Origin of the sequence: Psychrobacter sp. WY6, from assembly GCF_018448495.1 — a bacterium.
Lineage (GTDB): Bacteria > Pseudomonadota > Gammaproteobacteria > Pseudomonadales > Moraxellaceae > Psychrobacter.
In genome coordinates, this window is sequence record NZ_CP049902.1 from 2,018,501 (window position 1) to 2,076,171 (window position 57,671).

The following is a 57,671-nucleotide window of genomic DNA, read 5'->3' on the forward strand; positions in this document are numbered from 1 at the left end:
TAAAGTCCATTTGTTTTTGATCAGCGATACTCCAGCACAACTACTGCCCACCATTAAAAGTCGGGTGCAGCAGTTGCCATTACAGACCATTCAGCCTATGATCGCCGTTGACTATGTGACACAGGCACTTGGCTCTACGGTCAATCGTGAAGCGGTCGGAACGGCTGCGATTGAGCAGCTTATCCAATTGGCAAATGGCGCACCTTTGGCAGCGATAGCCATGGCACAAGCGCCATGGTATAGCAAACGTGCGCTATGGTTGACGACGTGGCAGGCATTGCGTAGTGGTAAACGTAGTAGTGTGGCAGCCAGTGACTATTGGCAAAACCAACTGAGTATCACGGAATTTATTCAGCTTTCTGAGCTGATGCTACTTGATATGCGCCGTCTTTACTTAGGGCTTAATGAGCTTCAAAAAGATGTCAATCTATCCGCTGCCTTAGAAAAATATCCACCTGATAATAATGGCCTCGCACTTTTTTCTAATAGCTTACAGCAGACAAAAATCGCTCTGCAACAAAATGTGCAAGAAAAATTTGCCTATGATAAGCTAATGCAAGAATTGGCTTGTTTATAAGAAAATCTGCCTTGATAGCAAATAAAAATACCAAACTTAATGAAGGAAGCTGACTATGGCCATGCCAGGACGCGGCGGGATATTAACCTGCCACATTGAAAATATCGAAATGTTATATGCCAGCTACTTGTCCTTTGTCAGTAATGGCGCATTATTTGTGCCATCCAATGACGCTCAGCAGCTAGGTAACGAGGTATTTATCGCCATCACTTTACCCAATTCTAGCGAGCGTTTGCCTATGAATGGCAAAGTGGTTTGGATTAACGCCAAAACTCAAGGTGGTCGACCGGCAGGTTTTGCGGTACAGATTGGAACTGATATTGCAGGTCAAAGAATTAAAAACGAAGTTGAGCGATTATTGGCGGGTAAAATAGATGGTTTGCAGTCCACCTATACCATGTAATTATTTATTGTACTTGTAATGGTTTTGATGAATGTTAGACGACTATTATTCAACAAACAGTATAAAAAAAGCCACCTTATATATCGATAAGGCGGCTTTTTTATGAGCATAAGACTAGGGCGTGTCTTCATTTTAAAAATGGTGATAAAAATTGCCGTCAAACAATGAAGGTAATGCCAATAATATCGAGATATCAATAAGCTGTTTGACTATCCTTGGCAAAATGTAGCCATTATTAGCCAATTTAGAGGACAATCGATTGAATTGAGGACACGGCTTACGTAAAACCAGCATATCTTTTAATAGCGCGGTGGCACATACATATCATCTGGAATAGGCTCACGGTAGTATTCGTCATCACGTTTACGATCGGGTAATTCTACTTCATCACGTGGCACTTCCTTATAAGGAATTTGTTCGAGTAGATGAGCAATACAGTTTAGCCTTGCGCGTTTTTTATTGTTACCTTCAACCACCCACCAAGGTGCTTCAGGGATATGCGTTCGCTCAAACATGGTCTCTTTAGCCTTGGTATAGTCTTCCCAACGGCGGCGTGACTGTAAGTCCATGGCTGAGAGCTTCCATTGCTTGAGCGGATCATGAATACGGCTCATAAAGCGTGAATGCTGCTCATCATCAGTGATCGAAAACCAGTACTTCACCAAGCGAATACCTGAGCGTACTAGCATACGTTCAAACTCAGGCACCGACTGAAAAAATTCTTCATACTGTGCATCGGTACAAAAACCCATCACACGCTCAACCCCCACACGATTATACCAACTGCGGTCAAACAGCACAATCTCACCAGCAGCAGGCAAATGGGCGACATAACGCTGAAAATACCATTGTGATTGCTCACGTTCTGTCGGTGCAGGTAGGGCAGCCACTCGACACACACGAGGGTTTAAGCGCTGCGTGATACGCTTGATAGCGCCACCTTTACCCGCCGAGTCACGACCCTCAAATATGACGACGATACGCTCACCGCGATCAACGACCCAGTCTTGCAACTTAATAAGCTCGCGCTGTAGCCTTACCAACTCTTGAAAGTACATACGCCGATCAAGTCTTTCTTGCTCACTCATTTCGCGCCCATCAAAACGAAAATCACGCACATAATCATCTATCTCGTTTTCTAGCTCTTCATCATAAGTATCGATGAGGTCTTCGTGCATTTTACGCCGCAACTGATCATTAAAAACCTCCTTATCCATACGCTCGATAAAACTGTGTTGCTCAGGTGAGCTAAGTTCCTGACGCTCTTGTGGCGTGAGGGATTTGGGATTGATGGACGAAGGTATCTTACCCATAAAAAACTCCTAATCAGTGTTGTTATGATTTTTATTGGTTATCCTCTTACTTTAGCATAACTACCGATAGAGCTATGCGTTGGCTACGTTTCATTATTGTGTTGTTAGCAAGACCATGACTATCATCCAGTTTTGAGTAGTGAATGGGCATAAAAAAGCACCCTCTAATCCATCGATTAAAGAGTGCTTTAAAGTATTCATGCTAACTATTGACTGATAATACCAATCAAATAATAGCAGTCAAAGAGTTATTTCTCTAAGATACAAGTCACGCCCTGACCACCAGCTGCACAGATAGAGATTAGTGCACGACCTGAGCCTTTTTGATCCAATAGCTTCGCTGCAGTGGCTAGGATACGACCACCCGTTGCGGCAAATGGATGACCCGCAGCTAACGACGAGCCATTAACGTTTAGCTTGCTACGATCGATAGAGCCTAGTGGTGCATCTAGTCCTAGACGCTCTTCACAGAATTTTTCATCTTCCCAAGCAGCTAGTGTTGATAACACTTGTGATGCAAAGGCTTCATGGATTTCATAAAAATCGAAATCTTGTAGTGTTAGACCTGCACGCTCAAGCATACGCGGTACGGCATAAGAAGGTGCCATTAGGCCTTGTGGTGCCAGATTTACCAATGAAATCAACGGCGGCCGTTTCTTGATGAACGATATAAGCCAATGGCTTAAGACCACGCTCTTTTGCCCACTCATCGGTTCCTAATAGGACACAAGAGGCACCATCCGTTAACGGTGTAGAGTTGGCTGCTGTCATCGTTGGGTTGGCGTTCTTTTTACCAAACACAGGCTTTAATTTAGCCAGTTTTTCCAAAGTGGTATCAGGACGCAAGTTGTTATCGCGCGTCAGACCTTTGTATGGAGTGATTAGGTCGTCAAAGAATCCTTCATCATAAGCGCGCGCTAGGTTTTGATGACTGTTAAAAGCAAGCTCATCTTGTGCTTCGCGGCTGATATTCCACTCAAGAGTGGTGATGGCTTGATGGTCGCCCATTGATAGACCAGTGCGTGGTTCACCGTTTTGTGGCGAATCGATTAAGTCTTTTGGATTTAGACCCATTAGTGCTTTTAAGCGTTGTTTGTTGTCTTTAGCCGCGCCCAGTTTGATCAGTACTTTACGTAGACCATCACCAATCGCGATCGGTGCATCAGAGGTCGTATCTACGCCACCAGTAATCGCTGAATCGATAAGACCCAGTGCGATTTTATTGGCAGAAGCAAAAGTCGCTTGCAAGCCAGTACCGCAAGCTTGTGAGATATCATAAGTTGGCGTATGTGGGTTGAGCGCTGTGTTAAGTGTGGCTTCGCGAGTTAGGTTGATGTCACGGCTTAGTTTCATGACGGCACCAGACACCACTTCACCCAACACTTCGTCTTGTAGATTATAGCGTTCAATCAAGCCATCTAATGCAGCTGTCAACATGTCGGTGTTGCTAACGTCAGCGTATGAACCGTTCGAGCGTGCAAACGGAATACGGTTGCCACCTAAGATAGCCACACGATTTTGACCAGCAACGGCTTTTGTTTTGCTGGTTTTTTTGGCGGCAGACGCTGGCTTTTTCGTAGTAGAATCTGGTGATTTATCATTCGCCTCTGTAGTGCTAGCAGACTCTTTATTACTAGAAGACTCTTTATTAGACATGTCTGTAGCTGTCGTGCTTTTAGCTTTTTTAACAGCCGTTTCTGTTTTGGCGCTGTCTGATTTATTATCAGTAGATTTTGACGCACTGGCTTTGACCACTGTGCTTTCAACAACAGGGCTATCAGGGTGATTGTTTTTATTACTCATAATATTATCCTTAAAAAATATGGGCAGAAGAAAAGAGGGTAACAATAGTAAAGCTAATAATAAAAATGATTACATTAAAAAATTCAATAATCGAAAATAAACAAGAAGCAAATATTATCACTTATTACGCAGCATAACTGTTTATGATAAGACGTTTTTACGACCTTACTGTATATCTTTGGCAAACTATGTGACGCTTATCTAAGGTCGGTATCAGCTTTGAAAGATATCAATATGACTTTCGTAGACTGGCTAGTATCGATTATTGGCATTGCATAACGATAGATTTGATAATATATTGTTATCGATAATTGCATTTTCTATAACTTATAGGTCTGATTTTAGCACAATGTGGTGATTTTTAAATCCAGAAAAAGTGACCGCCTTGTATACTGAGTTGTTTACAGATTGTTGTAGACATTATCGGTTTTTGGACTTGTTTAAGATGGCAGTGTATAGTTAGGCCAGCTTTAGACTCATTTACTAAATATCAATAATTATGAGGTTATTGAGTCTATATAATAGGCACATTACATTTATTACTATTATTCTAACCGTTCGTTATAGGGATTATATTATGTCAGACCGTTATGGTGATTTTGTTCAGTCTTCTATTGGCAAAAAAGTGGCCAAAAATTTAGGTTTACCGTTACCTGTTACTCTTGATCGCTTCGAAAGCGGTGAGCCTTTAGTACGTGGTAGCGTATTGGTTGGTCGTGCTAATGGCGATGATAAAAGCGTCAGTGAGTCTGTGGCGCGAATTTTGTCAGACGTACATGCTGATGTTTATGTAAACAGCAGTGATGATATCAAAGATGCCCTTGCTGATGCAGGCGTTGAAGCAAAAGCCAATACGGGCGGCGATGATAAATTTAAAGTTTTGTTGTTTGATGCCAGCAATATTAGCAATGCCGATCAATTAAAAGAAGTGTATGAGTTCTTCCATACTGTCGCTCGTCGTGTAGAAAAGTCTGGTCGCGTCATTATTATTGGTCGCCCACCAGAAAATATCACTGACATTGATACAGCTTTGGCTCAGCGTGCGCTTGAAGGCTTTGTAAAGTCTGTCGGTAAAGAGTTCAAACGCGGTATTACGGCACAGCTTGTTTATGTGGAAGACGGCGCAGAGCAAAATCTAGATTCGACTTTACGCTTTTTCACCTCAGCTCGTTCAGCTTATGTCTCAGGACAAGTCGTACGCGTTAGTAAGGGTAGTAACGTTGATGTCGATTGGACACAGCCTCTTGGCGGCAAAACCATGCTGGTGACTGGCGCAAGCCGCGGTATTGGTGAAGCAATTGCTCGTGTATTGGCTCGCGAAGGCGCTCACGTTATCTGCCTCGATGTACCGCAGCAACAAGCAGACCTACAAAAAGTCGCTAGCGAAATTAGTGGCTCAGTATTGACCGTCGACATCACCAGTGATGACGCTGGCAAACAAATCGCCGAAGCCGCACAAAAGCGTGGCGGATTAGATTCAATCATCCATAATGCTGGCGTCACTCGTGATAAGACATTGGCAAACATGGACGAGAAAAAGTGGGACATGGTTATCGATATTAACCTAGGTAGTATTGCTAGGCTGAACCGCTATTTACTAGACAACGATGTATTAAAAGACAATGCACGTATTGTTTGTGTGTCATCGATTTCAGGTATCGCTGGCAACTTGGGTCAAACCAACTATGCCACCTCTAAAGCAGGGGTGATTGGTTTGGTGAATGCCACTGCCAAGCAGTTAGAAGACAACGCCAAAGGCATGACAATCAATGCCGTTGCTCCAGGGTTTATTGAAACGCAAATGACAGAAGCCATTCCATTTGCTATTCGTGAAGCGGGTCGCCGTATGAACTCTATGAGCCAAGGCGGCTTGCCAGTAGACGTGGCTGAGACCATCGCATGGTTTGCATCACCTGCTTCTGGTGGCTTAAATGGCAACATCGTTCGCGTTTGTGGTCAAAGCTTATTGGGTGCTTAACATCACTTTATAAGTAAGTGTCAATTATAAGTAAGTGTCAATTATAAGTAAGTGTCAATTATAAGTAAGTGTAGATGATGATTTAGATTATGATAAATAGCTGATATTAATCAGTATTTTCAATTTTCCTCACATATGCTTACGAAAAAATTGCTCATAAATCGTAATAAAGCTGCCCAAGGGTGGCTTTTTTATGATAAAACACAGAGAACCAGTAGCCAAATTGTTTTTTGCTGTGAGAGTTGCTTACATTGTCTAAAACCACGCCTATGAATTGTGCCTAATTTAGGCATAATACTGGTGGCATTGCTCAATGATAGGCTGTAACCAATAATGTCATAGCATCTTTAGATACACCAAGAAAATTTGCTCAAGCCCCACTTAGGATTTATTATGTCAGACAAACATTATGATGCGTTGCCGAAAGCGCATACGACCTATGCCAATATCGTTAAAAGTTTATTGCCTATTGGTAATAACGGCAAAATCAGTAAAGACCAATTGCCGCAGGCGACTTACTATGTGGACGATTTGCACATTGACCAAAGTAACTTAAACGATTATCGTAAAATTTGTGGTTTTGCAGATAATGGCAAAGTACCCATTACTTACTTCTCAGTGCTGTCTCAAACGCTGCAGATGAATATGATGGTTAAAGAGCCATTTCCATTTGCTATGTTGGGTCTAGTGCACGTCGATAATAGTGTGACTCAGTATCGTCCTATCGGTGAGCGTGAAACGGTTGCTATGTCAGTCACCTTTGATAATTTGCGTGACCATGCTCAGGGTCAGCAGTTTGATTTTGTGACGACGGTCAAGTCAGAAGATAAGGTGATTTGGGAAGGTACTTCGACGTATCTATCACGTAGCAAAAAACCCATCAGCAGCAAAGACAAAAAAAGCACTCCACGTCCAATAACGGTTAAGCCATCAGTCAACCCAGAAGGCGTGCATAGTATCTTTGAAGTGCCAGAAGATATCGGTCGTCGTTATGCTTTTGTTTCAGGTGACTTTAACCTTATTCATCTTCATCCATTATCTGCGCGTGCGTTTGGCTTTCCTAAAGCGATTGCTCACGGCATGTGGTCAAAGGCCAAATGCCTTGCTATGATGGACGAGTTGCCAGATGCGTGTACGGTTGATGTGTCATTTAAACTGCCTATCTTTTTGCCAGCCGAAGTAGAGCTGATCGCTGATCCGGTAGCTGCACTTAAAGACACAGACGATACCTGTGAGTTTGGCTTATTTAGCTCTAAAAATGACAAGCCGCATTTGGCAGGTACGGTTAAATTACAGAGTGGCAATGAGTAAAAGCCAGTAGAACAACTGTCATTTAACTAAAAAATATCTCAATATGGTCGATTCGTGATAGAAAAGTGATAGCGTTAACCTCGCTTGAAGTATTGCTTATACATCGACACGCGGTTGCTTTGTACTTATTTTAACTGGAATTGACCATAGTAAATATAACGAACAAATTTATAATTATGACTTCACATACCGCCGTACCAAACTCAGATCAACTGAATCATTCAGTAGCTACTGACACAGTATCGAATGCTGGCAATAGCGTTTTAGACAATGATGTTGATCTTAGTACTATTCTTGAGCCTTATTTTCGTCCTGACGACACTACCATTGTATGCGGTGCACTCAATGACGAAAAAGTGGTTGCCTTAGCGAACGCTGGGGTTGAGCTAGTGATTAACTTACAGCCAGATGATGAATTGAGCTTTGATGAAGCCGCAGCGGTCGAGCGAGCTGGCATGCACTATGAGCATCTGCCTATTAACGGTGCTGCAGACTTAAAGCAGCTCAATATATTGGCATTTGATAATATATTGCGCCAACATCATGGCAAAAAAACAGCAGTGCATTGTGGCTCAGGCAATAGAGTAGGTGCCGCAATGGCGCTACGCGCAGGATGGTTACGTGGACGTAAAATGGACACCGCTATGGAACGTGGGCGCAGTCATGGATTAACGAAGCTTGAGCAAGAAGTTCATAATCGTCTGTTGGTACCGCGCTAAGACATAAAGATGACAACGTATTATTAAGCAGCATTGCATGACAGAGAGGCGACCACTAGGTTGCCTTTTTTATTAAGGCGCGTTGTTATTTTTAAAATGAGGATAAAAGTTCTAGGGCGTGTCCTCATTTTAAAATGGTGATAAAAATGAGATAATTGGCGTCAAACAAGGAAAGTAGCGCATATAATATCGAGATACTAAGAAGCTATTTGACGATGTTTGGCAAAATTTAGCTATTTTTAGCCCGTTTAGAAAGTAATCGATTGAATTGAGGACATGCTCTAAGCAAACGAAAAAATAACGAGTTAGTATTGAGATATTGAACAGTTACGCCTTAGCAAATAATGTATTTTTTATCATATGAACACTTAATATTAAGGGCTAAATAGTTCTTACCGTTTAGCTATTTTATAGAAATGGAGCAGGGTAGCCATGATCGATAATAATAAAACCACGCAGATTTTTGATCAACAGATAAATATAACGTTGCAACAACGTTTGCAGCAAATACTCACCGACTTACAGCTAGATGATGCACCAGCAGGGGGTGCCGTGGTTGTCTATCAGGCAGGAGAATGTATTGCACAGGCGAGTGTAGGGATGGCACGTCCAGAGATGCCATGGCAGCCTGATACTTTGGCGATTAACTTTTCGACGGGTAAAGGTATATTGGCGACGCTTGTACATATATTGGTTTCGCAGCAGATGCTTGATTATGACCAGCCTATTGCCCATTATTGGCGTGCATTTTCTGCACAGAATAAAGGGAATATTACGCTACGTAGCGTGATGTCGCATCAAGCCAACTTATTCTCAATTCAGAGTATCGATGCGGATAGCGAAACTTTGCTTGATTGGGATCAAATGCTCAATAAAGTTGCTGCCATGCCAATCACAGCATCAGACCATGGCGAGCTATATGACAGCGCTTATAGTGCTCTGGTCTATGGTTGGGTGTTGGGCGGTCTGATAGAAGCCGTTACGGAAATGTCTTTAGCTGAGGCATTGCGCCATTATCTTACTGAGCCTTTAGGTATTGCTGATAGTTGCTATTTTGGTGTACCAGAGAATAAAGTCAACCAAGTAGCAAGACTCGCCAAAGACTTCGAAGCATCAAATGAGGCTGGCTCACAACTGCGTCATAAACGTCATAAACCAACGCTAAAAGCTGACTCACAAAGTACTTTACGTACTTATGCTAGTCTGCCTAGCTACACTTGTTGGCAGCAGCTCGCCTTAGTTGATATACAAGCGGCAGACCTAAGTTCAGATGATGAGCAAAACTTTACCGATACTAGACACGGCTCATATTAATCGTTTGTACTTCAATACCAGTCAGCTTAATCTAAAAAATTATAAGGCGGCACTCATACCTGCTGGCAAACAAGCAATCGATTATCACAGTCGTGAGACATTACAGGCGATTATTCCAGCAGCAAATGGTGTCGCTTCAGCTCAGGCATTGGCCACCATCTATGCGATGTTAGCCAACGGCGGAACATGGCAAGGACACACGTTTATTAATAGCGCCACTTTTGAGCAACTATCCAAACCGCAAGTCACAGGGCTAGATGCCGTCATGCCAGCAAACATGGATTGGCGCTTGGGTTATCATCGGTTATTTAGTCTTTGTCAGCATATAGACAGTGAAAAATTTGATGCAAACAAGCAAGGATTTGGGCATATGGGCTATAACGGTTCAGTGGCTTGGTGTGACACAGAGCGTCAGTTGTCATTTGCCTTTATCCATAATTTTGACACCACGATGCTGAATGATGTCCGTCAATTTGCACTAACGGAAGCGGTACTTAACTTAGTCGATTCAGAGCTTTCAAAGCGCTAGATAGCTCTATCGATAAGGTTAATGTGATTTATTCGGCGTCATTTTAAGCAATTTTGTGGCGCTAAGACCATGAATAAAGATTGACGCCAAAATGACAATTGAACAGACGACCCATAGCTTAAGCGCATCTTCATCACCGAAAAAACCTTGGTTGAGCGCATAAGATAAATAATATAGCGTACCAATGCCACGGATGCCCAAAGCAGAAATGGCATACTTTTCAGTGTGTGGCATGTTTAGTCCTGATAAAGCAATAAACCCACCAATGGGACGTATCAACAAGAGGAAAGTGAAGCTGACGATGTAAACACGCCATGTCAGCTCAACACCCGACTGCAATCCTTGACCAAGAAACATGCCGAAAGTGACCAGCACTAGAGACATGAGTAAGCCTTCTGATTGTTCTGCAAAATCATGGAGCTTGTGGTGATAGCTATGCTCATGCTCTGAGCGGCGAAAGGCAAATGCCGCGATAAACACGGCGATAAAGCCATAACTATGTACAAATTCGGCAAGTCCATAAGCCACTAACGTTAGTGCAATGACCACATAGCCTTGAGAAATAGTGGTGTTTTGGCTGTATTTTGAAAATACCAGCTTGGCCATAATTTTACCAACGACAATCCCCACCACCAGCCCAGCACCAATTTTCCATAAGACATCATGAGTGAACCATGACCAGAGCATCTCGAGGGTAAAGGAATTGCCTTGGCTAAAGGCTTCCGCTATTTTTATGGCCAAATAAACAAATGGGAAAGCCAGTCCGTCATTCAATCCTGCTTCTGAGGTCAAAGTAAAGCGCGGTGTATCTTCGCGACCTGTGTTGGGTGGCCCTACTTGAATACTAGAAGCTAAGACGGGATCGGTTGGAGCTAGTACTGCGCCCAGCAATATAGCGGCTCCCAGACTGAGACCAAATGCATAGTAGCCCAGTACCGCCATCGCAAAGATGCCAATCGGCATGGTAATAAGCAACAGACGCACGGTCGGTCGCCACAATTGCCAAGACAGCTTCGTATCAATTTTAATACCAGCACCAACCAAGGATACGAGCACCACAATTTCGGTTAATTTTTCGATAATTAAGCCGTTATTCATAGGGTCTAAAAATGATAAGGTCGTCCACCAGTAGCCCATCAGCAGCCCAAAGCTGACCTGCAACATAGGCAAAGAGATAGGCGTGCGCTTAAATATAATGGGGAATAACGCCCCCAGTAAAAAAGCGATACCGCAGACCAATAAAAATAAATTGTAGTTTTCAATCATAAGGTAGGTGCACGCTGTTATGTTTATCTTAAAAAGTTAGAATAAGGCCATATTTACTAGTCCATTATAATGACGCTAAAAATAATGATTACCGCAAAAAATCGTTATCAAAACGACATATGCGTTGTTTTTGGTGAAAAAAAAGCCTGCATAGTGCAGGCTTAATAGATTTTTACCAATATACTTTAATGATTAATAATTGAAGGCTCAGCGCTCAACTTGACTCACGTCACGTACCGCACCAGTATCGGCACTGGTAGTCATGGCAGCATAGGCACGTAGCGCAGGGGTCACATGACGGTCACGGCTTACAGGCTTCCACGCATCGCGGCCACGAGCTTCCATCGCTTCACGGCGAGTGGCCAAATCGGCATCACTGACTTGCATGTTAATCGTACGATTAGGAATGTCGATATGGATGGTATCGCCTTCTTCAACCAGACCAATTGCGCCACCTTCCGCTGCTTCTGGGCTGGCATGACCGATTGATAGGCCTGAGGTACCACCAGAGAAACGACCATCGGTGAGTAGGGCGCATTCTTTACCCAAGCCTTTTGACTTGAGGTAAGTCGTTGGATAGAGCATCTCTTGCATACCAGGGCCGCCTTTAGGGCCTTCGTAGCGGATGATAACCACATCACCTGCCACGATCTCGTCAGCCAATACTGCAGCGACAGCATCATCTTGCGATTCAAATAGGCGCGCGCGTCCGGTAAATACTAATATACTGTCGTCAACGCCTGCGGTTTTAACCACGCAGCCACGCTCTGCGATATTGCCATACAATACGGCCAAACCACCATCTGTAGAATAGGCATGTTCGGCACTACGGATGCAACCTGACTCACGGTTGACGTCGAGGTTTGACCATCTTTTGATTGTGAAAATGCCTCAGTGGTGCGTATGCCACCCGGTGCTGCAAGGAAGCGTGCGCGTGCCTCTTGATTATCAGGATTCATGATGTCCCATTTATCAATCGCGGCTTTCATCGTTGGACTATGGATGGTCGGTACGTCTTCAGTAATCCAGCACGATCAAGCTCGGCCAATAACGCAAAGACACCGCCAGCACGATGCACATCTTCCATATGGTATTTTTGTGAGGCAGGGGCGACTTTTGCAAGGCAAGGTACACCGCGACTTAGACGATCGATATCTGACATTTTGAAATCGACTTCTGCTTCGTTAGCAGCCGCTAACAGATGCAAAATAGTATTGGTTGAACCACCCATCGCGATATCTAAGGTCATTGCGTTTTCGAAAGCCGCTTTGCTAGCGATTGAGCGCGGCAATACTGAATCATCATCTTGCTCATAGCGACGTTTGGCAAGCGAGACAATGGTGCGTCCTGCTTCTAAAAACAGCTCACGACGTAGCGAGTGGGTGGCCAGTAGCGAGCCATTACTTGGTAATGCCAAGCCCAACGCTTCGGTTAAGCAGTTCATTGAGTTGGCAGTAAACATACCGGAGCATGAACCACAAGTTGGGCAAGCTGAGGCTTCGATAGCGGCGACATCTTCATCACTAATGCTGTCATCAGCGGCATCCATCATCGCATCGACAAGATCAAGCTTACGAATGGCAACTATCACTACCATCGGTATTATGGCTCTTACCAACCGTGCTGGCTAAAATCTTGCCCGCTTCCATTGGGCCACCTGAAATAAACACTACAGGGATATTCAGGCGCATCGCAGCCATTAACATACCCGGCGTGATTTTATCGCAGTTGGAGATACACACTAGTGCATCTGCGCAATGGGCATTGACCATGTATTCTACCGAGTCAGCAATTAGGTCGCGGCTGGGTAGCGAGTACAACATACCGCTATGACCCATGGCAATACCATCATCGACTGCAATGGTATTGAACTCTTTGGCCACGCCGCCTGCTTGTTCAATCTCACGTGCGACCAGTTGCCCCAAGTCTTTTAGATGCACATGGCCGGGTACGAACTGGGTAAATGAGTTGGCGATGGCAATGATTGGTTTGCCAAAGTCACCCAGTCATGCCAGTCGCACGCCATAATGCGCGCGCGCCTGCCATATTACGGCCGCCAGTAGAGGTTTTTGAGCGATAATCCATGTGATGTTCCTTACAAATAGGCGAGGTTTGTGAAAATGTGCACCCTCAATTTTAATATTGATAGTGTGCTTTTTATAAAATGCGAGGACTAGTGAATAATACTAGGTCGTTACCATACCATTAGATATGAGTCACTGAAAACTACTCATTGATAATGCCAAGTCAATAGTAGTCATAACATCGTAAGTATTTGGAAGATAAGGTGTTATTCGACGCGCTCTACTATCGCCGCCTCAAACCAAGGTAGCTCTATTTTGTCCGCTTCCAATTTAGCGATAACCACTAACGCATGAGTCGCTGGCAAGCATTGATAATCAGCGTTTGCTTCAATACGAAGTAGTTGCTCATTGCCTTCAGCTTGTTCATCTATACTGATTAAGGTTTGCTTTTTTTTGTAGAGTACATCGATACGACCAAAAAACTGCCAATCTTTAAAAGCGGCTGTAATAGCATCTGCTTCATTCTGGGTATAAAGTTGTTGGGTGTCTTTGCCCGTATTGGTCCAATGCAAGCGTACGGCTAACTGCAACGCTTCGCTAAAAACCACCAATGAACCGATGATTTTGACATGCCAAGGGCTGATGATTAGTGCTTCGTTAATACCAATCAGCTTGGCTGCTTCACGAGCGCTCATGGGCGTATTGAACTGTGACAGTAGGGCAGGTGTGAGCGGATTTGCTTGCTTAATCGCATCATTTAAACTGTCGTAATGATAAGAACGGTAATGGTAAATCCTGTGTGACCGTCTTTTTAGTGATTTTGCAATTGTGTATCTTCCAACCAATCGTCTTGTCGCTCAGTACTTCGGCCAGAATGAGCGCGTTAGGCTCAATAGTGGGGGCTTGAGTCTCATTTTCAGTCTCAGTGCTGCTTGGTTGTTTTTCATTATTGAACACAGAGTCAGCTGTGACAGACGTTTGCGCTGCTTGAGCAGGTTCTGTATAAATGTTACTCATATTTGATTGAGTCGGCAAAGTAGACGAATCCATAAACGTAGTGTTGTTAAAGTAGAGGGTTAATATAACATTTAAAGCGCCTGACTCGCCAACCAAATTAGTGAGCTACCGCGATTAGCTTACGTATTGCGAATTTTTAATAACGAGTGCTATCGCAACTTGTGCTTAAACGACATTTCGTCCACTATATTACAGGCTATTCCATTCCTTATAAAAGCTGTCGAGTAACCAATAATCAAACAAGTAAAGGAAAAATAATGACCCAAGCCAATGAGCAAGCTGCGTATGACGATAACAATATCTTTGCCAAAATGCTAAACGGTGACATCCCCTATCACAAAGTCTATGAAGATGATAAAACCCTTGCCTTTATGGATATAATGCCACAAGCAGGGGCATGTGCTGGTGATTCCTAAGCAAAAAGCCGTTGATTTGGCGGATCTTGAACCAGAGTATGCCGCCGCGGTGTTAATGACCGCTAAAAAAGTTATGCAAGCACAGCGTCAAGTATTTGCGCGTGAAGGTATTATTCAGATGCAATTAAATGGTAGCGAGGCGGGTCAAACCGTTTTTCATTATCACGTGCATCTCATTCCATCGAGTATTCATGAGCTCGGTCGACATGCAGTGACCCAAGCTGATCATACAGAACTGGCTGAAACGTCAAAGCAACTTGCTGCTGCCATTACTATTTAGTAATAAAAAACGAGATATTGTCGAATTAACAAGCAAAACGTAAATTGTTCCAGAATAAAATAAAAAGGTCGCTAACAAGCGGCCTTTTTTATTACTTGGTAATAGTCATGTAACAATCGTTAAAGTCATGTTACAAGTGGGCGTTGTCTGGGGTTTTTGAGCATAGTGTGATAAAAATTGTATTTGTTTAATAATAACTGATGCATTTTCGCCTTTGTGAGTCACTTTTTATAAAAAAGGCACTGCTCCTTCTGATTATTAATCTTGATATCGAAGATTATTTTTCATTGCTACTTTTTGGGGATATCACTTTCTATGAGTAAATTACCTCGCTCCACTATTTTGTTGCCGGTTTTTGTGCCGGCAGCAGCGATTATGCTGTTATTGGTGATCGGCACAGCCATCAACCCTGACGCTGCTGGCGAGCTGTTCAGCAAAGTGCTGGCATTTACCACCGACACTTTCGGCTGGTTTTATATGTTGGCAGTCGCCATATTTTTGATGTTTATTATCGCCTTGGCATTTTCGCCTTATGGCAGTATTAAATTAGGCCCTGACCATGCGGAGGCTGAGTATAAGTTTCTGGAATGGTTCGCCATGCTGTTTTCCGCAGGCTACGGTATCGCGCTATTGTTTTATGGCGTAGCAGAGCCGGTATTGCATTTTGCCAGTCCGCCACTTTCCACGCCGCAGACGATTGAAGCTGCCAAAGAAGCCATGCAAATTGCCTATTTCCATTGGGGTTTTCATATTTGGGCGATTTATGGCGTAGTAGGTTTGTCGCTGGCGTATTTCTCTTTTCGTCATGGCTTGCCATTGTCGGTACGCTCAACGCTATATCCATTAATCGGTGACAAAATCTATGGCCCTATCGGACATACTGTTGATGTGTTTGCGATCGTGGGTACGATGTTCGGTATCGCCACCAGCTTGGGTCTGTCGGTGGCGCAAATTAACGCGGGTCTAAATTATTTGCTACCAGAGATGGTGCCAGTTAATACGACGGTGCAGGTTATTATCATTGCTTTAGTAACAGCAGCTGCCTTGGTTTCCGTGTTGGCAGGTATGGACAAAGGCGTCAAGCGCTTGTCTATCTTAAACATGGTATTAGCAACGGCACTCATGTTATTTGTCTTTATCGTTGGTCCGTCGATTTTTATTCTCAATGCTTTCATGGAAAATACGGGCAGCTATCTGGGCAATATCGTTGAGCGTACTTTTAGCTTACAAGCGTACCAATCGAGTGATTGGATCGGTAGTTGGACACTATTTATTTTTGCATGGACAATTGCTTGGGCGCCTTTTGTGGGTCTGTTCATTGCCAAGATCAGTCGCGGCCGCACCATTCGTGAGTTTGTATTGGGCGTCATGTTAGTGCCAACGCTATTTACCTTCTTTTGGTTTTCAGTGTTTGGCGATACGGCACTGCATATGATTATGGTCGATGGTTACGACGCGCGATTAGCGAAGTGCAAAACAACCAAGCGATTGCGTTATTTAAATTGCTAGAGAATTTACCATTCACGCAGATTGTCTCGTCATTGACAGTACTGTTAATTATTACTTTTTTTGTGACGTCATCGGATTCAGGGTCATTAGTGATTGACTCGCTCGCCGCAGGTGGACGTAGTGATACGCCTTGGTGGCAGCGCTCGTTTTGGGTGGTAACCGAGGGGGCGGTCGCGGCGGTTCTACTTATCGCAGGCGGTCTAAGTGCACTACAAACAGCAGCTATCGTTAGTGCTTTACCGTTTGCAATCATTATATTGATTTCGACATTTGGTATGTGGCGCGCACTACGTATTGAAGGACATCGCAATCAAAGCCTAGCCAATGACAATCATTTGCCGCCGCATCTACTTAAGCTCGACGCATGGCGTGATCGTATTGACTATATCACCAATCAACCAACGCGCGAAAAAGTGCTGGGTTATATCAAAGGTACGGTTTTATCATCGATGCATGAGGTGGCAGAGAAATTTGCCGAAACAGGCTGGTTGCCTGATGTAAATTATGATGAGGTCAATAACCGTGCTGTATTGGAATTAAGACGCGGTGACAATGTAGAGTTCTGGTATGAAGTTCGTTTGTCAGAGCATGAAATTCCTGACTATTATACGGAAGATATGGCCAATGAATTACCACAAGAGCACCATCATCGTGCTGAGGTGTATTTGCGCCGTGGTGGTCAAACCTATGATTTATATGGCTATCAATCAGAGTCGGTGATTAACGATATTATTGATCAGTTCGAAAAATACCTACACTTCTTAAATGTGTCGCCAGATAGTTTGCCGTGGCGTATGCAGGAGCATGATGAGGACATCACACTAGAACAGGGCAGTGTGTTTGATAAGTAAGGGTACACTGTTGAAAAAGTCGTGTTTCTTAATGCAAGTTATTCATGTTAATAGCTTGCAATATGCGTACGATTCCTTAGAATAACGGCTTGTTTTTATTATCTTATTTTAATTAATGGCAAGCCGTTTGTTATGTCTACTGATTCTCCTGCTTTACCGTCGTCTTTGCCAGTATCTGACCATCCATTATTGCAACCATTGAATATCGGTGGCCTGACGATTGAAAACCGCCTCATGGTTGCTCCTATGGCTGGCGTGACGGACAATCCTTTTCGGCGTTTATGTAAATCCTTTGGTGCCGGTCATGCGGTGAGTGAAATGATTATCGCTGACACGGCGCTTTACGCGCGCAAAAAGTCCTTGTATCGTGCCAATTTTGACAATGAAATTGCGCCTATATCAGCGCAAATTGCAGGGGCTGAGCCTGATAAATTAGCAGAAGCGGCACGTTATCAGATCGATAATGGCGCGCAAATTATTGATATCAATATGGGCTGCCCTGCCAAAAAAGTTTGCCGTAGGCTGGCAGGTTCTGCACTGTTGCAAGACGAAGATTTGGTTGCCCGTTTACTAGATGCGGCGGTAAATAGCGTAAATGCCCCCGTGACCTTAAAAACGCGATTGGGCTATGAGAATGGTCGTGAGAATATCTTGCGTGTGGCGAAGCGCGCTGAGCAAGCAGGTATTGCAGCGATTGCCATTCACGGACGCACGCGCGAGGATATGTACACTGGCGAGGCGCGTTATGAGCTGATACGCGAAGTTAAAGAAAGTATCAACATTCCCGTCATTGCCAATGGCGATATCGATAGCGCGCAAAAAGCCCAGCGTGTCTATGAGTTGACAGGCTGTGACGCGGTGATGATTGGGCGTGCTGCCCAAGGACAACCGTGGATATTCCGCGATATCGAGCATTTCTTACGCACTGGTGAGAGTCTTGATGCACCGAGCGTCAGTGAGATAAAAGAGATCGTATTGGCGCATTTGCAAGAGCTATATGACTTTTATGGTGAGTACTCTGGCTGCCGTATCGCTCGCAAGCACATTGCTTGGTATACCACAGGCATTCCTAATTCTAATGCTTTTCGCCAAGCAATGTATGGTGAAGAAAGTACCGCTGGACAGTTTCGCGTGGTCGAAGATTTTTTGCAGGCGCACGGATAGTAAGTGAGCAGAGGGTTCATGCTAAGCGTTTGTTAAATAATAAAAAAGCTTTAAGGCTCGTCCACTTTAGCGGTACTTGGTTCTTTTTTGAGTGCGGTATTTTCTTTTTGCCAAGGGAATTTGCCTTCTAATTCTACTTGTAGTGACAAGCTCAAAAAAGTCCGAATGAGTACGATAAAACCTAGTACTAGGACGCTGCGTAACGTCGGTTCTGTGACGACAGTCGCCATAATCAGCGGCGATGAGGACTTCTAATCCTAACAAAATAGATTTACCGACGGTTTGTCTGACTTCGATATAGGTCTCATGGTTAAACCCACTGGTTAGGCGAATCCCTCGATAAAAAGCAAAAAACAGTCCAAAAAACATAATAAGTACGCCAATGACCTCGACTATCTTAGCAATTAAATCAATGTAATGAGCTAGAGTTGCAATCAAAATAGATACTCCTTATCGATGCTCGGTGAAAAGCGTAAGTCTGAAAAATACTGCGATTATACGTTTATCGATCCTTATGATCGGCAAATTATCTGGCTGAGACGGCGGTTTTGTTCACTTTAAGCCATAATTTTTTGCTATGCTGTAATCGAACATTCATAGGCATAGAAACAACAAAAGGATTTTTTATGGCCAATCCCTCAAAAAAAGCAATCAACAAAGCGGTCAAAGATAAGCATATCATTATCACAGGGGCATCAAGCGGTATTGGTGAGCGTACAGCATATTTACTTAGTGAATGCGGTGCGCATGTTATCTTATTAGCACGTACCGAAGACAAACTAAAAGCCGTTAAAGAAAGTATCGAGGAGCTTGGTGGCAATGCCAGTTATTACCCTTGTGATTTGACCAATATGGATGATATCGAAAAAGTTAGCACGCAAATTTTGGCAGATTTCGGACATGTTGATGTCTTGGTCAATAACGCTGGTCGTTCAATTCGGCGTTCGGTTCACGAGTCTATTGATCGTTTCCATGATTTTGAGCGTACTATGGATATCAATTACTTTGGCGCGGTTAAAATAGTTCTTGGGTTTTTGCCGAGGATGATTGAACGTCAGACTGGTCAAATTGTGAATATCTCATCGATTGGCGTATTGGCAAACAGTCCGCGTTTTGCCGCTTATGTTGCCTCAAAATCGGCATTGGACGCTTTTAGCCGCTGCTTAGCTGCTGAAGTGAAGGGCGATAATGTGACGATTACCAATATTTTTATGCCATTGGTGCGTACGCCTATGATTGAGCCTACTAAGTTATACCGTTACATGCCTGCATTAATGCCTGATGAAGCCGCGATGATGGTTGCCAAAGCGATTGTCCATAAACCAAACAGTATTGCCAGCAACATGGGTAAATTTGCGTCAGCTACTTATTCACTGGCACCAGCAATCAACGTTGGTATTCAGTCGATGGGTTATCGTATTTTTCCAAGCACCCGCGCTGGACTGACTACCGATAAGAAGCCAAACCTTGCTCAGCGTGCTTTTGCCAGAATACTGCCTGGTGAGCATCATTAGAATAGGCTGTATATGAGCCTTGATTTAGAATAAAAAAGGACGCTGCGGTGTCCTTTTTTAATGCCTTAAAAATTATTATTGTTGATATAAAATAGGAGAGAGGGCAGTAGCAGCCTTTTGTTCTTAACGCTTTATTATGATCAAAACCTATTTATAATGTCTATCATCATCACTTTTATGGGAACTAAAGTGTCTTCAACTCAAATTTAGATATGACACGGACATTAGATCATAAGTCGTTTTGGGTCATAAATGAGTCAATCATGGCAGCTCAAATCGTGATTGCCATGATGTTAGATCCTGTATGAGTCAGGATAATGTTTAAGGCATATGTCAGTCGGCTTATAATTAAAGCTCCGCTCCTAATGCTTATGTCCTGTAGAGTACTTTGACCACATGCCAGCCAAATTTGGTTTTTACCAAATGTGGGGTGAAGAGTTTGCCGCTGAAGCAGATTTTGTCAAATGGCGGTACCATGTCGCCTTGTTGAAACTCACCTAAGCTGCCGCCTTTTTTACCTGATGGGCAGGTTGAATGTCGTTTCGCCAGCACATCGAACTTAGCGCCTTTTTGAAGCTTGGCAATAATGTCTTCAGCCTGCTCTTTGTGTTTTACTAAAATGTGTAATGCGCTAGCTGTACGAGCCATAATGTAAACCTTTCATAAAATATCAATTATCGGGGCATTATATCACGGCTTATCTTGGTTGCTAACTTCACTTGTATGCGCTACTTCTTCAAAAGCCATTATCTACACAGGGACTACTATTTGGATGAGAATCAGTGTCTTTTGAGTGTCGCTGTCATTACATCGGTGCAATGCATTTGGGTAGCTTACGAGCCCAATCAAGCCTAATGGTTAGGCATTAAGCGCTTTGCTAACTTTTTAATATCGTTATTCCCAACAGGATCTAGTGATTTGGCATACCATAATGATCTGCGATTAGCTCAACAGTGCGCGATTGGGCGCGGCGCGAATAGCCCTGAACCACCATCATTACCTCATCGACACCTGTCTGCTCCTGAAGATCCTCTAAACCTTTTGCGACCTCGGCAGCAGTGCCATGCAGGGTTTGATCGGTATACTGTTCAATAATCTGGCGCTCTTGCATATTGCCTTGAAAAGCGGCTACTTCATCAGGAGGCAGTAAAGCAAAAGGCTTGCGCTGAAACATTCTCAACATTGCCATGGCAGACGATGTTGACTGGCGACGTGCCTCTACAGGATCTTCGTCCGCAATCGCGCCAATGCTGACTAAGCAGTATGGCTTGGCTAGAATTTTTGAAGGACGGAAATTCTCTCGGTAAATGCGCATGGCACTTAAGACATCAGCATTGCCAAACTGTAGAGCAAATGCATAAGGTCTACCCAGCTTTGCTGCCAGATGCGCGGAGTAAGTCGATGACCCTAAGATCCAAACATCAGCAGCGGTCTTCGATGGGGGTACTCGGTTTTGCTCGGCTTGCCATGGGCCTGGCACCGCATGAACCGCATGATAAGGATGGTCTTTTGGAAAACTGTTTTCTAAAAAGCCCAACAACTCTGCGACTTGCTGAGGAAATTCATCGTTTGCTGCCTTATGCCGACGCAAAGCGGAAGCCGTTGCACCATCCGTACCCAGTGCCCGTCCCAAACCAAGATCAATTCGTCCTGGCGCCATCGCATCGAGCATGCCAAATTGTTCAGCAATGACCAAAGGCACATGATTCGGTAGCATGATGCCGCCTGCACCAAGCCTAATTCGCTCAGTTTCCCCAGTAAGCCGAGCCACCATCATCTGCGGTGAAGGCACCGAAGCACCAGGCATGGCATGATGTTCAGACATCCAAAACCGCTGAAAGCCTCTTTTGTCAGCCAATTTCGCAAGCGCAATCATCTCTTGAAAGGTGTCCTCTGCCGTGTGACTAACGCCGGTGAAGGCATTGTCGAGCACCGAAAGAACGAAAGGGGCGCTACCTGAATGATTTGGCATATTCATAAACGATCTCATTTTTACCGTATTAACGATGCATAGCAACACACTTTGGGTATTGCCACACAGGGAAGATTTAAAGACCCAACCATCAAGCACTAGAATTTATAGGTTTGACCATCATTAGGGACAAGCGCACGCTGCTTGTCTAAGTGCTTTTCTTCGATAAAGCGGCGCAGCTCTGCCTTGGTGAGGGTGGCATGATTGACCGTATCCATGTGCACGCTCACGATCTGAGCATTAGGAGAGAATTTATACGCACGGTATACATCCTCTTTACCCATAATGATAGAGTCATCAACAAAGGTAGTTAACTTCGCATAGCCTGTATTAAGGATGACCGCATCAGGCTTATAGCGAGTGAATGCATCTTCCACTTCCTTATTCCAAACGGTATCCCCTGCGACATAAACGGTCTTGTAGTTTGGTTTCTGGAATACAATCCCCATCGTTTTGCCCAGTAGTTCAGCTAATGGTGCCACTTTGTACATCTCATCAGTACCATGCTGTCCGATGGTTTTATGAATTGTAACGCCTTTAAACACAAAGCCTTGCTCTGTTAATGCTATAACATTGGTAAAACCATCTTTACGTACGATTGCCGTATCCGCTTCATCTTGGGTAAAAATTGGCATGTCACGCGGCACGAGGTTGCGTGCGGCATCATCCCAATGGTCAGCATGAAGATGCGTCAAGATAATGGCATCAGCCCTAAGCACTTCGGCAACAGTCATCGGCAAATCCACCATTGGATAGCGTATTTGGCTATTTACTGTGCCATCAAACCTGGATAAGCGTTTTTAGCTGCTAGCATCGGATCCACTAAAAACGTGGTGCCAGCATAATCAAGCTTGATCGTGGCATTACGGATTTGCTGAAATTGAACGGTATTGGTAGCTGTCTGTTTTACCGCGTTAGAATTTGCTGCTGGACTGGCAAAGGTGGTACATGCCGTTAACAACATGACGCCACTTAACAGTGTGGTGCCGGTCAGTGATTTTGCGATATTCATAATAGTTACCTTATTGAGGAAATTCTTCTTAATGGGACTAGGGTTTAAGAGTCTATTTCATGACTAAATCATGGTTTGGCTAACAACTCTGGATTAACGGGCAATCCAAGTTTGGGTATCAATCACTTCGCCATATAGAAACTCAATCGCTGCCATGATGGTGGCATGAGCCTGAACAGCAGGTACTTTCGTACCATTAAATTCAAGATCAAGCGTGGCACAGGCATCATGAACCGTAGTGGTTGTATAACCAAAGTCCACTGCAGCACGAACTGTGGCATCCACACACATGTGGCTCATGGCGCCAATCACAGTCACTTCTTTGATACCTTCTTTATCTAATAGCTCTTTCAGATTGGTCTCACGGAACGAATTGGGGTAATGCTTAGTGATGACGGCTTCATTCTCTATTGGTTTTACCTTTTCATTGATTGCTACACCATCGGTACCAGGCGTAAAGATCGGTGCGTCAGCAGGCATTTCATGACGGATATGAATGACGGTATGACCTTTTTCTCTCGCAGACGCAATCACCAAAGCTGCATTATCAGCGGCTTCGTTAATACCTACAAGTGATAAGTTACCTTGTGGGAAATACTCATTTTGAATGTCGACAACGATCAATGCTTGTGTGTTCATGATAATGCCTCTTTGTTTATGGAAGTGACTGTATAGGCGTATATTTTACAAGCACTGTGCTACACTAACGAGTGGCTACATCGACACATAAGAGGTTAATAACGACATATGAATCAAAAACATGCTATTGAAATTGGCTTGATCGTTTATGAGAAAGCACAAACGGCGGCTGTCCTTGGACTGACTGATTTATTCGTGGTGGCCAGTAAACTCGCCGCTAAACGTCAAGATACAACCGATCTGCCTTTACAGGTCAGTCACTGGGAGATTTGCGGCGTTAAGCAGCAGCCTAAGCGCACTTTTTCGAGCAATCCTGATAGCGTAGGAAGATTAACAGCCGTCATCATTCCACCCACGTTAGAAGCACCGATTGCAAAGCAAGCGGCAGAACCTTGGCTAGAATGGCTAAAAGAGCAGCATTCGACAGGGGTGATACTGTCGTCGTCTGCGCCGGTGCTTTTTTATTGGGCGAAACAGGACTACTCTCCAAGCGAAAGGCAACCACGCATTGGGGTTATGCAGAGGATTTTAAGCAGCGTTTCCCTGATGTGGAGCTCGATGTCGATCGCATTATTATCGAAGACGGTGATATTGTGACCGCTGGTGGCGCGATGGCTTGGACGGATTTGGGATTGAGAATGGTGGATCGCTTTCTTGGTTCTCAGGTGATGAATGAGACCGCTCGTATGTTATTAATTGACCCTTCAAGGCGTGAACAATGTTATTACAGTGCTTTCTCACCCAACCTCACCCATGGAGACACAGCCATATTAAAAGTGCAGCATTGGCTACAAAGAACCAATGCACAAGATATCGATTTATCTACCTTAGCCGATTGCGCACAGTTAGAAGAGCGTACTTTTCTGCGTCGTTTTCATAAGGCGACGGGCATGACATCCACAGAATATTGTCAGCGATTACGCATCGGAGAGGCAAAAGACTTTTTACAGTTCTCGTCATCTCCTGTTGAGCAAATAGCGTGGAAAGTTGGTTATAGTGATGCCAGTGCATTTCGTAAAATATTTAAGCGCATTGTTGGGTTGACACCAAGTGAGTATCGACGTAGATTTAATTCGAATAAGGTGTGATAGGTTTAGGTAATGATTTTTTTAAAGGTAGGCTCATTGACTGCTTCTAGGTAAGAGGTGGATGTAATAAAACGGCCACTGATGTAGCCATAACCGTTTTATTCTTTAACTGTCATTAACGGGAAGACATTCCTTTAAAACGCAGTAAACGCAATGCATTCAGCGTCACCAGTACCGTAGCACCAGTATCCGCTAGCACAGCAATCCAAAGTCCTGTCACGCCGAGCACAGTGGTTATCAGAAATATGCCTTTTAACCCAAGTGCAAATATGACATTTTGATGGATATTTCTCATGGTGGCGCGGGATAAGGCAATAAGGTTAGCAACGTCCATCACGCGGCTTTTTAATAGGGCAATATCAGCCGTTTCGATAGCCACATCCGTGCCACTGCCCATCGCAATGCCAATATCTGCCGCTGCCAAAGCGGGTGCATCATTGATACCATCACCAATCATCGCTATTTTACTATTGCTTTGCATCTCGCTGAGTAGACGTAGCTTGTCTTCAGGTAACAGCTCAGCCTGCCACTCTATATCTAATTGACTAGCAAGTGCTTTTGCCGTACGGCTATTGTCACCTGTGAGCATGACAGAGCGCACGTTCATTTTATTGAGCTGGGCAATGGCTTGCTGTGCATCTTCTCGTAACTCATCACGTAGAGCGACCAATCCGAGCGCCTCCCTCGTGTGCTCATCAAACAAAATAGAAACCGTTTTACCATCATTTTGTAGCATCTCAATTTGAATCTGCTGCTCAGCTGGCAACCTCACTTTCTCAGCGACGTAGACTGGTGAGCCGATGGCCAAAGAGCGTCCAGCAACCGTTGCATGAACGGCTTTACCGGCAGTCGCAAAGGCGTTGGAGGATCTAGGTATGACTACCTTAGCGGCTTTGGCATGATCCACAATAGCGATAGCAAGCGGATGACTAGAGACGGAGTCGACACTCGCAAACAGTGACAGTAGTTTATCGTGACCCTCAGCATCGCCATGTACTGTTTTAAAATCAATGACATCGGTTACCCGTGGTTTTCCTTCAGTCAAAGTACCCGTTTTATCAAAAGCGACGGTGCTGACCTGACCAACCAACTCCATGACATTACCGCCTTTGATAAGCAGTCCATGGCGCGTGCCGACCGCCAAACCTGAGGCAATAGCGGCAGGTGTTGACAGCACAAGAGCACAAGGACAAGCTATCAGTAATAGCGCCAAACCGCGATATAACCATATTCCCCATTCTGCTTCCATCAGTAGAGGTGGGATAATAATGACCAGCGCTGCAATCGCCATCACGATAGGCGTATAGTAACGGCTAAAGGTTTCAATAAAGCGTGCAGTCGGTGCTTTGGACGATTGCGCCTGCTCCACAAGTTCAATAATACGCGCAATCGTATTATCTGCTGCTGTCTTTTCTACGCGTATTTGTAGTACCCCATCAACGTTGATAGATCCAGCAAAGACCTCAGCACCTATGGTTTTGGCAACAGGAACAGATTCTCCTGTCACAGGTGACTCATCAAGGCTAGATATTCCTTGAATAATCACCCCATCAGCAGAAACTCTATCACCGGGACGCACAAGCACCTTATCGTTAATCTGTAATGCAGTCGCTGCCACCTGACGTTGTTGTCCTTGCGTGTCTAACAAGATAGCTGTCTTTGGCACTAGCGATGATAACGCTCTGATGCCAGCGCGCGCACGATCAGCTGCGACACTTTCTAGCAGCTCACCAACTGAGAATAAAAACCACGGCGGCAGCTTCTTCTGCCTCTCCAATGATAAGGGCGCCGATAGCCGCAACAGACATGAGCATTTCAATTGAAAAAGGCGAACCTACTAACGCCAGTGCAAAAGCTTTACGAGCAAATGGTAGGACTCCGATAGCCACAGCGGCAATAAAAACCCATGCGCCATATTCAGGGAAAATTAAGGACAACATATATGCGGCACTCATCAAAATCCCAGTACCAATAACCTGCTTACCCTTTATGGTTTGCCACCAGCGCTGATTCTCTATCGCTGATTGACTTTCATCAGTGCTACTCTTCTCTTGTTGACCATTTAACGCTGATATACCGAACCCGAGACGCTTAATGGTTTTTTCGATATCTTTAACATCAGTCGCTGCATCAGACGCCAAGATTAGCTCTAGCTTTTGGGTCGCAAAGTTTAACTGAACACCAGAGACGCCTGGCATACGTATGAGCGCCCGCTCAATTTTGCCAACACAACTGGCACAGTCCATACCTTCAATATGATATTGCATAGTTATTTATCCTCTTATTGAAGATATTATTAACCCTATAGTAGCTTCAGGGTCAAGGCTTTTAACGATAAAGGGGTTTGATTTTTTATCAGCAAACCTTATAGTTACTTTATTGTTTTAGATAATAGAAAATACTATTTAAGGAGATACACATGCTTATCAAAATTGGCGAGCTTGCCACGCGCACCGGTGCGACGGTCGAAACCATTCGTTATTATGAGAAAGAGATGTTATTACCAGAGCCTGCGCGTAGCCAAGGCAACTATCGTTTGTACAATGAGGCGCATTTTGAGCGTCTACAATTTATCCTGCACTGCCGTACGCTCGATATGACTTTGGATGAAGTACGAACCCTGCTTCAGTATAGAGATAAACCTGAGGAAAACTGCGGTGAGGTCAATGTGCTATGGATGAGCATATCGATGCGGTAGAAACACGTATGGAAGAATTGGTTCAGTTAAAGCAACATCTACTAGCGTTGCGGCAAAAATGCGCAAGTGAAGCGCTGGCTGAATCCTGCGGAATATTGCATGCGCTTGCCGATAACTCCTGTCATAAATAAAGTATTCATTTTGGTAACATTATCCACTTTTCATACGTAAAAGTAGACCTATCACCAAACGCGCGTGGTCAATAAATTCAAAATGATTCAGCCCATAATCCTTTCTGTTAATCGTATAGACTGCGTCTATCAGACTGACTCATTGCACTTGTGCAGGGAAGCCAGCCTTTGCTAAAGCAGCCGTCATCTGCTCAACACTTGCGATGGTTTCAATACTGACCACTTTGGCTGCTAAATCCATGTCAACCTTGGCGTTTGAGTCGATATCGTGAATAATTGCTGTCACACCACGAGCACAGCCGCCATATTTCATGTTTCCAATCCATAGTTTCATAGCCTTTCTCCAAATAAGTTTTATTTCATCACTAAGCTTAAGCCTTGTCTTGATGGTAATGTCAAACATATTTTAAAAAAACACGCTTGACCTTACCATCATGTCAACCTCTATGCTGTTGATAACAGATTGAACATGATAGAGGATGTTATGAACTCAGAAAATAGTAAGTCTTATCTTTACAATGAAACATTACCCATTGAAGGTATGACCTGTGCTTCCTGTGTGGGGCGGGTGGAAAAAGCATTAAAAAAAGTTGAAGGTGTTGAAAATGCTGAGGTGAATCTTCGACTGAAAACGCCATGATTTCCTCGTCTCAACCTTTAGATCTTATCGCAGCAACCAAAGCCGTAGAACGAGCCGGTTATAAGGTCTTGGCCTCTCAGCCGATTGAGCTGTCGATAGAAGGTATGACTTGTGCTTCCTGCGTTGGACGGGTAGAAAAAGCCTTAAAAAAAGTTGAAGGCGTACAACAAGCAAACGTCAACCTTGCTACTGAACGCGCATGGGTACAAGGCAACGCTCAAGTACAGAGCAGCGATTTGATTCAAGCCGTTAAAAAAGCGGGGTACACGGCTAAGCAGATTGAGCAGAATGCACGTGTTCGACAGGATAAAAAAGCCACGGAGCAGCAACAGCTGAAACGAGATTTGATGATCTCTTTAATTCTAGCCGTGCCTGTTTTTATTCTAGAAATGGGGTCACATATGATTCCAGCTTTTCATATGTGGGTCATGGACAATATCGGCACGCAACAAAGCTGGCTGATTCAATTTGTTTTGACCACGCTGGTACTCATCTTTCCAGGCCGACGTTTTTATCAAAAAGGTATTCCAGCATTATGGCGCTTGGCTCCAGATATGAATTCATTGGTGGCTGTTGGAACACTGGCGGCTTATAGTTTTTCGCTAGTCGCAACATTTATTCCACAAGTTCTACCTGAGGGTACTGTGAATGTGTATTACGAAGCGGCGGCTGTGATTGTGAGCTTAATTTTATTAGGGCGTTATTTCGAGGCAAAAGCCAAAGGGCGTACCTCTCAAGCCATTCAACATCTAGTGGGTATGCAAGCAAAACAGCACGTGTTCACCACAATGGGCAAGTGACTGAAGTACCGATTGCAGAGGTGACCACAGAAACGATTGTTGAGATTCGTCCCGGTGAGCGTGTTCCAGTCGATGGTGAAGTAATTGAAGGTCAAAGTTATATTGATGAATCCATGATTACAGGTGAACCCGTTCCTGTCAAAAAACAAGTCGGTGATCAAGTGGTCGGAGGAACAGTCAATCAGAATGGAACCTTAAATTTTCGGGTGACTGCTATCGGAGAATCGTCGGTATTGGCACAAATCATTCGCATGGTTGAACAGGCTCAAGGGTCTAAATTACCGATTCAGGCATTGGTTGATAAAGTCACTATGTGGTTTGTCCCCATGGTCATGCTCTTAGCAATGCTCACTTTTATAGTCTGGTTTATCTTTGGTCCTGACCCTGCGTTGACGTTTAGTCTCGTCAACGCCGTTGCCGTCCTAATCATTGCTTGTCCCTGTGCAATGGGATTGGCAACCCCTACATCCATAATGGTTGGTACAGGTCGCGGCGCAGAAATGGGCGTCTTATTCCGCAAAGGTGAAGCGTTACAAGCTTTACAGGAAGTAAAAGTCATTGCTGTCGATAAAACTGGCACATTGACTGAAGGCAAACCAACCTTAACAGATTTTTATGTCCAACCAGGGTTCGAACGTGAGCAAGTCTTGCGTATTGTGGCATCGGTTGAAGCAAAATCTGAACATCCCATTGCCTTAGCCATTGTTCAGGCCGCAGAGCAACAGAATATTAGCTTATTGCCGATTACCACTTTTGACTCTGTGACGGGATTTGGAATCAAAGCAGGAGTTGAAGGTCAAGCCGTTCATATTGGTGCTGATCGTTATATGCAGCAATTAGGACTTGATGTTACTCCCTTTAAAGACGAAGCCGCGCACTTAGGACAAGAAGCTAAAACCCCCATATATGTCGCGATTGATCAGAAATTGGTTGCTATTATTGCCGTTGCAGATCCCATTAAAGACACCACTTATGCCGCGATTGCAGGTTTACATCAACTGGGCTTAAAAGTAGCAATGATTACAGGGGACAATCGGCATACTGCGCAAGCTATTGCAGCAAAATTACATATTGATCAAGTGATCGCAGAAGTGTTGCCTGATGGAAAAGTAGATGCAATACGTCAACTGCAACAACAATATGGACGAGTGGCTTTTGTTGGTGATGGTATTAATGATGCACCCGCTCTTGCTCAAGCTGATGTCGGACTGGCAATTGGCACAGGGACAGATGTGGCAATTGAAGCCGCAGATGTAGTGTTAATGTCAGGTAGTTTACAAGGGGTTCCTAATGCGATTGCTTTAAGTCAGGCTACCATCAAAAATATTCGACAAAATCTATTTTGGGCATTTTTCTATAACATTGCTTTAATTCCAATTGCCGCAGGGGTTTTATATCCAGCATTTGGAATTTTTTGTCACCTATTTTTGCAGCAGGCGCAATGGCGCTATCCTCTGTTTTTGTACTAGGTAATGCCTTACGCTTAAAGTACTTTCAGGTGCCCGTGATTAAAGCGTAGAACTGTTAATATAGGGTTAAAGTACCCGTTTGGCTTTAACCCTTTTTATCAGGAGGAAAGTTATGAATATCGGTCAAGCGTCAGAGCAATCAGGAATCTCTCCCAAAATGATCCGCTATTATGAACAGATTGGGTTACTTGATGCCGCAAAACGCTCAAATTCAGGATATCGAATCTATTCTAACAAGATATAAAAGACTTATGCTTTTTAAGACAGGCTCGTGATTTAGGTTTTTCGTCCAAACAGATGAAAGAGTTGCTTGATTTGCGGAAAAATACAGATCGGCAGAGTGCTGATGTTAAACAATTGACACTGCAACATATCGCAACTTTGAACCAAAAAATAGCTCAATTGCAAGATATGGTGAGCTCACTACAGATTTCAGCTGATCATTGCTCAGGTGATGCAAACGCCGATTGTGCCATACTAAAAGATCTTGAACAGAATAAATAAAGTAAATTACATGTAATCTCATCTGTTTTTTATGCATATTTCAGTCTAAAAAAACATGTGTCTAAAAGAATACTTTCAGAAAAAATTAAGGCTATGGTTTCCTAGTGAGGACTTGAACACTCGGCTGTAAGCTAATAGTATCAATGGTTTTGCCCACTGAAAGTCGCAGTATACTTCATGGTGTACTTACCATATATATTCTATCTGTGATCGGTGCGCTATACAGGAGTCGAACTACTAGTTTTAGATATGACTTTCATGACTATGAAATTTACAGTATAGGTTATGACTACTGAGCTGTTTGATTAAAATCTATAAGGTTTATCTCTACAGTTTGTTCAATATAACTCAAAGGTTGGTTTTTGATTTAATTACCAAAAGATCCAAAACCATCTATATAACCACCATACGGCTCTGCTATAGCATTCAGTAATGATTCAGTTTCTACTACATCATAATAGTTAGGAATCATGGATATTTTACAATAGCATGTAAAATCATCTTCTTCCTCTTCAATGCTGAAAGTAGTATTTGGTAAAGCTTCCTTAATTTTTTCTACTACTAAGATTCCAAAACTCTCAGATGGTACTGAGATAAAAAAATCTATTTCGATCATTTTTGTCAAATCTGTTCCATCATCTTTTAATCTTTGCAATGCATTTCCAGTATTATCATTCGGTAGTTCCTTATTCATCTTGATGTCCTTTGTTCATATTTAAAGTAATAGAGATATTAGAAAAGGCTATACCTCAAAGAAACCAGTTATTTCAGCCCTCATGCGTATTAGTAGACTACTTAAAACAGACTGATATAACAGAACCACTTATAACAGACTATAAAAAATTAACACGACGATATCCTGTCCTATTTAACCAAATACTCGCCATAATATCCAAAATAATCCAGCCATAATGATGGCAATCACCAATAGCCGTTTCAGCCAATAGGGTATCAGCGGTTTTTTATAGCCTAAATCATTAAGCTGGCTGTCCACACCATTTTGTAGGCTCTTGAATCCTCGACTTTGCTTAGTCGTTTTGACGCGATTTTTTATCAGCTGTCCAGCTTCATCCTCAGCACCTTGCTCTCTATCAAAGCTAATAGCATGATTAGGAATGCCTTGCTTGCTGGCGATAGTGTTGAGTTTTTGCTGCTGCTTTACCTTTAGTTGTGTCTCATAGGCATCAATCCTATTCTTGGCGTCATCCATACTAATGTCTTCATCTGCCGCCAAAGTCTTGATCGCCATCACTAAATTGTTTTTTTCGATCATCATGATGACGTCTCTTGGCAGCTTTGGGTTGACTGGTTTTGAGCTAGGGTCGGGGTTAAACATGACTGTCCTTATGGCGATATGAAAAATAGGCATCGATAGTGTTGATTATTATAACCATTTTACAGCAATAATATTCAATCAAAAAATACCGCAATCACGATAATGACTGCGGCATTTTAATAGCTATCCTTTATTAGTATTTCTACCAATTTTTGATGGTCTATAGGTCTTTCCAGCGTTGGATAGACTCTTTGATGACTTCTTTGGCTTCTGCAACATCGCCCCAAGATTCAACGACCGTAGTGCCTGGTTTTTTCAGATCTTTAGTGGCTGAAATGGAACTCTAACTGGTTGATTAGCTGCTTTGGTAGATCCGCTAGGCTGTTATAAGCATTGCCTGTATCACGGTCATCAGCAGGTACGACGACGATCTTGTCATCGACTTCGCCATCATCAACGAACTTCATCACACCAATGACTTTGGCTTTTAGGAAAATACCAGTTGGTAGCGGCTGCTCAGTCAGCAATAATACATCAAGCTCATCACCATCTTCGTCAAGTGTTTGCGGGATAAAACCATAGTTACAAGGCTTGGCAAAAATCTGTGGATCAATACGATCAAGCTCAAATACCGCCAGTTCACGATTCCACTCAATTTTATGGCTGCTACCAGCTGGGATTTCTACTACTACGTTGATAATGCCGCCATCTACATCGCCTGCGTCCAAAATTTTGTTAAAATCTGCCATAAAGTACTCCAATTTGCTTTTGTTTTAAGTGCTTGAATAAGTGATGATAAAAGAATAACGTCGCGGCACTGCGATATTATCACTGTGCCCAATATGTGCCGCCTGCGATTATAACAAGTTTGACTCAAATTTTCTCACAATGCTTAAGTCTAAGCGTGCACGATATTATGCAAAAAAGATTATGCAAAAACGGACTCAAAGACCTCACTTGGGTGCGAGTGCGCGTAGCTCAATGAGTCCAGCATGACGCTTAGCAATGTTATCAATAAGTTTTTGGGTCACTTGCGCATAGCTTAAGGCTTCGCCAGTTTGTTCATCTGACTCTTTTTGCATAGCCACAAAGTCGGATAACCGTAACATTTGCATCCCCGCATAGCCGCACGGATTAATCGCATTAAATGCGGACAATTCACAATTTAAATTAAGCGCGATACCGTGATAGCTAAATCCATGTTTAATTTTGAAGCCTAACGATGCCATTTTTCCAAGCATCATTTTATCATCGATGGAGGTACTGTTGGCTAGTGTATCGGTATTGTCACTGTCATCCGCTAAAGATGTATCAGCATATAGATAAACACCGGGTGCATCACGGCGCGCATGGGCGCTAATGGCTGTCGTGTCTGATGAAGCATTTTGCAAGCAGTCATTAATGACGTCTTCGATTGCTTGCTCGGCATGCGAGACCAAGTTGCGCACACTCCAGCCCAAGCTATTCAAATCGAACAACCAATAAATAACCAGCTGCCCGTGACCATGCCATGTCACTTGACCGCCGCGATCCGTTTTTATAATAGGCGTATTGGTACGTTGCAAGATGTGCTCTTCTTTACCTGCTTGCCCTAAAGTATAGACATCATTGTGATCGACAATCCATAACTCGTCAGGTGTGCGCAGTCCTTGCTGTTTTTTTAAGTCAATACGCGCAAGTGTACGTGCTAGCATCCCATCGAGAGTGGGAACGTAATCGGCTGTTTTAGAGATTTGCTGATCAGTGTGTCATTAAGCTGTTGCGTGGTGTTTTGCATGAGAGTCGCAGTCTTATTGTGGTCTGGTTCGAAGAGGTGTATCACTGATATTCAGTCGTGATATCGATAGTGAGTGTAGCAGTTTTTGCGATTGGCACCCAAGATTATCTCTGGTTACGCTGTAAAATTCAACAATCAAAACACTGATAAATGCCCTAACGGAGTAGCCATAATAAGCAAAATTTCTCATTGCTTAATATGAAATTTCTAGCATTGTGATGCGTGTTTCTAGACACTTATTTCATACAGACGCAGTAGTCAACTTAATGTGCTGTTCATTGATTCGTTGATGCGCTACATTAAAGTGCAATGAATGGAATCGCATTACTTATATTCAGGGGTGACCATCAATGTAACCCGCTGATTAGGGCGTGTCCTCAATTCAATCGATTGCTTTCTAAATGGGCTAAATTTTGCCAAACATCGTCAAATAGCTTCTTAATATCTCGATATTATTTGCGCTACTTTCCTTGTTTGACGGCAATTTATCTCATGTTTATCACCATTTTTAAAATGAGGACAAGCCCTAGAAATACAGAGTCTCTAACCCAATATAATATATTGACTCCAACGCAGATGACAAGGAAGATAAATGACAGATAATAATCAAAACATGAATGAGCAGACCTCAATCGACACGGATATGTTGCAGCAACCAGTGCCAAAATCGCCTAGTATTGCTAATACGGTTGATGAGATGCGAGCGCAATTTTCACGCTTACAAACACTCAGTCGCACGCAGCCAATCAATGACTGGGCCACCCGTGAAACCCAACTAGACAGTCTAGAGGTTATGCTTAGCGATAACCAAGCCAGTTTCGCCAAAGCGATCAGTGCCGACTTTGGTTATCGTAGCGAATCAGAGACCCAGTTCGCTGAGTTGTTTCCTAGCTTTACTGGTATCAGTCATGCCAAAAAGCACGGTAAAAAATGGATGAAAGTTCAGCGGGCTTCTATTTCAGCGCTGTATATGCCAGCTCATAATGAAATCCAGCCTCAGCCATTGGGCGTGGTTGGTATCATGGTGCCTTGGAACTATCCGCTATTTTTAGCAGTAGGACCGATGATTGATGCACTCACTGCTGGCAACAGAGTTATGATCAAGATGAGTGAAGCGGCACCGCAGTTCGCCCAAGCATTTGCCAGTGCGATTGCTCGTTATTTTTCACCAGACATGATTTGTGTCGTATTGGGTGAGGTAGACATTGCGGTTGCTTTTAGTGAGCTGCCTTTTGATCATCTGCTTTATACGGGCTCTACAGCTGTGGGCAAAAAAGTTATGGCGGCGGCGGCTCCTAACTTAACACCCGTCACGCTCGAGCTGGGCGGTAAATCACCGTCGTCGTCGTGTTAGAGGGTGCAAACTTAGAAAACGCTGTCAATCGTGTGATGATGGGCAAAACACTAAATGCGGGTCAGACTTGTATCGCCCCTGATTATGTACTGATTCAGCGCCAATATCATGAAGAGTTTATCCGTTTAGCAAAAGAGTGGATGGAAAAGCACTATCCAAATATTGAGACCAATCCAGATTACTCACGTATTATCAATGGCGAGCAATTTAAGCGTGTCAAAGGCTATCTAGATGCATTATCGAGCGATGGGATCCATAAGCTTACTGATGCTGAGTCTAATATCGAAACGCGTCTAATGCCGCCTGTCATCGTGAGTGAGCCTGCCCCTGATAGTGATGTGATGCAGGACGAGATTTTTGCGCCGATTTTGCCATTGATGCATTACGATACGCTGATGATGCCATACATTTTGTCAACGAGCGACCACGCCCACTGGCGTTATACGTTTTTGGTGATAACTATAACGCCCTAGAGAAAGTACGTAACAATACGGTCTCTGGTGGCCTATGTATTAATGAAGTGCTGATACATGTTGCCCAGCATGATTTACCGTTTGGCGGGGTTGGTGACTCAGGAACGGGGGCTTACCATGGTAAAGCGGGATTCGAGCGTCTTAGCCATATGAAACCAGTATTTGTACAATCCAAGTTGAATGGGTTGAATTTGTTGTTGCCACCTTATGGCGGGTTGTTTAAAAAGCCATGGCAATGTTTTTAAAATAACAAATGCTAAAGCGAGCAAAGTTGACATAGCTTTCTTTCAAGTAAACAAAAATACTTAATCATTGTGAGCAATCATACAAGCAACATTAAAAAATAGCATCTATCTCAATAGGTGCTATTTTTTTGTATAAAAGTAAGCGATAAAAAATTAATGAGCATTTGTCATCTTGTCTATAAATCGCTACACTTTGTAGTAAGCCTAAACGATAGTAGTATTAGTTTTAGATGAAGACGTTGCCTAGTCTTCAACGACTGAATGAGTCACAAGCAGTACACGCTTGGCGTAAAGCAATAATGTTATTGACTTGGGCGTTCATTTCCATAATAAAAATTATAAATAGGACATCTTATGCGCCAATGGATTGCGTTAAGTTTACTATGCATGAGTGCGTTGTTACTGCCAGTATCGGCATCAGCAGCCTGCGAATCACCAATCAAATTTGGCGCTCTGACATGGGAGAGCGGTCAGTTTATCTCTGGGGTGCTTAAGTACATCGCTGAAAATGGCTATGATTGTACAATTGAAGAGGTGCCGGGTGCTGGTCCTGCACTCGAAACGGCATTGTCACAAAACGACATTCAAGTGATTGGGGAGCAGTGGGTTGGACGCTCGCCAATCATGGAACAAGCCATCGAGCAGAATAAAGTGGCAGTCATCGGTGATACGCTCAAAGGCGGCGCAACTCAAGGTTGGTATGTACCCAAATATGTATTAGAAGAAAACCCAGGTCTACGCAGTTATCAAGATTTGCCTAAATATGCTGAGCTGTTTAAAGATCCTGAAGACCCTAGCAAATCACGCTTTATGAATTGTCCGTCTGGTTGGACGTGTGAGATTTTCAATACTCGCTTGCTGAAGAATACAGGTTTGGACAGTATCTTTAATAATGCCCATCCCGGCACTGGGGCAGCGCTCGACGCTGAGATTGCCTCTGCTTTTGAGCAACATAAGCCACTACTGTTTTATTACTGGCAGCCTACGGGCTTGATGGCAAAATATGACTTTGCGCCATTAGAGTTCCCTGCCCATGATGACGCTTGTTGGCAAGATTTGTTACGAGCGGATGGCACCGCCGATTGTGTGTCTGGCTTCCCTGTCTCACCTTTAGGTATCGCAGTATCTACCCCCTTTATTGAATCCAATCCAGAGCTTGCTGATGTCTTTAAAAAAGTTCAGTTTAGCTCCGATGAGCTCAATGGTGCTATCTTGGAGATGAGTGAAAATAAACGCAGTGGCGATGAGCAAGCACTAGCATTTTTGCGTAAATATCCGAGCGTCTGGCAAGCATGGTTGTCTGATGAAGCAGCCAGTAACCTTGCGGCTAAGCTAGGCATCAGCTTAACGGGCGAGGCTATCACTTCAGATGCAACCGTCTCTAGCACTAATCGAGCGACCTCATTATCGAGCTTTCCTTCTTGGTCACTTGAGACGCCGCTTAATAATACATTAGCAAGCGTTGTCCAAAATTATGGCGATGTGTTTCGTACTGTCAGTACCATGGCGTTAACCTATCTATTGCTACCGATTGAGCGTCTATTAACCACTATGCCGCCTTGGCTTATCATTGCGCTTGTGAGCGTATTGGCATGGTTTGGTGTCCGTAAAATCTGGTTTGCACTGGCATGCGGCGCAGGACTTTTTCTCATTGGTGCATTTGGACTATGGGGCGCATTGATTGATACCTTGGCACTGCTCATCGTATCAGTGTTGGTGACCGTCGTGATTGGTATTCCTATAGGCATTGCTATGTCGGGCAGTAAAATTCTTCGAAGGTTGTGACGCCAATACTGGATGTGATGCAGACCATGCCAAGTTTTGTCTATTTGATACCCGTATTAATGTTATTTGGGATTGGCAAAGTGCCTGCGTTATTTGCCACTATTATTTATGCCTTGCCACCACTGATTCGGCTGACGACATTGGGGATTACCCAAGTCAATCATGAGATGGTCGAAGCAGGGCGCTCGTTCGGTAGCACACACTTGCAGCTGCTCATTTGGATTAAATTGCCGCAAGCATTACCCAGTATTATGGCGGGCGTGAATCAAGCGGTGATGATGTCGCTCTCTATGGTGGTGCTCGCGTCTATGATTGGCGCACCGGGGCTTGGTGAAGATGTGTTGCAATCGATTCAAACGCTTAATATCGGTCAGGGCTTGCAAGCAGGTACGGCGATTGTCATCGTTGCCATTATCATTGACCGTATCACCCAAGCGTTCGGTCAAGGCAAGCGTGCTCGGCAAAAAACCATCGATGCTGGCAGGCATCCCATTGGTTAATTATCAGTGCCCTGGTCGAATGTTCAACACGCCCTAATCATAATGATAACTAGAAAAATAAAAATGAGAGCCATCATGAATCATATTCAATTGGAAAATATCAGCAAGATTTATAATGCCAATAGCTCGCAAGCAAAGTCTGCATTGGCATTACTAGCAGAAGGTATGGATAGTATTCAGGTAAAGGAACAAACAGGCTATTCGGTCGGGCTTTATGACATCAATTTAAGCGTTAAAGCAGGTGAGCTGCATTGTATTATGGGCTTGTCAGGTTCAGGAAAATCAACCTTGATACGCCATATCAATCGTTTGATTGACCCAACCAGCGGTAAAATATGGGTTGATACTTCTATTAATGCTAAGCCGTCTACTATTGCTAAGCCCTCCACTAATGCCAAACCCTCTGCTGATGTATTAGAAAATGGAAGATCATCGTCTGCTATTAATATTTTAGAGCTAAATGATAAAGCGCTACAGCATTATCGCCAGCAGACACTCAGTATGGTTTTTCAGCATTTTGGTTTGGTGCCACATATGACGGTGCTGCAAAACGTCGCTTACGGCTTGCGAGTGCGAAAAATGAGTATCAAAGAACGCCACGAGGTTGCTCGGCATTGGCTTAATGAAGTTGGGCTAGCAAATTTGGAGAAAAGTTACCCTGATGAGCTGTCAGGAGGGATGCAGCAGCGAGTAGGGCTTGCGCGTGCCTTAGCAACCGACAATCAAATATTGCTGATGGACGAGGCTTTCTCTGCCCTTGATCCCCTTATTCGTGCCCAATTACAAGACCAACTACTTGAGCTACAAGCACGGCTAAACAAAACCATCGTCTTTATCACTCATGATCGATGAAGCGATTAAGGTCGGTCAGCGGATTAGTATTTTAAATGGCGGGCGTTTGGTACAAACGGATACACCCAGTGAATTACGCCACAACCCAGCTGATGAGTATGTGGCGCAATTTATGCGTGCCAAAATTTAATTTAAAAATAATACGACGTTTTTTTAAATGCTGTTTTATAAATTACACCTGCAAAATGATAGATTTCTGTCTATATCATATTCTTACACTGGTGTTAAAAAAGTGTAGCAACCCCTTAGTTACTATTAAAGTAAACTCCATCATCGATGTATACTATTAAGATACTCTAATAGTGTATTAGCTTTGCTAAAATCTTGATTTATCCACTCTCATTGATTACGTAAGAAGATCATGAGCGAGCATAAAAACTCAGTTTATGATCGTAAGACTTCGTAAAAAGGACCTCGCATGCCGCATAAGAAAATTCGCCATAATGATCATAGTCATACTAATAAGTTAGCGACAGACTCACCATGTGATTCATCACGTTGGCTAAAAAACATTAGTGCCGTTGGTGTCACGACAGTACTGAGTGCTGGCATATTGGTCGCTTGTGGACAAATGAGTAGTGCGGAGAGCAATGCAAGTAGCACGACTAAATCAGCCAAGCAAAACAGTGGAGTGACTAGCTCACGTGACATGCTGCCTTCCGATATGCTTGGACAAATGCGAGCGCTGCCGCAATTGACAAAAGGCTTAGGTGACACGGGCAGCAGTCATTGACCCTAATAAACCGACATTGATTAAATTTGGGCAAGCTGGTGCCCATTATGTTTGGGTACGTTGGCAGAAACCGAAGAATGGCGCACCGATCCCAAGTTCGCTGATTTAAATGTCGTGACTGTTGTCAGTCCCGGTCATCTAAACGAAAAAGCCGATAGCGACTTTAGCACTTGGTATGCAGGCGTCCAAGCAGACTATCCAAAGCTACCAGTATTGTCTGACGCTTCAGGCGAGCTGATTAATAAACTTGGTGTGCAAGTTTATCCAAGCTGGGCGATACTCGATAAAAGCGGCAACTTGGTGCATTTGGTGAAAGGCAATATATCGGCAGAGCAAGCCTATGCCCTTGCTGAAAATGCCAATAATGATTTTGCTGAGCTTAAAGCAGGGAGTGCTAAACCAGCAAACGCGCAAACCTTAGACAACAACAGCAAGATTGAAACCATCAAACAAAAAGAGGGCGTTTATTATAACGATAAAGGCAAAGCGATTAATACGCGCTCAATCTACTTGGCGGGCGGCTGCTTTTGGGGCGTAGAAGCTTACATGGAGCGCGTCGAGGGTGTGGTCGACGCTGTATCAGGCTATGCCAACGGTGATACCGCCAATCCAAGTTACGAGCAAGTGATTCGTGGTTCAGGTCATGCCGAAGCCGTCAAAGTCACTTACGATGCGGATAAAACAGACCTTGATACTATCTTAAAATACTACTTCCGCGTGATAGATCCAACCAGCCTCAACAAACAAGGCAATGATCACGGTGTGCAGTACCGCTCAGGCGTTTATTACACCGATAAAGAAGATAAAGCAGTGATTGATGCTGCCCTCCAACGTGTGCAAAGCCAGTATAAACAAAAAATTGTAGTAGAAAATGAGCCGCTAGACAATTTCTACTTAGCTGAAATGTACCATCAGGATTATCTGGCAAAAAATCCAAACGGCTATTGTCATGTTGATTTAAGCCTTGCCGATGATAAACCAGAAGGTACTGCGCGTACCAAGCTTGCACCTGTAAGTACCGTTGCTGAGACTTTAAATCCTAAGCGTTACGCAGGATTTGATAAAGGCGCGCTCAAAAACACCTTGACCAAAGCACAATACAATATCACGCAAGATGCCGGTACTGAGCGCGCCTTTAGCCATGAATATGATAATTTATTTGCGCCGGGTATCTATGTTGTCGATGTGGTGAGCGGTGAGCCTTTATTTTTATCAACTGATAAATACCAATCTGGCTGTGGTTGGCCAAGCTTTACCAAGCCGATTGACATGCAAGTCATTACCCAGCATGAAGACACCGCTTTTAATATGGTACGCACTGAAGTTCGCTCGCGAGTAGCAGACTCACATCTGGGTCATGTATTCCCTGATGGGCCAAAAGATCGTGGCGGGCTGCGCTATTGTATCAATGGCGGGGCGCTACAGTTTATTCCAGTCGATGTGATGCCGCAGTCAGGCTATGCGCCATTAGTGAAGTTGGTTAAGCCTGCAAAACCTTAATTATTAATACTGATAATCGACTTTATATAGAGACGTTAAGATAATTCTTAGCGTCTTTTTTATGATTGATGCCTTGAGCATAATTACTATCACAGCATGATGGTTCGTTTTATTATCGTTGTATTTTTGCTGTTATAGCCGTTGAATTATGAAAAACCAACCAAACTTCGTTATACTCAAAAGCTGAGCGTTTTCTATTATTAATACTTTTATCATCTAGCGCCGTAAAACCACGTCCTTCTAGGGCGTGGATATCAGGCGTCAACCGTTGTCACCTAAGATTGAACATACCTTGATAACCAAATACATTGAGATCATAATTACCCCATGAAAACGCTCAAACTACGCATCAAAGACAAACATGCCACTCAGCTAAATATCTTAGCGGGGTCGGTTAACTTTGTCTGGAATTACGTCAATGAGCTAAGTTTTAAACACCTCAAGCGTACTGGTCAATTCTTTTCGGCTTATGATTTGGCTACACCAAAGGTGCGGGTGAATATCTAAACCTACACAGCCAAACCTTACAAGCAGTGACCGAAACCCATGCCAAGGCTCGTAAACAGTTTAAAAAAGCCAAACTCAACTGGCGCACCAATAATCCTAAAGCCAAACGTAGTTCTCTTGGTTGGATTCCGTTTAAAAAGACCGCTATTAAGCATATCAGCACCCGCCAAAGTGGTAAAAAGTGTCTAAAAAGCACCCTGCAATTCAGCTTAGCTAAAGGTAAAAAACTCACTATTGACCTATGGGACAGCTATAACTTAGCGCTCTACACCATCAATACTTGCGAATTGGTACAGGACCATCGCGGTCACTGGTACGTCTGTGTGACGGTTAAAGAATTTCCAAAAACAGCGTGTGGCACTGGTCAAGTCGGTATCGATTTAGGTTGCAAAGATTCAGCAGTCAGTAGTGATGGCGACAAACTACAAACCAAAGTCACTCATCAATATGCTGAAAAACTGGCCATTGCTCAAAGAGCTAAGAATAAAAAGCGGGTCAAGGCCATTCACGCCAAGATTAAAAATACCCGTCAAGACCTTATTCATAAATTCACATCAAAGCTTGTCAAAGCCAACAGCCTAATTGTTGTTGGTAAAATAAAATCAACATCATTCACTAAGGGCAAACTTGCCAAATCCGTCTATGACGCAGGTTGGTTTGAAATTAAGCGGCAACTGGATTATAAATGCGCGAACGCAGGTTGCCACTATATCGAAGTGAATGAAGCGTACACCACCCAAACCTGCTCGTGTTGCGGCTCTCGCCAAGACAGTCCGAAAGGTAGATCAGCGCTTGGTATAAGAGTATGGTTTTGTCGTTCTTGTAAAACGACCCATAACAGAGATGTTAATGGAGCAAAAAACATTCTCGCGGTCGGGCTTGGCCGTCTTTAGTAGGAATCCCCCTCCTTTGAGGGCGGGGAGGAAGTCAAAGTTATGTATACCTATTTCGTCGCTGGATTTGTTTGGCGGCTTTTCATTTTTGTATTTAAGGCTGTAACATGACCGTTACTCATACCTCTAAACCTTTCGAACCTATTATTACCTCTTTACTCGATAATGATTTATATAAATTTACGATGCTGCAAGCCATGCTGCATCAGTTTCCACAGACACATGGTGTGTATCGCTTTCGCTGCCGTAATAATAAAGACACGCTGTATCCATTGGCTGATATTAAAGATGATCTAGAGCAGCAGTTAGACTTTATGTGAATTACGATTTTTAGAGGATGAACTAGAGTACTTACGTGGTTTGCGCTTTATGCGCTCAGACTTCGTTGACTATCTAGAATTGTTTAAGTTGAAACGTCGTTTTATTACCGTCAGTACGGATGATAAAGGTCGCTTATTTATCGATATCGAAGGACCGATGATTCAAGCGATGTTCTTTGAAGTGTTTGTACTCGCCATCGTTAATGAGCTGTATTTTGATGCGCTATCGAATGCCAGTGTGATTGAAGAAGGGCAGCGCAGATTGGATGAAAAAGTCACATTGTTGCATCAATATGCGACAGAGCAGGCAAAATGTGATGCTAATACCCCGCCATTAATTATCGCTGATTTTGGTACTCGTAGACGTTTTAGCAAAGCTTGGCAAGCCCATGTGGTTGAGACTTTGCATAAAGCGGAACCAAAAATAGTGAGCGGTACTTCCAACGTGTATTTAGCAAAAAAGCTGGGAATGACGCCAATCGGTACGATGGCACATGAATTTATGCAGGCATTTCAGGCTTTGGATGTGCGTTTACGTGATTCACAAAAAGCGGCGCTTGAAGCGTGGGTGCATGAGTATCGAGGCGATTTGGGTATTGCGCTGACCGATGTCGTTGGGATGGATGCGTTTTTACGTGACTTTGATTTGTATTTCGCTAAGCTGTTTGATGGTTTACGTCACGATAGCGGTGACCCGTATATCTGGGGTGATAAGGCGATTGCTCATTATAAAAATCTTAAAATAGACCCAAGAACCAAGATTTTAACCTTTAGTGATGGCTTAGATTTGGATAAAGCTTGGGATTTACATCAGTATTTTAAAGGTCAAATAAAGACCAGCTTTGGTATTGGTACCAACCTCACCAATGATATGGGTATCACCCCGATAAATATTGTCTTAAAATTGGTGGAATGCAATGGGCAGCCAGTCGCTAAACTGTCAGACAGTCCAGGCAAGACCATGATTAATAACGACACGTATCTTGCCTATTTGCGCCAAGTATTTGAAGTCGACGAGCCTGAATAGAATTGACTTAACTTAACTGTCGCTATTCTCTGTTTTATCTTCTTCTTCAGCAAAAGCGGCATCTAGTGCTTGCTGTACCGCATTGATACGGGTTTCGCAAACGCGATAAGCAGCAATCGACTCTTCAACAGTCGTCATCAGTATCAATATCTGGCTCATCTTGTTGCTGTAATTCAGCGGCATTGGTTTTTAGAATATCATAAGCCGCTTTAAAGGTTTTTGGGGCGGCTTTTTTGCGTTTGCGAGTAGGGGTTGTCATAAGGTTTCCTAATTTTAAAATAAAGTCTTTGATTAAGTTGAATCGACGGTAGGTTGTACTTCTTATTTATTAATATTTACGTCAATAATCTGTGCTTTTGCTTTACCGTTTTAAGAGAATGTGCACCGTTTGTTCTGGATGGAGCTGCGTACCGCTGGTCAGTATTTGCTTGTCTTTTGCATCAGTAAGCATGGTATAGCCTTGCTTGAGCACCCGAGAAGGACGGTGCAGGAGCACAATATCACGCAGATGTTCGCTATCACGCTGTGCTTGTATTAACTGCTGCTGTGCGGAATGCATAATCGTTTTTTGGTTATTTTGACTGGCGCTAGCAGCCACTGTTAACTGCTGATAGGCAGCCGCTTGAGTCTGTGTGCGTAGCTCGCTGGTGAGTCTGGCGGCTTGCTTGACTTGGCGCTGAGCGCTTTGCTGAATACTACGCCACGCATAATCACTGTCTTTTTGCAGAGCGGTTAATTGACCAATTGTTTGTGATTGTATTTGGCTCAACTGGCGTGTCGTTTGTTGTGCAGCGGTGCTTAATTGACGCTGAGCAGCTTGTTTTATTTGCGCTTGGTATTGCAGCGTTTGAGTGACGAGCTGGGCTAAATGCGTCATGATAGCGGCAATCACCTTTGATGGGGTATCAAAGCTAGTATGCGCGACTTCATCTAAGATCACTTTATCACGCTCGTGACCAATGCCAACCCAGACAGGGATAGGCTGCTCGGCAACCAATGCTGCCAATTCATAATCATTTAGATAGGCTAAATCACCGACCGCACCGCCGCCACGAATAATGACTAATAAGTCTGGCAGGTGCTTATAAGTATCAAAAAACTGCTGGGCGTTAACGATTGCTTGGCGGATCTCGCTTGGCGCATGATTACCCTGAAAGGTCGCATTATGATAATGGAAATGACAGGCACCTGTGCGCGCTAAGCGATCAGCGTCGGCTTGAAAATCGCCTAATCCAGCGGCTTTTTCAGGGGCAATGACCAGCACATGCTCAATATCAAATGGAACAGGCAGCTGTTGATTCAGGTTTAATAAGCCTTCTCCCGTCAAGCGGTCGACCATCTCTGCATACTGCCGCGCCAAGTCGCCTAACGTGTAGCTAGGGTCAATATCTTCAATAGTGAGAGAGAAGCCATATTGCGCATGGAAGCCTGCGGATACTTTGAGCAATACTGTCAAATCACGATCAAGGGGCATGCCAGTTGCGCGCTCAAATTTTGCTAAGACGCGTGCTGCTTTAAAGCGCCAAAGATTGCCGCGGCAACTAGCAATGACCTTACCGTCATCTTTTTCTGCCAATTCAAAGTAATAATGCCCGCCTTTACTAGATAGATTGCGAATCTCTGCTTTTACCCATACACGGTGGTTAAAGGTCTGTTTGATAACCATATCAACGGCTGATAAATAGTCACTCAACCGCAGAACGGTATCTTCTAAATTGACTTCTATATTGTTTTCTTGCTCAGCTAACTCGGCTTCCAAGGTCGCTAAATCTTTAGCAGGCGCTAATACCTTAGCTGGTTTCATATTTGACAGGTTGGGTTTGCGCATAATAATAGACCAAAAGTGAGGGAGCTTAAAAACGAGCTGTTTATAGAATAAGAGTCATAAAAAATCAGAAAGGATAGTTTACCCCAAAAGCGAGCACACAAAAGAGAAGCCAACCAGTCAGCGACTAATATATTCTTATCGCTGATTGGTTCGCTAAATACTTTGTTAAATAACAAGATACTTTATTAAATAACGAGCCGCCAAATAAGTGCTTTATGAAATAATAATTATTTTATTGGCAACGAAAGTTGATTTTATACTCGTAATCGTCATCACGTGATAAGTTCGGCGAGCCCGTACCAAGGATCGTACCGAGGACGGCACTGGCTTGCCCAATCATCCGACCGGTATTTTCATCTAAAATACCGTTATAAGTGACTTTGTCATCGACGATAATAACTTGCTTACCTCTGCAAGTCTTTTGTGCGCTGTCTATCGCATTTTGCTGTGCTTTTACTTTGCTATCGGCGATGCCAGTCGTCTCATAAATAGAGTTTGCACGCTGGATAACTGGTGATGAAGGCGTAGTTTGGCAAGCACTTAGGGCGAGTGCTGCCGCCAAAGTAGCAGTCAGTGCAGCGGTTTTATTAATAGTATTCATAAACGATTCCTAATGTCTGTCAGTCATATATAAAGTTGAATATCACAGCAAAGTTGAGGATACGCCATGCACGTATCCGTCCATAGGTGGCTCAACAACTATGATGAATCTACCCTATTCGGCTCTGGGGTGTCTAGTCGGTTATTGTGTGCGGTATTGCAGAGACCGCACATATTCATCATATATTCATAGGCGACGTTTACTTATGATGAGCGAAAATGAAAATAAGCGGTACTATGACACAGCAAATCACTTGAAATATAAACCATATCTAGGATAATTGACCTATTCATTTTTAATCAATAAGTAATTTTATGCCATTAATTCCTGCTCCTGCTGGCGTGCTCGAAGTCGACGCGCTTTGGCAACAAGATAATCCTAACAATCCAAATACCGATACAGTGGCGTTACTGTGTCATCCCAATCCGTTATTCGACGGCACGATGAATAATAAAGTGGTAACGACGATGTATCGCTTTGCTCGTGATAATGGTATGCACGTGGTACGCTTTAACTTTCGCGGTGTCGGGCAGTCGACTGGCGAGCACGATTATGCGGATGGTGAAGTCGTAGATGCAATGACCGTGCTACAATGGATTGCAGAGCAAACCAATGCGCGCAAGTTATGGTTGGGTGGTTTTTCTTTTGGCGGTTATGTGACAGCACGGGTGGCTGAGCAGGTACTTGAAGCCCCTCATATTTGGGGGCTAGGCGATTTTGAGATTACTAAAATCGCCCTTATTGCTCCATCCGTTGAAAAAAATAACAGCAGTGATATAAGCTTGCCAGCCGATAAAACTTTTGAGATTTATGGCAATGCTGATGAAGTGATTGACCCTGATAATATGCAAGCATTTGCGGAGCGATTAGGAATTGCTGTCAGCGTTGTAGAGGGCGCAGGGCACTTTTTTCATGGACGTCTGTCAGAGTTGAAAGGCTTATTAGAAAAGCATACCTTTGGTAGCGACGCTTAGTTGTTACCTAGTAATATTAGGATAGAGAACCGCTATCAAGTCATGAGCTCTGATCGCTTTACTTTGACGAGTTCATGCAGAATCAACCATTACCTTACTATTTATTTTGTCTAATGATGAGTCGTATTATGAGTTTATCTCCATTGCAACGTTACGAGCAAGCCGTCAGTACAGATGAGTTTACTCGAGATGAGCAGCAATTTAAGGCCATGAGCTATCTTGATGAGATACATCATCAGCTCATCAATAGTGCGCCACAGAAGAAAAGCTTTTTTGGCTTTTTAAAGTCCAAGCCGACAGCACCAACGGGGTTGTATATGTGGGGCGGGGTAGGTCGTGGTAAAACATGGATGATGGACATGTTTTATGATTCATTGACCATTGATCGCAAGATGCGTCTGCATTTTCATCATTTCATGCAGCGCGTTCATCAAGAGCTAAACAAGCTGCAAGGTGAGAGTGACCCATTAGAAAAAGTCGCCGACATCATTTATGCAGAAGCGGTTATTATCTGTTTCGATGAGTTCTTTGTTTCTAACGTTTCTGATGCCATGATTTTGGGTGATTTATTTACCATGCTGTTCAATCGTGGTATTACATTGGTCGCCACCTCAAATATTGAGCCATCAGGATTGTATAAAGACGGCTTACATCGTGACCGTTTTATGCCCGCTATCGCTGAAGTAGAGCGTCATACTACGGTGATGAATATCGATTCTGGTATCGACTATCGTTTGCGCGTATTGCAGCAGGCAGAGCTATATGAGTCGCCTATGACGAAAGCGAATCATCATTGGTTAGCCAACCGTTTTGCCAGTTTATCCAATAACCAAAAAATCAGTAATGAGCCAATTACGATTAATGGTCGCGAAATTAGAATTAATGCTCGCACTGAGGATATTTTATTCTGTGATTTCCGTCATTTATGTATGGAGCCACGATCAGCATCTGATTTCATCGAAATCGCCAAGCAGTTCAGCACAGTATTGGTCAATGCCGTGCCTGCCTTAGATGATGACTTACGTGATCCGACCCGTCGGTTTATTTATCTGGTTGATGAGTTTTATGATCGCCGTGTTAAATTGCTGGTTAGAGCGCAGCAGTCGATTTTGGACCTATATCAAGGAGAGAAATTGGCGTTTGAGATTGAACGGACACGCTCGCGCTTACTTGAGATGCAGTCAGAGGATTATCTGCGCATGGAGCATCGGGTCGATGATGCGGCATAATTAAAGCCTCTTCATAGCCGATGATAATCTACAAGTTGTCGATTAAAACACTCATGGTTTTCCATTCAAGTCATTCACACTCAATATTGATATATTCGTTTGACATAACGTGTTTTTTGACAGTATTGAGAGCCAACCAAAGCATTGGTTTTTTGCATAAAAAGATAATAATAAATAAGGAGCGGTAATGACTACATCCGACGAAAATGATAAAAAAACTGTCGACCAAAGACATCACCACTAACAGTATGCCGATTAGCAGTGAAGAAATGATTGGCTGGATCAATTCAAGGCGCAGTATGGGCAATTTGGATACGCCAGCACCCACACATGCCCAAATCGAAACAGCGATTGAGTGTGCGGCGACAGCGCCAGATCATAAAAAACTGCGCCCATGGCGTTTTATAGTGACACAGGGGGACGCCCGTCATGAATTGGGCAATGCCTTGGTCGCAGCGGCTCAAGCTAAAGCGGTGCAAGAGGGCGAAACGCTGTCCGAAAAGGACATCGTAAAAACTCAGGCCATGCCATTAAGAGCGCCCGTCATCATCACAGTTGTCACAAAAATACAAGCGCACAAAAAAGTTCCTCCTTTTGAACAAATGCTAAGTGCGGGTGCAGCTGTACAAAACCTGATTTTGGCGCTAAAAGCCCAAGGTTTTAGTACAGTGTGGCGTACGGGACTGCTATGTAATGAAGCTGCTGTTAAATTATATTTTGACGTTGGTCCAGATGATTATGTGACGGCTTTTGTTTATACTGGCACCAGTCCCAAAAATGAACCCGCCCGTAAACCGATTGATATCGAGTCTTTAGTGCGATTTGAGTCATATATCTAAGCGCTGTTTAGTGGCGCTTTCTCTGACGAATACCGCTCTCTAAGAAGACAGTCGGTCGTGTAGCAAAAAGATAGATAGCCTCAATACTCCAAAGCGTCATAAGTCATGATAAATAACCCATGATAAATTCTATTAATAATAAATCAGCCAATACGGATAACAGCAAATGACCAGCCCTAATGAGAGCAATAAAGACTAAGTAGCGATAATACTGAGGTGAATACGAATGCCCCTGAAAAGCAAAACAGTCTGCTGGCAGGTATCATCGAACGTGCTACCAAATCGGGTTGGTCGTAAAAAAACTCAATCTAGCGCTGTAGAATCAGCAGTGGCAAAAAACATGGCGGATTTCACAGCAATCCTCAAGCTACGTTTGGCGTTTCTAGGCCGGTGGTGTAGTTTGGTACAGCAATGGCAAACTTGGCTGCACGCAATGGCTGTGATACACGCTATGGGTACGTAACAAGCGTACGGTAAAAGCGATGATAAAAACGCGACCATAAAAAAATATTTACCAGGTTATAAGCTTGATGACAGCCTTAAGTACAGCCATGACTTGGCAGCAGCCGTCAAAGACAAAGATATCGTTTTCATCGCTGTGCCTGGCTTAGCTTTTCGTGAGACCCTAAAGAATATTGCACCATTTATCAGTGGTCAGTCTATTGTGTCATTGACCAAAGGTATGGAGAAAGATACTTTTGCCATGATGAGCGACATTATTAAAGATGAGCTACCTGAAGTGAATTTTGGTGTCATGTCGGGGCCAAACCTTGCGATAGAGATCATGAAAAACATGCCATCGGCGACCGTTATCGCCAGTGAGTCTGAGCCCTTGCGCCATGCCGTACAAGCCGCATTACATAGTGCGTTTTTTCGAGTGTTTGCCAGTGATGATGTCAAAGGTGTGGAGCTTGGCGGTGCGCTAAAGAATATCTATGCGATTGCCATGGGAATGGCGGCGGCCTATGATGTCGGTGAAAATACCAAGGCAATGATATTGACTCGTGCTTTGGCAGAGATGAGCCGCTTTGGGGTTGAGGCGGGTGCGAATCCGCTTACCTTCTTAGGATTGTCTGGTGTGGGTGATTTATACGCCACTTGTAGCTCAGAGCTCAGTCGTAACTATCGTATCGGCAACATGCTCGGTCGCGGTATGAGTATTGAGGCCGCGGTGAAAAAACTCGGTCAAACAGCTGAAGGGGTCAATACCATTCAGCAAGTGCATGAGAAAGCTACCAAAGAAGGCATCTACATGCCTATTACCCATGCATTGTATGCGGTCATTTATGAAGATAAAGCAGCATTAGGTGTGGCGTTACATCTCATGGAAGCGGGCTTCCGTAGTGATGTTGAATTTGTAATGGCACATGATCATAGTAATGCGGCGCTAACTGCGCAGATGAAGACGTCAAGCGATAGCACTGATGATGAAAGTGGCGATACTGACAGTAAGTAAAAACCCCAATGTTAAATGATGACGTTGTTCTAAGAATGATTATTCTGCAAACAACGTCATCATGACAATGCATAAAGGAAGGTTATGAAAATTATACTAGTACGTCATGGTCAAGCAGAAGATGAGTCGCGCCCAGACAGCGCGCGCCAGTTAACTGACTTTGGTCAACAGCAAGCAATGCAGACGGCAGAGTATGTGATGACTCACTATCATCCTGATTATTTTGTCGTCAGTCCCTATGATAGAGCACAGCAGACGCTAGCAGCATTTCAGACGCGCGCGCCCAAGGTTCCAGTAATCGTACAGCAAAATATCACGCCTTCTGATGATGCGCGTCAAGCCTTAATAGATATTGCGAATATTGACGCTGAGTGTCTGGTAGTGGTGTGTCATATGTCTATCGTTGCTTATATCGCTGGTTTATTAACCGGTGATTATCCTGAATCATTTTCTCTTGCAGAAGCAAGGGTGTTTGAGATGGAATTTGTAATGGCAGGTATGGCAAAAGAGATTGATCGTTTTGTGCCTGAGCAGCCGTATTGAGATTAGGTCGAATCGTCAGTGATATTGTTGACACTTAGTCTATTGATGCTTAGTGGTGTTAAACTGGCTAAGTAAGGGTTGGCTACTAAAATTTCAGTCGCCAATGCATCAGGTTTTAGCTATTACAGGAGAACAATGATGATAACAAACCAACCTGCATCAGCATGAGATTGTCTGAATCCTATCTTATCCTACATTTAAAGCAGCTTTAATAATTAAGGACACGCTTAGTGTTACATGTTTGGTTACGAGCGCAGCATAGCCCGCTAGCTGTCTGGCATGAAGATATTCAGCAATGGCAAACGGTCGATGGTTGGCAACAGCTACAAGCAATCTATGGTAATTATAAAACCAATGCACAGAAGACTTTGTGTCTATACTTTCCATCAAGCCATATATTGCAGGTAGATACTGAGCTGAATGCGACTCAGCTTAAACAGCTGGGCAATAGCGGCAAGCAATACTTGTTTGAAGAGACATCCTTGACCCCTGTTGAGCAATTGGCGATTCGGCAAATCAGTGAAGCTGATAATCACCAACTGTATGCACTGGCGCAAAGCGATATCGAGTCATGGCAGAGTGCTAAGCTCGCTGGCATGAGCATAACGGCGTTACTGCCTGATTTTTTATTGCTGCCAACGCCAGATGAAGGGGCAGGTCAGCAAGTAACACTGTATCAAGATGAGCAAACCATGCTACTGCGTCAGTCATTGCGACAAGGTATGGCTGTCAGTTATTTGCCCTTGATCTTTGAACGTTTCCCGCATTTAAGTGAAGTGAATATATTACCGCCCATAACGGCTTTAGATGATCTTTCAAAGCCAACAAATTCGGCAATGCCCACGAGCTTTATGGCACAAACGGCCGCGCTTGTTGCAGATCATCAGTTATTATTAACCACATTGACCACGCCGCCCAAGCCTGTTGACAGCCCTGAGCGTCACGCGCTTAACTTCTTTATTAAATCAACGGACTCAAAGCTCTCACCGTATTTGCGTGTGGCAGCGATGGTCGCGTTATCGGCACTGGTATTACAGATGGCGACCGATGGCCTGCAGTGGTATCAGTATAGTAAGGCGACGGTAGCGACCAAAGCTGAGATTGCGGCGCAGTATCAAGCTTGGTTTCCAAATGAGCCATTAAGCTCGCGCACCAAACTGCAAGTGCAATTGCAACCAAAGCTGCGCAGTGACAGCCAAGCACCAGCCTCTCATATGGCAGCATTGACTCGTATATCCCCGTTAATCAAACAGTCTTCACTGCGGGCGCAAGCATTAGTGATGCAGCCATCAGCACTCAGCTTTACCTTGATTGCCCCTGATCGTAATAGTCTTGATAAGTTTACGAGCACACTTGTTGCGCAGGGTTTAAATGCCAAGCTTGCACAGGTAAACAGTAATGAGCAAGGGCAGTTTAGTGGTCAAGTTACGGTGAATGTCGTAGTAAAATAATGACACTACGCAAACCAATGTAGCGGCATCATAATTTATTTGCCAACTAGGCAACGGTAATAAATAGGCAGTGGTAATAAAAGTCAAAAAGGTTGGAAAATGAAACGATTGCAGCGCCGCACTAAACGTAATAACATCACGCCAGAGACCAGTAACAGTATTGGAACCAATGTGCTGTCAACGCGTGTAAATAATTTTCAACAGATGCTATCGTTACGTTGGCAGGCACTTTCGCCACGTGATCAGTTGGCATTGGCCGTATTGTCTATGTTCTTATTATTGTTCATTGGGGGCTATGGTGGTTATAGTATTCATCAAGCGGCAAACGATAGTAAGCGCGACTATCAAGAGCAAGTGGCTGATTACTTTTGGTTGCGTGCCCAAGCTGGCAATATCGATAGTAATGCGATCAATGCGGCAAACACGGCGGATGGTGAAGCCGCCATGCCACCTGCCAATAGTATCAGTGCATTGTTAAACAACTCAGGTATTGCCAACGCTCAAGTCGTTGCGACGGGTGATGCTGTGCAACTGAGCTTCAATCATGCCAGTCAAGCGGTGGTCAGCACAGCACTTGGAAAGCTGGAACAGCAAGGCTGGCAGTTCAGTCAGCTATCGATACAGCAAGACTTGGTTACCAAAGCCATTCAAGTACAAGCGACTGTCACCTCATAAATCGATATGCTGTGGAAACTGGAAATATTTTACTCTTTATCTACTATTGCCCCAAATTAACTAATCATCAATTTCTAAAATAGCCATTTATCATTAGCATCATTGAAAAATTGCACGTTTGACACAATTGATTAACTATCACACAGCCAGAGATGGATATTTAAGATGAATCAATCTTCTGATCGCAAACCTGACACACGTAGCCATCAGCAGACCAGAACTGCTGAACACCAGAGTAATGCGTCAGTTGAAGCTGCATTTGATCATGAAATGACTCAGCAAAGGCAGAGCTATGGGGCGAGTGACAATATGAGCACTGGTAAGCGCCGTTCTTTAATCACTTATAATCATATTACTTATTTTTTATACGTAATCAGCTATTTTACCGCTGGATTACTGTGGGTTGTACCAATTGTGATGAACTATGCGAAGCGCCATGACGCAGAGGGTTCGTGGTTGTCCACGCATTTCGATTGGCAGATTAAGACCTTTTGGTATAGCAGTGTTTTTCTTCTTAGGCATCATTATCATTACCTTTGCATTAGGGGGTTTTGGCATCAGTATGCTGGCTGATAGCAATAATATTGCCATTGGTTCGGTATTATTAGCGGTATTTGGCCTGCTAATCATGATTTTTACCTTCATATGGCATCTTTATCGTATCGTCCGTGGTTGGATAGCCCTGACGGATGGTCGTCCTGTACCTTAGGGACTTTAGAATACATCTGTCAGCTCCTTAGCCAATATGTAGGTATAGCTATTAGTACTCTAATACAGAAATTTAGCGCATGAAACTTTGCTCTTATTTCTGTTAAGCTGATATAATCGCAGCGCTTGATTTTATTCGCACTATTCACTCACTATTTCTTTCGAGCAGGGTCTGCCATTACTATGTCTTATGCCTTACTTCGCCCTTTTTTGTTTAAGATGGATCCAGAGCACGCCCACGAGATGACCTTATCTTTATTAGATAAAGCTCATAAAGCACGTGTTTTAGGTTTGGTATACGGTCAGTCAATGCAGCCAACAGACTGTATGGGCTTGCAATTCACCAATCCGGTCGGCCTAGCGGCAGGACTGGATAAAAATGGTGATTATATCGATGCGTTGGCTGAGCTGGGCTTTGGTTTTATAGAAGTGGGCACGGTCACGCCAAGACCGCAAATAGGCAATGATAAGCCAAGGTTGTTTAGAATCAAGCAAGCGGATGCTATCATCAATCGAATGGGTTTCAATAACCAAGGTATCGATTATTTGATCGAAAACGTCAAGCGCTGTCAATATAAAGGCAATATTGGGATTAATATTGGCAAAAATGCCGATACGCCAGTAGAGCAAGCCGCCGATGATTATGTCTATTGTTTAGAGCGTGCTTATCCGCATGCCTCCTATATCACCGTTAATATCTCCTCACCAAATACTAAGAATCTGCGTGATTTACAAAGTGGCGAGGCCTTGACTCAGCTTTTGGATACGATTAAAAATCGTCACAGCCAATTAGCCACTGAATATGGTTTTTATGTGCCACTGGTATTGAAAGTTGCGCCTGATCTAGAGCCGCTACAAGTGGATTATATCTCGCAGCAATTGCTCGATTTTGAGATAGATGGGTTGATTGCGACCAATACAACGTTGAGCCGTGTTGGTGTTGAAGATTTACCTGATGGTGAGCAAGCAGGTGGTCTATCCGGTCGCCCCAGCCACATTAGTACCCAAATTTTACAACAGTTCTCCGATCAGCTAGATGGTAAAGTCGCTTTAATAGGCGTCGGCGGTATTGACAGTGGTGCAAAAGCCGTCAAAAAAATCGAAGCGGGTGCAGATATGGTGCAGCTCTATACGGGGCTCATTTATCGTGGTCCTGGGGGTACAGTCTTGTATTCAAGCAATCGGTGGCTATTACGACGCGATGGAGCTATAGCGGATCAATATCCTTAGCTCATTACCTATCATATGCACAAGATGACTGTATTTTGAGCTGAGTCATCAAAGATTAATGTGTCACAAAAAAGAAAGTAAACATCTGATAAAAATCGATAAGGTATGAGGCGTAGAACATGAGTGGTCTGGATATCGTGATTGCTATTGTTGTTTTGATCGGCTTATGGCGCGGCTTTCAAGTCGGATTGATTAAAACAGCCGTTGGTCTAGTCGGTTGGTTTATTGCCCTGATTGCTGCCACACGTTTGGCAGGAGTGGTTTCGCCGCAACTATCAGGCATGGTACAAAACCCTGTTTTACAAATGGCAATGGCATTTTTATTGGTGGTGATAATCATATTGGCCATCATGCACTTAGTGGCATTTGTATTCTCAGGCGTGCTTAAAACCTTACGCTTGGGTGTCGTTGACAAAATGGCAGGTGGTGTTCTTGGTGCTGCTAAAAATGTACTGATGGTTTTAGTTGTGCTTAGCGTCAGCGCGCCGTTACTGGTGCAAATGCCACAATGGCAAACGTCAGTGCTCGCGCCTGAGCTATTGCCTTATGCCCCGATGGGTAAAGCGTTGGTCTCAGATGTATTAGGTATGGCTTGGGATCAAGTCAATCAGTCGTAAGTATTTTTACGGTTAGCCTTTAATGTCTCAACGCTTCGATGCTGATAGCTTGGATTTATGGTGCTAGAGGTTATCGCTTCTATCATATCCTCTGTGTAAGTCATCCTTGATAAAAAATTATTTAATCGCATTTAGAGACCACAAATGCCAACAAATAGTGCATTTTGCTAATAGTCAAAAGATAAATATTCGTTAAATTCTGAACAACAATCATCATGTCGTCGGTGAGTGACAGTACGCATTTTTTATAATCTACTGTTAGCAGTCTTGCCACTATTGTAGTACTAATTAATGAGTCAAAATAGGATATAGCTATTATGTGTGGAGTCATTGGAGTTGCAGCTCACGAACCAGTCAATCAGATTCTTTATGACGGTTTGACGATGCTACAGCATCGTGGGCAAGATGCAGCGGGTATTGTCACTTTGCAAGATGGACGACTCTATCTACGTAAAGAAAATGGCATGGTACGTGACGTATTTATGAATCGTCATATGATGAAACTGGTTGGTAAGTTTGGTATCGGTCACGTCCGCTACCCAACAGCAGGCACGTCAAGCAGTGCCGAAGCGCAACCATTTTATGTCAACTCACCTTATGGTATTACCCTTGCACACAATGGTAACTTGACCAATGCTGAGAGCTTAGCCAAGTCTTTATACATCGAAGATCGCCGACATCTTAATACCGATTCAGATTCAGAAGTATTGCTAAACGTACTTGCCCATGAAATGCAAAACTTGGGTAAAACCAAAGCAACGCCTGCTGATATCTTTGAAGCAGTCACGGCTGTATATGGTCGCGTCGAAGGCGCTTATGGCGTGGTCGCTCTGATTACTGGTCATGGTTTGCTCGCATTTCGTGATCCAAACGGTATTCGTCCGCTTATTTTCGGTAAGCGCATGGCACCGAATGGCGGCACCGAGTACATGGTTGCCTCAGAGTCAGTTGCACTGACAGGATCAGGATTTAGTATTATCCGTGATGTCAAACCTGGCGAAGCCATATTCATTGATTTAGATCATAAATTACATACCCATCAGTGTGTTGAGCAGCAAGAATACACGCCTTGTATCTTTGAATATGTGTATTTTGCCCGTCCAGATTCTATCATGGACAACATCTCAGTTTACAAAGCACGCTTACGTATGGGTGAAAAGCTGGCTGATAAAATCCTTGCTGAATGGGGTGAAGATCACGATATCGATGTGGTGATTCCTATTCCAGATACCTCGCGTACGTCAGCGATGGAGCTGGCACTAAAAATGAATATTAAGTACCGTGAAGGGTTTATGAAAAACCGCTATATCGGTCGTACCTTTATTATGCCAGGTCAA

General features: G+C 43.7%; 38 protein-coding genes and 18 pseudogenes (2 of these 56 running past the window's edge). 34 read left to right on the forward strand and 22 right to left on the reverse strand.

Translation table 11 applies throughout. The features are described from left to right. Together G7Y90_RS10085 and G7Y90_RS10090 are read left to right on the forward strand one after the other, a co-directional pair. Positions 1–577 carry the 3' portion of a DNA polymerase III delta subunit-related protein gene (locus G7Y90_RS10085; RefSeq protein ID WP_250163968.1) on the forward strand. The gene continues 377 nt to the left of window position 1, outside the view, so 577 of the gene's 954 nt are visible here — the last part of the coding sequence; its start codon lies beyond the left edge, outside the window; its stop codon occupies positions 575–577. Between the two features lie 55 nt (positions 578–632). Continuing rightward, on the forward strand, positions 633–980 hold the full coding sequence (locus G7Y90_RS10090) for a PilZ domain-containing protein (RefSeq protein WP_045446052.1): 348 nt from the start codon (positions 633–635) through the stop codon (positions 978–980). Positions 981–1,279: 299 nt separating this feature from the next. Here the strand turns inward: G7Y90_RS10090 and ppk2 are convergent, their stop codons facing one another. Then, complete coding sequence (gene ppk2, locus G7Y90_RS10095) at positions 1,280–2,293, reverse strand: polyphosphate kinase 2 (RefSeq protein WP_228139068.1); 1,014 nt, start codon at positions 2,291–2,293, stop codon at positions 1,280–1,282. Positions 2,294–2,541: 248 nt separating this feature from the next. Next, positions 2,542–3,853: pseudogene (locus G7Y90_RS10100) on the reverse strand (acetyl-CoA C-acetyltransferase); the annotation flags it as partial. Positions 3,854–4,673: 820 nt separating this feature from the next. Here G7Y90_RS10100 and G7Y90_RS10105 point away from each other — a divergent pair. From G7Y90_RS10105 to G7Y90_RS19070, 4 genes and pseudogenes are all read left to right on the forward strand, one after another. Next, positions 4,674–6,074, forward strand: a complete 1,401-nt coding sequence (locus tag G7Y90_RS10105; RefSeq protein ID WP_201581192.1) for a 3-oxoacyl-ACP reductase — start codon at positions 4,674–4,676, stop codon at positions 6,072–6,074. Positions 6,075–6,467: 393 nt separating this feature from the next. Then, positions 6,468–7,385, forward strand: a complete 918-nt coding sequence (locus tag G7Y90_RS10110; protein ID WP_055124219.1) for a MaoC family dehydratase — start codon at positions 6,468–6,470, stop codon at positions 7,383–7,385. 176 nt (positions 7,386–7,561) lie between these two features. Next, on the forward strand, positions 7,562–8,104 hold the full coding sequence (locus tag G7Y90_RS10115; RefSeq protein WP_201581193.1) for a protein tyrosine phosphatase family protein: 543 nt from the start codon (positions 7,562–7,564) through the stop codon (positions 8,102–8,104). A 432-nt stretch (positions 8,105–8,536) separates the two neighbouring features. Further along, a pseudogene (locus G7Y90_RS19070) lies at positions 8,537–9,947 on the forward strand (serine hydrolase domain-containing protein). Between the two features lie 18 nt (positions 9,948–9,965). Here the strand turns inward: G7Y90_RS19070 and G7Y90_RS10130 are convergent. The 4 genes and pseudogenes from G7Y90_RS10130 to G7Y90_RS10145 all read right to left on the reverse strand — a co-directional run bounded on the left by G7Y90_RS10130 (position 9,966) and on the right by G7Y90_RS10145 (position 14,254). After that, on the reverse strand, positions 9,966–11,213 hold the full coding sequence (locus G7Y90_RS10130) for a cation:proton antiporter (RefSeq protein WP_201553713.1): 1,248 nt from the start codon (positions 11,211–11,213) through the stop codon (positions 9,966–9,968). A gap of 207 nt (positions 11,214–11,420) precedes the next feature. Beyond that, a pseudogene (gene ilvD / locus G7Y90_RS10135) lies at positions 11,421–13,298 on the reverse strand (dihydroxy-acid dehydratase). A 205-nt stretch (positions 13,299–13,503) separates the two neighbouring features. Next, positions 13,504–13,932, reverse strand: coding sequence for a hypothetical protein (locus G7Y90_RS10140; protein ID WP_250162321.1), 429 nt, complete (start codon positions 13,930–13,932; stop codon positions 13,504–13,506). A gap of 58 nt (positions 13,933–13,990) precedes the next feature. Next, the gene (locus G7Y90_RS10145; RefSeq protein WP_250162322.1) at positions 13,991–14,254 is read right to left on the reverse strand and encodes a hypothetical protein; all 264 of its coding nucleotides are present in this window, start codon (positions 14,252–14,254) and stop codon (positions 13,991–13,993) included. 257 nt (positions 14,255–14,511) lie between these two features. On the opposite strand from G7Y90_RS10145, the pseudogene G7Y90_RS10150 reads away from it, so the two are divergent. The 3 genes and pseudogenes from G7Y90_RS10150 (at position 14,512) to dusB (ending at position 18,474) form a co-directional block, all read left to right on the forward strand. Next, positions 14,512–14,950, forward strand: a pseudogene (locus G7Y90_RS10150) (HIT family protein). Positions 14,951–15,265: 315 nt separating this feature from the next. After that, positions 15,266–17,310: pseudogene (locus G7Y90_RS18485) on the forward strand (BCCT family transporter). A 132-nt stretch (positions 17,311–17,442) separates the two neighbouring features. Then, positions 17,443–18,474: a tRNA dihydrouridine synthase DusB gene (dusB, locus tag G7Y90_RS10160; protein ID WP_087814378.1), complete on the forward strand. Its 1,032-nt coding sequence runs from the start codon at positions 17,443–17,445 to the stop codon at positions 18,472–18,474. A gap of 50 nt (positions 18,475–18,524) precedes the next feature. Here dusB and G7Y90_RS10165 read toward each other — a convergent pair. Further along, a pseudogene (locus tag G7Y90_RS10165) lies at positions 18,525–18,843 on the reverse strand (DUF1622 domain-containing protein). A 257-nt stretch (positions 18,844–19,100) separates the two neighbouring features. Here G7Y90_RS10165 and G7Y90_RS10170 point away from each other — a divergent pair. Further along, positions 19,101–19,988, forward strand: coding sequence for an SDR family NAD(P)-dependent oxidoreductase (locus G7Y90_RS10170; RefSeq protein ID WP_087814380.1), 888 nt, complete (start codon positions 19,101–19,103; stop codon positions 19,986–19,988). A gap of 369 nt (positions 19,989–20,357) precedes the next feature. Here G7Y90_RS10170 and G7Y90_RS10175 read toward each other — a convergent pair whose 3' ends face one another. The 5 genes from G7Y90_RS10175 to G7Y90_RS10195 form a co-directional block, all read right to left on the reverse strand. Continuing rightward, a complete protein-coding gene (locus G7Y90_RS10175; protein ID WP_045446094.1) occupies positions 20,358–20,636 on the reverse strand; it encodes a peptidylprolyl isomerase in 279 nt (92 codons plus the stop codon). A gap of 262 nt (positions 20,637–20,898) precedes the next feature. Then, the gene (locus G7Y90_RS10180; protein WP_087814381.1) at positions 20,899–21,966 is read right to left on the reverse strand and encodes an LLM class flavin-dependent oxidoreductase; all 1,068 of its coding nucleotides are present in this window, start codon (positions 21,964–21,966) and stop codon (positions 20,899–20,901) included. A gap of 92 nt (positions 21,967–22,058) precedes the next feature. After that, on the reverse strand, positions 22,059–22,694 hold the full coding sequence (locus tag G7Y90_RS10185) for an MBL fold metallo-hydrolase (RefSeq protein WP_250162323.1): 636 nt from the start codon (positions 22,692–22,694) through the stop codon (positions 22,059–22,061). A 35-nt stretch (positions 22,695–22,729) separates the two neighbouring features. After that, positions 22,730–22,972: a hypothetical protein gene (locus G7Y90_RS10190; protein ID WP_250162324.1), complete on the reverse strand. Its 243-nt coding sequence runs from the start codon at positions 22,970–22,972 to the stop codon at positions 22,730–22,732. A gap of 93 nt (positions 22,973–23,065) precedes the next feature. Further along, positions 23,066–23,611, reverse strand: a complete 546-nt coding sequence (locus G7Y90_RS10195; protein ID WP_087814383.1) for a cysteine hydrolase family protein — start codon at positions 23,609–23,611, stop codon at positions 23,066–23,068. Between the two features lie 401 nt (positions 23,612–24,012). On the opposite strand from G7Y90_RS10195, the gene G7Y90_RS10200 reads away from it, so the two are divergent. Further along, the gene (locus tag G7Y90_RS10200; protein ID WP_250162325.1) at positions 24,013–24,699 is read left to right on the forward strand and encodes a GlxA family transcriptional regulator; all 687 of its coding nucleotides are present in this window, start codon (positions 24,013–24,015) and stop codon (positions 24,697–24,699) included. 115 nt (positions 24,700–24,814) lie between these two features. Here G7Y90_RS10200 and G7Y90_RS10205 read toward each other — a convergent pair whose 3' ends face one another. Next, positions 24,815–26,476, reverse strand: coding sequence for a heavy metal translocating P-type ATPase (locus G7Y90_RS10205; protein ID WP_250162326.1), 1,662 nt, complete (start codon positions 26,474–26,476; stop codon positions 24,815–24,817). Beyond that, a complete protein-coding gene (locus G7Y90_RS10210; protein WP_250162327.1) occupies positions 26,427–26,966 on the reverse strand; it encodes a cation transporter in 540 nt (179 codons plus the stop codon). Before G7Y90_RS10210 ends, G7Y90_RS10205 begins: the two co-directional genes overlap by 50 nt. A 152-nt stretch (positions 26,967–27,118) precedes the next feature. Between G7Y90_RS10210 and G7Y90_RS19075 the strand changes: the two genes are divergently transcribed. Next, positions 27,119–27,397 carry a MerR family transcriptional regulator gene (locus tag G7Y90_RS19075; protein WP_502937349.1) on the forward strand — a complete coding sequence of 93 codons (279 nt, stop codon included), beginning with the start codon at positions 27,119–27,121 and terminating at the stop codon, positions 27,395–27,397. Then, positions 27,373–27,528, forward strand: coding sequence for a hypothetical protein (locus G7Y90_RS19080; protein WP_502937350.1), 156 nt, complete (start codon positions 27,373–27,375; stop codon positions 27,526–27,528). The genes G7Y90_RS19075 and G7Y90_RS19080 overlap by 25 nt, the downstream gene beginning before the upstream one ends. Positions 27,529–27,667: 139 nt before the next feature. Here G7Y90_RS19080 and G7Y90_RS10220 read toward each other — a convergent pair whose 3' ends face one another. Further along, the gene (locus G7Y90_RS10220; RefSeq protein ID WP_109590099.1) at positions 27,668–27,862 is read right to left on the reverse strand and encodes a heavy-metal-associated domain-containing protein; all 195 of its coding nucleotides are present in this window, start codon (positions 27,860–27,862) and stop codon (positions 27,668–27,670) included. A gap of 207 nt (positions 27,863–28,069) precedes the next feature. Here G7Y90_RS10220 and G7Y90_RS10225 point away from each other — a divergent pair. Together G7Y90_RS10225 and cueR are read left to right on the forward strand one after the other, a co-directional pair. Beyond that, positions 28,070–30,487: pseudogene (locus tag G7Y90_RS10225) on the forward strand (heavy metal translocating P-type ATPase). Positions 30,488–30,549: 62 nt separating this feature from the next. Continuing rightward, positions 30,550–30,941: pseudogene (gene cueR / locus G7Y90_RS10230) on the forward strand (Cu(I)-responsive transcriptional regulator). Positions 30,942–31,308: 367 nt separating this feature from the next. On the opposite strand, the gene G7Y90_RS10235 reads toward cueR, so the two are convergent. The 4 genes and pseudogenes from G7Y90_RS10235 to lipB form a co-directional block, all read right to left on the reverse strand. Beyond that, on the reverse strand, positions 31,309–31,635 hold the full coding sequence (locus G7Y90_RS10235) for a ribonuclease E inhibitor RraB (protein ID WP_087814390.1): 327 nt from the start codon (positions 31,633–31,635) through the stop codon (positions 31,309–31,311). A gap of 174 nt (positions 31,636–31,809) precedes the next feature. Continuing rightward, positions 31,810–32,277: a hypothetical protein gene (locus G7Y90_RS10240; protein WP_250162328.1), complete on the reverse strand. Its 468-nt coding sequence runs from the start codon at positions 32,275–32,277 to the stop codon at positions 31,810–31,812. Positions 32,278–32,437: 160 nt separating this feature from the next. Then, positions 32,438–32,966 (reverse strand): annotated as a pseudogene (locus G7Y90_RS10245) (inorganic diphosphatase). Between the two features lie 204 nt (positions 32,967–33,170). Then, positions 33,171–33,994, reverse strand: a pseudogene (lipB, locus tag G7Y90_RS10250) (lipoyl(octanoyl) transferase LipB). Positions 33,995–34,586: 592 nt separating this feature from the next. Here lipB and G7Y90_RS10255 point away from each other — a divergent pair. The 8 genes and pseudogenes from G7Y90_RS10255 (at position 34,587) to pncB (ending at position 44,183) form a co-directional block, all read left to right on the forward strand. Continuing rightward, a complete protein-coding gene (locus G7Y90_RS10255) occupies positions 34,587–35,348 on the forward strand; it encodes an aldehyde dehydrogenase family protein (protein ID WP_250162329.1) in 762 nt (253 codons plus the stop codon). 38 nt (positions 35,349–35,386) lie between these two features. Continuing rightward, positions 35,387–36,066 (forward strand): annotated as a pseudogene (locus tag G7Y90_RS10260) (aldehyde dehydrogenase family protein). A gap of 354 nt (positions 36,067–36,420) precedes the next feature. Further along, a complete protein-coding gene (locus tag G7Y90_RS10265) occupies positions 36,421–37,851 on the forward strand; it encodes a glycine betaine ABC transporter substrate-binding protein (RefSeq protein WP_250162330.1) in 1,431 nt (476 codons plus the stop codon). Then, on the forward strand, positions 37,848–38,351 hold the full coding sequence (locus G7Y90_RS10270; RefSeq protein WP_250162331.1) for an ABC transporter permease: 504 nt from the start codon (positions 37,848–37,850) through the stop codon (positions 38,349–38,351). Before G7Y90_RS10265 ends, G7Y90_RS10270 begins: the two co-directional genes overlap by 4 nt. 75 nt (positions 38,352–38,426) lie before the next feature. Next, positions 38,427–39,333, forward strand: a pseudogene (locus G7Y90_RS10275) (ATP-binding cassette domain-containing protein). Positions 39,334–39,621: 288 nt separating this feature from the next. Continuing rightward, positions 39,622–41,436, forward strand: a pseudogene (msrAB, locus tag G7Y90_RS10285) (bifunctional peptide-methionine (S)-S-oxide reductase MsrA/peptide-methionine (R)-S-oxide reductase MsrB). 327 nt (positions 41,437–41,763) lie between these two features. After that, positions 41,764–42,856: pseudogene (locus G7Y90_RS10290) on the forward strand (RNA-guided endonuclease InsQ/TnpB family protein). Positions 42,857–42,943: 87 nt separating this feature from the next. After that, positions 42,944–44,183, forward strand: a pseudogene (gene pncB, locus G7Y90_RS10295) (nicotinate phosphoribosyltransferase). A 12-nt stretch (positions 44,184–44,195) separates the two neighbouring features. Here the strand turns inward: pncB and xseB are convergent. From xseB to G7Y90_RS10310, 3 genes and pseudogenes are all read right to left on the reverse strand, one after another. Beyond that, positions 44,196–44,442 (reverse strand): annotated as a pseudogene (gene xseB / locus G7Y90_RS10300) (exodeoxyribonuclease VII small subunit). A gap of 102 nt (positions 44,443–44,544) precedes the next feature. Beyond that, a complete protein-coding gene (gene xseA, locus G7Y90_RS10305) occupies positions 44,545–45,987 on the reverse strand; it encodes an exodeoxyribonuclease VII large subunit (RefSeq protein WP_250162334.1) in 1,443 nt (480 codons plus the stop codon). A gap of 256 nt (positions 45,988–46,243) precedes the next feature. Then, on the reverse strand, positions 46,244–46,612 hold the full coding sequence (locus tag G7Y90_RS10310) for a hypothetical protein (RefSeq protein WP_045446124.1): 369 nt from the start codon (positions 46,610–46,612) through the stop codon (positions 46,244–46,246). Between the two features lie 314 nt (positions 46,613–46,926). Between G7Y90_RS10310 and G7Y90_RS10315 the strand changes: the two genes are divergently transcribed. From G7Y90_RS10315 to purF, 11 genes and pseudogenes are all read left to right on the forward strand, one after another. Beyond that, a complete protein-coding gene (locus tag G7Y90_RS10315) occupies positions 46,927–47,586 on the forward strand; it encodes an alpha/beta hydrolase (protein ID WP_087815651.1) in 660 nt (219 codons plus the stop codon). Between the two features lie 128 nt (positions 47,587–47,714). Beyond that, positions 47,715–48,815, forward strand: coding sequence for a cell division protein ZapE (zapE, locus tag G7Y90_RS10320; protein WP_087815649.1), 1,101 nt, complete (start codon positions 47,715–47,717; stop codon positions 48,813–48,815). Positions 48,816–49,021: 206 nt separating this feature from the next. Next, the gene (locus G7Y90_RS10325) at positions 49,022–49,654 is read left to right on the forward strand and encodes a nitroreductase family protein (RefSeq protein ID WP_250162335.1); all 633 of its coding nucleotides are present in this window, start codon (positions 49,022–49,024) and stop codon (positions 49,652–49,654) included. 399 nt (positions 49,655–50,053) lie between these two features. Next, positions 50,054–51,023, forward strand: a pseudogene (locus tag G7Y90_RS10335) (NAD(P)H-dependent glycerol-3-phosphate dehydrogenase); the annotation flags it as partial. Between the two features lie 171 nt (positions 51,024–51,194). Next, positions 51,195–51,653, forward strand: coding sequence for a SixA phosphatase family protein (locus G7Y90_RS10340; RefSeq protein WP_087815644.1), 459 nt, complete (start codon positions 51,195–51,197; stop codon positions 51,651–51,653). A gap of 230 nt (positions 51,654–51,883) precedes the next feature. Beyond that, entirely contained in the window at positions 51,884–53,104 is a 1,221-nt protein-coding gene (gene gspL / locus G7Y90_RS10345; RefSeq protein WP_250162336.1) for a type II secretion system protein GspL, read from the forward strand. A gap of 99 nt (positions 53,105–53,203) precedes the next feature. After that, entirely contained in the window at positions 53,204–53,779 is a 576-nt protein-coding gene (locus G7Y90_RS10350; protein ID WP_087815640.1) for a type II secretion system protein M, read from the forward strand. A gap of 436 nt (positions 53,780–54,215) precedes the next feature. Next, on the forward strand, positions 54,216–54,488 hold the full coding sequence (locus G7Y90_RS10355) for a hypothetical protein (RefSeq protein ID WP_250162337.1): 273 nt from the start codon (positions 54,216–54,218) through the stop codon (positions 54,486–54,488). Positions 54,489–54,670: 182 nt separating this feature from the next. Then, positions 54,671–55,700 (forward strand): annotated as a pseudogene (locus tag G7Y90_RS10360) (quinone-dependent dihydroorotate dehydrogenase). Positions 55,701–55,836: 136 nt separating this feature from the next. Continuing rightward, positions 55,837–56,334 (forward strand): CvpA family protein, encoded by a 498-nt coding sequence (locus G7Y90_RS10365; RefSeq protein WP_045446136.1) that lies wholly within the window; start codon positions 55,837–55,839, stop codon positions 56,332–56,334. Positions 56,335–56,651: 317 nt separating this feature from the next. Next, positions 56,652–57,671, forward strand: partial view of an amidophosphoribosyltransferase gene (gene purF / locus G7Y90_RS10370; protein WP_055124190.1) — the 5' portion only. It continues 516 nt past the right edge of the window; only the first 1,020 of its 1,536 coding nucleotides appear in the window; its start codon is at positions 56,652–56,654; the stop codon falls past the right edge of the window.

What these genes read in the sequence shown, in the direction of transcription:
- G7Y90_RS10265 (WP_250162330.1), top strand. Translation starts at nt 36,421, where the DNA reads ATGCGCCAATGGATTGCGTTAAGTTTACTATGCATGAGTGCGTTGTTA.
- G7Y90_RS10180 (WP_087814381.1), bottom strand. Translation starts at nt 21,966, where the DNA reads ATGAATATGCCAAATCATTCAGGTAGCGCCCCTTTCGTTCTTTCGGTG.
- dusB (WP_087814378.1), top strand. Translation starts at nt 17,443, where the DNA reads ATGTCTACTGATTCTCCTGCTTTACCGTCGTCTTTGCCAGTATCTGAC.
- G7Y90_RS10170 (WP_087814380.1), top strand. Translation starts at nt 19,101, where the DNA reads ATGGCCAATCCCTCAAAAAAAGCAATCAACAAAGCGGTCAAAGATAAG.
- G7Y90_RS10235 (WP_087814390.1), bottom strand. Translation starts at nt 31,635, where the DNA reads ATGAATAAGGAACTACCGAATGATAATACTGGAAATGCATTGCAAAGA.
- G7Y90_RS10190 (WP_250162324.1), bottom strand. Translation starts at nt 22,972, where the DNA reads ATGAATATCGCAAAATCACTGACCGGCACCACACTGTTAAGTGGCGTC.
- G7Y90_RS10350 (WP_087815640.1), top strand. Translation starts at nt 53,204, where the DNA reads ATGAAACGATTGCAGCGCCGCACTAAACGTAATAACATCACGCCAGAG.
- G7Y90_RS10310 (WP_045446124.1), bottom strand. Translation starts at nt 46,612, where the DNA reads ATGAATACTATTAATAAAACCGCTGCACTGACTGCTACTTTGGCGGCA.
- G7Y90_RS10105 (WP_201581192.1), top strand. Translation starts at nt 4,674, where the DNA reads ATGTCAGACCGTTATGGTGATTTTGTTCAGTCTTCTATTGGCAAAAAA.
- G7Y90_RS10315 (WP_087815651.1), top strand. Translation starts at nt 46,927, where the DNA reads ATGCCATTAATTCCTGCTCCTGCTGGCGTGCTCGAAGTCGACGCGCTT.
- G7Y90_RS10115 (WP_201581193.1), top strand. Translation starts at nt 7,562, where the DNA reads ATGACTTCACATACCGCCGTACCAAACTCAGATCAACTGAATCATTCA.
- G7Y90_RS10130 (WP_201553713.1), bottom strand. Translation starts at nt 11,213, where the DNA reads ATGATTGAAAACTACAATTTATTTTTATTGGTCTGCGGTATCGCTTTT.
- G7Y90_RS10325 (WP_250162335.1), top strand. Translation starts at nt 49,022, where the DNA reads ATGATAAAAAAACTGTCGACCAAAGACATCACCACTAACAGTATGCCG.
- G7Y90_RS10220 (WP_109590099.1), bottom strand. Translation starts at nt 27,862, where the DNA reads ATGAAACTATGGATTGGAAACATGAAATATGGCGGCTGTGCTCGTGGT.
- G7Y90_RS10200 (WP_250162325.1), top strand. Translation starts at nt 24,013, where the DNA reads ATGGCTAAAAGAGCAGCATTCGACAGGGGTGATACTGTCGTCGTCTGC.
- G7Y90_RS10340 (WP_087815644.1), top strand. Translation starts at nt 51,195, where the DNA reads ATGAAAATTATACTAGTACGTCATGGTCAAGCAGAAGATGAGTCGCGC.
- G7Y90_RS10195 (WP_087814383.1), bottom strand. Translation starts at nt 23,611, where the DNA reads ATGAACACACAAGCATTGATCGTTGTCGACATTCAAAATGAGTATTTC.
- xseA (WP_250162334.1), bottom strand. Translation starts at nt 45,987, where the DNA reads ATGAAACCAGCTAAGGTATTAGCGCCTGCTAAAGATTTAGCGACCTTG.
- G7Y90_RS10210 (WP_250162327.1), bottom strand. Translation starts at nt 26,966, where the DNA reads ATGCAATATCATATTGAAGGTATGGACTGTGCCAGTTGTGTTGGCAAA.
- G7Y90_RS10240 (WP_250162328.1), bottom strand. Translation starts at nt 32,277, where the DNA reads ATGTTTAACCCCGACCCTAGCTCAAAACCAGTCAACCCAAAGCTGCCA.
- G7Y90_RS10185 (WP_250162323.1), bottom strand. Translation starts at nt 22,694, where the DNA reads ATGACTGTTGCCGAAGTGCTTAGGGCTGATGCCATTATCTTGACGCAT.
- G7Y90_RS10145 (WP_250162322.1), bottom strand. Translation starts at nt 14,254, where the DNA reads ATGAGTAACATTTATACAGAACCTGCTCAAGCAGCGCAAACGTCTGTC.
- ppk2 (WP_228139068.1), bottom strand. Translation starts at nt 2,293, where the DNA reads ATGGGTAAGATACCTTCGTCCATCAATCCCAAATCCCTCACGCCACAA.
- G7Y90_RS10255 (WP_250162329.1), top strand. Translation starts at nt 34,587, where the DNA reads ATGACAGATAATAATCAAAACATGAATGAGCAGACCTCAATCGACACG.
- zapE (WP_087815649.1), top strand. Translation starts at nt 47,715, where the DNA reads ATGAGTTTATCTCCATTGCAACGTTACGAGCAAGCCGTCAGTACAGAT.
- G7Y90_RS10355 (WP_250162337.1), top strand. Translation starts at nt 54,216, where the DNA reads ATGACGCAGAGGGTTCGTGGTTGTCCACGCATTTCGATTGGCAGATTA.
- G7Y90_RS10110 (WP_055124219.1), top strand. Translation starts at nt 6,468, where the DNA reads ATGTCAGACAAACATTATGATGCGTTGCCGAAAGCGCATACGACCTAT.
- G7Y90_RS19075 (WP_502937349.1), top strand. Translation starts at nt 27,119, where the DNA reads ATGCTTATCAAAATTGGCGAGCTTGCCACGCGCACCGGTGCGACGGTC.
- G7Y90_RS19080 (WP_502937350.1), top strand. Translation starts at nt 27,373, where the DNA reads ATGGATGAGCATATCGATGCGGTAGAAACACGTATGGAAGAATTGGTT.
- G7Y90_RS10175 (WP_045446094.1), bottom strand. Translation starts at nt 20,636, where the DNA reads ATGGCTCGTACAGCTAGCGCATTACACATTTTAGTAAAACACAAAGAG.
- G7Y90_RS10140 (WP_250162321.1), bottom strand. Translation starts at nt 13,932, where the DNA reads ATGAGCGCTCGTGAAGCAGCCAAGCTGATTGGTATTAACGAAGCACTA.
- G7Y90_RS10365 (WP_045446136.1), top strand. Translation starts at nt 55,837, where the DNA reads ATGAGTGGTCTGGATATCGTGATTGCTATTGTTGTTTTGATCGGCTTA.
- G7Y90_RS10090 (WP_045446052.1), top strand. Translation starts at nt 633, where the DNA reads ATGGCCATGCCAGGACGCGGCGGGATATTAACCTGCCACATTGAAAAT.